Here is a 53972-nt window from a genome sequence, read left to right as displayed (position 1 = left end):
CGACTGGTGCTTGGCCACGATCAGCAATGGGCCCTGCGGAATCTTCTCGACCCCGCGGAATTCCACCTTGATGTTGCAGATCACGCGCATCAGGACCAGCGTCGCCTTTGCCCACCATTCCGCGACCGTCAGCATGGCGCGCGGCGGCAGCGCAAAGGTCGGCAGCGCCACGATCGCCAGGCATATCAGCACGGCGTAGAACAGCACGTTGAACACGAGCGAGCGCAGGAAAATCAGAAACATCGACGATCCGATCATTGCCGGTCAATTGGCCTGTGCGGTGGCAGGCCGCTTCGGCTGCAAGCCTGAAGGCTGCTCCGACACTTCGGGCGAAAGGTCAATCCCGAAATTCTCCAGCCGCACCCTGGCCTCGGCCGCGACGTACTTGGCATATTCCGACAGCAGCAGCCGCAACGTCGACGGCGAAGTCCACCACGGCTCCTCACGCCATTTGTCGCCGACGACTGCGAACGGGATCAGCGTCGTCTGCGGCATCGCGTGCGAGAATTCCACCAGCGCGCGCGGCATGTGATAATTCGAGGTGACCACGATCAGCGATTTGAACCGGCGTCCCTCGGCCCAGCGCCGCGCCTCCGCCGCATTGCCGCGGGTCGAGAGCGCGGTGCGGTCGAGATCGACGCAACAGGTCATGAAGGACTGGTTCTCCGGCAGGGTCCGGGAGATATCGCTCGCCGTCGAGGTCGGATGCACGCCCGATATCAGGAGCCTCCTGCCGTAGCCGGCAGCGAGCAGCTCCATAGCGTCCGACACCCGCGAGGACCCGCCGGTCAGCACCACGATGCCGTCCGCCTTGCGGTCCGGCACCATCTCGGCGCCGCGCAATTGCGACAGGAACGCAACGAAGCCCGCTGCCGCGCCGACGAAGGCAAGCGCGATCGTCGACACGATTGTCGCGCGCAGCCAGCCGCGCGGCAGTTTCGGCGATCGATCTTCGGTCGGCGAGGTCATGCGATGTCGGTGATCCCTTCCCTGAGGTGATTTTAAGACGTTTTGAGGCGAAGTGGAGTCTGGTTTGTTGGGCTCAATCAACGCGATGGACAACAACGCTATCCGCGACGGCGGCTGCGCTCCCTCGCCCCGCTTGCGGGGAGAGGGTTGGGGTGAGGGGGACTCTCCGCAGGGACGGAGACAGTTGGACTCGCGGAGAGTCCCCCTCACCCGGAATCCGCGCCTTCAGCGCGCATTCCGGCCTCTCCCCGCAAGCGGGGAGAGGCGAAGAAATCTCAATCGACATCGTTCAGGGTCGCGAACAGTGTCTGGCGTGACGCGACCGCGGTGATGGCGCCGATCAGCACCGCCTGCACCGCGAGCACGATGTAGCCGGATGGCCGCAGCGAGAAGGTGCCGAGCAGGGCTGCGAACTGGTCGCCGACGGGGGTACCGGAAAACCAGCCGGCGATCGACTCGGAGAAGCCGAACAGCAGCATCGCCACGCCGCCGCCGATCACGCCGCCCTCCAAGCCGAGCCTAAGGAAATGGCGCAGGAAGTGGTTGGCGATGTAGCGGTCGCCGGCGCCGACGAAATGCAGGACCTCGACGATCGGGCGGTTCGCCGCCATGGCGCCGCGGGTCGCAAACGACACCGAGATGATGGTGGCGATGATGACCAACGCGAGGATGCCGATGCCGGCGAGGACGGTGGCATTGGTCATCGAACGCATGCGCTCGATCCAGGCACGGTGATCATCGACACTCGCGCTCGGCGCCACCTGGGTGACGCGTGCGCGCAGGGCGCCGAGATCAAGTGGCGTGCCCGGTTGCACGCGCGCGATGATCATGCGCGGTACCGGCAGATCGTCCATCGACAGGCCAGTGCCGAGCCAGGGCTCGAGCAGCTTTCCGCTTTCATCCTTGGTGAACGGCTTGACCTCGACGATGCCTGCTTGCGCGCGCATCGCCTCCGTCACCGCCGCGGTGTCGCGTTCGAGATCGCGGCCAGCCAGCGGACGGACCTGGATGGTGATTTCGCTGGCGACCTCCGACTGCCATTCGGCGGCGGAAGCGCTGACCAGCAGCACCGTGCCTGTCGTCATCGAGGCGAGGAAGGTCATGATGGCGACGACGGCGACCAGCGCGCGACCGTGGATCGAGGCACGCGGCACGATCGGCGACATGTTGCGTGCCTTGGCCGGAAGCTGCGGACGCTCCTGCCCGAGGTCGACCAGTACGCCGCGCTCGTCGGTCCTACTCATAGACGTGCAGCCGTCCCTGATGCAGCACCAGCCGCCGCGCCTCGTACTGGTCCATCAGGCCGATGTCGTGGGTCGCGATGATGACGGCCGTGCCTGATTTGTTGAGCTCGATGAAGAGCCGCAGCAGGCGGCGGCCGAGCGTCGGGTCGACGCTGCCGGTCGGCTCGTCCGCGAGCAGCAGCTGCGGGCGCGAGATCACCGCGCGCGCGATCGCGGCGCGCTGTTTCTCGCCGCCGGACAGGATCGGCGGCAGCGCATCCATGCGGTCACCGAGGCCGACCCAGCGCAGGAGATCGATGACCTCCTTGCGATAGCTCGACTCGCTACGCCCCATGACGCGGAACGGCAGCGCGACGTTCTCATAGGTCGTCATGTGGTCGAGCAGGCGGAAATCCTGGAGCACGATACCGATGCGCTTGCGCAGGTCGGCGATCTCGTCCTTGCCGAGCCGCGAGATATCGTGGCCGAACAGATTGACCAGGCCCCGCGTCGGCCGATGCGACAGGAACAACAGGCGCAACAACGAGGTCTTGCCAGCACCGGACGGTCCGGTGAGAAACTGAAACGAATGCGCCGGGATCTGGAAGCTGAGGTCGCGCAGGATCTCCGGCCCCAGACCGTAACGCAATCCGACATTTTCGAACCGAACCAAGCTCAGCTCCGTTCGAGAGGGGGCGCAGGCCACACGGCTGTGCCCCGCCATACGCGATTGACGGGTTTTGCGACCGTTATGGTTTCCGGTTCGTTAACGCTCGCCCGGTAGCATAAGGGCCGCCCGGTTCTCCACGACCGTGACATCGTCAAGACCAGTCCAAGTCCTCGTTCATGCATCAAGGCTCGTCCATGCATATCGTCTGCCCCCATTGTACGACATCCTACGCCATCAAGCCCGCGAGCTTGGGCGCGAACGGCCGGACGGTGCGCTGCTCCCGTTGCAAGGAGACCTGGGTCGCCCATGCTGAGGATGCCATCGAGGAGGCGTCCGTCCCGGCCATGGCCGCGGCCAGCCAGGCGGAGGACCAGTCCGACCTCGCCGAGCAGTGGAACTCCTACGCCAAGGACGATAGCGCGGCTGACACCCCGATGGTCGAAAGCCCCTCGATCGCCAGCGACTGGCCGACCGAGGACACCAGGGAGATCGAGGACGAGTGGTCAGCGGCGGCCCGGGCCGCCGAGGAGGACGTCGCCGGCGCGCAGCATCAGTCCTGGTTCCGCGGCCTGTTCCGTCGCCGCGGCGCGCGGGTCAGCCGCCCGGCCGCCGCCACGGCGCCGCGAAAAACCTATTTCGGCCTGCCGACCGCCTGCGCCGCCATGGGCGCGCTGGTCCTGGCGCTCGCGATCTGGCGTGGCGACATGGTGCGGCTGTTGCCGCAGACGGCAGCGTTCTACAAGATGGTCGGGCTCGAGGTTAATCTGCGCGGATTGGCCTTCAAGGACGTCAAGCTGTCCAGCGAAACCATCGACGGTAAGCAGGTGCTAGTGATCGAGGGCGTGATCGTCGGCGAGGGCAAGAAGCCGCGCGACATCCCGCGCCTGCGCTTCGCCGTGCGCGACGCGCAGGGCGCCGAGATCTACGCCTGGAACACGGTGCTGGAGCAGACCGTGCTGCGGCCCGGCGAGCGCGCCTTCTTCCGCTCGCGCCTGGCCTCGCCGCCGCCCGAGGGACGCAATATCGACGTTCGCTTCTTCAACCGCCGCGACATTGCCGGCGGCAGCGTATAATCAGCCTCGCGAGCGGGAGTTGGTCCCAAGGTTTGCTCTCATGCCGAAAATCCTGATCGCCGACGACGAGGATTCGATGCGCACGCTGGTGGCGCGCGCCATCGCCATGGACGGCCACGAGACCGTCACCGCGCAGGACGGCGCCGAGGCGCTGGAGATCCTGACCCGCGAGGACGGCGCGTTCGACCTGCTGCTCACTGACATCCAGATGCCTGTCATGGATGGCATCGCACTGGCCCTCTCCGCTGCACGCGATTTCCCCGGCCTGACCATCCTGCTGATGACCGGCTTTGCCGACCAGCGCGAGCGCGCCTCGAACCTCAACGCGCTGGTGCACGACGTCGTGACAAAACCGTTCTCGGTCGCCGACATCCGCACCGCGGTGGCGGATGCGCTGGCGGCGAAGAAGAGGTAGCGGCTGGGCGAGCTACACATTCCGCTGTCATGCGCCGGCTTGCCGCCTTCGCTAAAGCTTCGGCGGCCGAGCACCCTTGTGGCCCCGGCGTAGCCTTGGCGGAGCTGGGACCGGGGCATCCAGTACGCCGCAGCCTCTCGACTCAATCACTTCCGTCTCTGGAATACTGGATCGCCCGGTCAAGTGTTCAGCCCGGGGACATGACCGACGGGTGTTCGGGGACATAGCCGACACTTTCTCCGCTCGCCAAGTCGATGATAGCGATTTGGTGGGCGGCAAAGAAGATCCCGTATTGCGCATCGTTTGCCGAGGGGCGGATGGCGAGGCGCTCGCCACGGAAGGCCTGTGGCACTTTCCACAGACGTCCCTTGAAGCTGACATAGGCCTTGGTCGTGGAGACGCGGCGCACGATCTCATGGCTGTCGTATTCGACCTGTGGCAATCGATCGGGCATTGGTCGCTGGCTGGGCCGATATCGACTGGCCGGGACCTGTTGTCCGAGCGCCTCGTGTGGCCGTTCGAAGTTGTAGACTTCCCGCCAGGCGTCGAAGGCACGCTGCGTCTCTGCGAGATCGCGGAACTGTCGCAGTGCGAACACCTCAGCCGCGAGGGTGCGGTGGAATCGTTCATTCTTGCCGCGGCTTTGCGGGTGATATGGGCGGCTGCGGATGACGGCGACGCCAAGCTTGAGCAGCCACACCGAGAACCGTGTCCATCGCTCGCCGGAAGGATCACCCCAGGGCGAACCATTGTCGACGAAGAAGGCCTCCGGGAGCCCGTAGTGGCGAAAGGTCTTCTCCAGGCGGCTGCGCACGGTATCTGTGCGTTGATCGGCACAGGCCTGCAGACACAGATCATAGCGGGAGTGGTCATCCACCACCGTCAGAGGATGGCACTGGGTATCATTGCCGAGCCGAACCCAGCCTTTGAAGTCCATCTGCCACAACAGATTGGGGGCCGGCATCTCGAAACGCTGGCTTGCCATCGGGCCGCCGATCGGAGGCTTGATGCGGCCAGACCGACGCAAGATCTGATGAACTGTTGAGACTGCTGGCGAACGCAAACCATTGCGCTCCAGGCAGTGAGCTATCTTGCGAGCTCCCCATGCCGGATGGGCATCGCGCACCGCGAGAATACGTGCCTCGAGCTCGCAATCGGTCTGTCCCGGGCTCGCATGCGGTCGGCGCGAGCGGTCGTTGACATTCTGATCCGCTTGCCATCGTGCAAGCCACTTGTAGCCCGTGTCGGGATGGATATTGAACCGCCGGCAGAGCTCCCGCCGGTTCGCTCCCTCCTGCATCGCAAGCCGCACGAACTCCCGCCGCTGATCCATCACCGACACCTCTCGCCAGGGCATGGACTTGGCCTCCTTTACCGCCAAATCCCTGCACTATGATGTGTCGGCTATGTCCCCGAACACCCGTCGGTCATGTCCCCGGGCTGAACATCAAGCCGGGCGATGACACTGGGTGTGCGGCCAGAAATCGAGTTGTCAAAAATCCTTCAGCAGCCGCTCGAGATAGTCGAGCTCGATCTGCGGGCGCGAGGTATCGCCCAAGCGGCGGCGGAGCTCTTCGAGGATGCGGCGGACACGCTGGGCGTCGATCTCGCCGGGGATCTTGACGGTGTAGTCGTCGCTCAGATCGCGGCCGTGAAGCGGACGGCCCAGCGGATCGGTCTGATTGCCGCCGCTCTGCTGACGGCCGGCGCGATTGCCGGGACCATCGCCCTGCCCGTCGCCATCACCCTGCTGCATCGCCTCGGCCATCTTCTGCGCGCCCTTGCGCAAGGCCTCGAGGGCCTTGCCCTGCGAATCCACGGCGCCGTCGGCATTGCCCTCGCCGAGCTTCGATCCGGCATCGCCCATGGCCCCGTCGGCGTCATCCAGACTGCTGTCGTCATCGCCCTGGTCGCCGTCCTGATCGCCATTCTGGCCGGACTGGCCCTGCTCGCCCTGCTGCCCCTTCTGCCCCTGCTGCTTCTGACCTTTTTGTCCCTTCTGCGCGAGGCCGCGCTTGGCGAGCTCGTCCTGCAACTTCTTCAGGCGGTCGCGCAGCGCCTGCTGGTCCTGCTGAAGGTCCGACATCGACTGATCGCCCTGCTTGCCGCGTGAGCGGTCACGCCGGGAATCCTGGCCCTGCTTGAATGTCTTGTCGCGCAATTGCTGCTGCTTGCGGATCATGTCGCTGAGCTCGTTGAGCGCCTGCTCCATGTCGCTGTCGCCGGATTGCCCGGGCTGCGCCATCTGGAGATTTTCCATGATCTGCGCGAGCTGCTCGAGCATGCGCTGGGCCGCCTCGCGATTGCCTTCGCGCGCCGCCTTCTCGATCTGCCTCAGGAGGTCGTCGAGATCGCGTTGCGTGATGACGTTGCGATCACGGCTGGAGGATTGGCTCCGTTCCGTCGCCCGCTTGTATTCCTCGAGCTTCTGGATGGCGTCGGACTGGTTGTTCAGGCTCTTCCCGGATTCCTTCTGCCTGAGGCTGTCGCCGGAATCCTGCATGGCCTTTTCGGCGCTGTCGAGCAGCGCATCGGGATCCTGATCCAGCTGGGCAGCCGCAGGAGACAAGCCTCCCAACAAGAAGGCGAGACTGGCGATCGACATCGCCCTCAAGACTGGCACGCGTGCTAGCTTCCGCATTTCCGGTCTCGCGTAAACTGGTTGGCCCCCTCGTTACCCGCCTTGGCCCGGTTGCTCGCCGACTTCCGATAGGCCTGAAGCTGCTGGCGAAGTGCGTCCTGCTGCTGCGCCAGCTCCTCGAGCTGCTCGGGCGTCGCATGCTGGGTCTTCTGTCGCAACTCGACGGCCTTGTCGAGGATGAGCTGGACCTCCGCGGGGAACGGCTGCCGCGGTCCGAGCGGATTTTGCTCGGCGCGCCGGGCGAGGTCGCGCACCTTGCCGGCCATGGCCTCGCGGAGCTTTTGCGTCAGCACCCTGATCTCGTCCTCGCTGGCGCCGCGTTCCAGCGCCGCCTTGAGCGCGTCCTGCGCCGAGCGCAGCGCCGCGTTGACGCTGCCGGCGACGCCGTCGTCCTCGATGGTGACCGCGAACGCCCACATGCTCGCCACCACCTCGCGCAGCGCGTCGTCGGTGCGGGCCGCCTCGAGCTGGGACGCCAGGCTGCGGAGGCCGAGATAGCAGCCGGCGTCCGGCGTGAACAATTCGGGCGCTATCATCAGCGCGTCGAGCGCGGTGTAGACCTCGGAATTCCTGTTGGCGTCTAGCGCGAGGATGCGGCGCTGCTCGATCAGCGCTCGCGCGAGCGAGTTCGTGAAGAGACGCTCGGGCAGGCGCAGGTTGAAGGGCTCGCTGCGCGCCTCGTTGCCGGCCTCGTCCTTGGCGGTGAGCGTCAGCGTGACGTCGGCGCCGGCATAGGGATCCTCGCTGAGGTCCTTCACCGTCTGGCCGACGCCGTTACGGGTGCGCGCGTTCGGCAGCACGAGCGGGAATTGCGGCGGCTGGAACAACGGCCGCGCCGCGCCTTTGGCGTCGGCGTCCTTGCTGTTGTCCTTCGCGTTATCCTTGCCGCCATTCTTGCCGGCATCCTTGATGTTATCCTTGGCGTCGGAGGAGCGCAGCGCAATGTGCGCATCGGCGCCGGTGACGCCGTAATCGTCCTCGATCTTGTAGGAGAGCTGGAGCGCGCCGCGCGCCTGGCGCTCGGGGTCCTTGGCGAGTGCGATCGTCGGCGGACGATCCGGCGTTGCCGCAAACGCCCATTGCGGCTGGCCCGAGGGCGCGCGGACATGCGCGGTGCCGTCGGCGGCGATGGCGAAGTGCTTTTCGTTGGTGCCCTTGGGCGCGGCTTCCGTGGGGGTGACCTCCTTGAGACCGCCGGAGACCGCGACATCCAGGCTGCCGCCGGAGGAGCGCACGATCAGGGTCGAGCCGGCGGGAACGGCAAGCGGGCCGCTGGCGGGCAGTGCTGCGGCCTCCTTGTTGGCGGCCGACAGGATGATCGGCGGCTTGCCGGTGTAGAGCGGCGGCGTCACCCAGGCGTCGACGCGAACATTGGTCGGGGCCAGCACGCCGTTCCAGTCGAAGGCGGCCCCGAGCCGCATCGCACGTTCGTCGCCGGCGGCGAAGAAGGTCGCAACCAGCATCACCATGACGAGCGCGCGCAGCGCCCAGGGATCGTGGAGCGCGAGCCGCGGATGCGGCAGGCCGGCGCGGATGCGCTTGAGCGAGGCCAGCGTGCGCTCGCGCTGCGCCTGCCACAGCGCCTTGGCAACCGGGTCCTGCGAGGTCAGCGTGTCCGTGAGCGTGGTCGCCGGGCGGTGACGGATACCGGAGCCACGATCGAGCCGGCTCAGCGCCTCCTCCCGGCTCGGCCAGCGGAAGCGAATCAACGGGAACAGAGCGGCAATCGCGATGCCGACAAAAATCACGAGACCGATGGCGCGGGCGACGAACGGCAAGGATAGCCACAGCCCGGCCCAGGACACCACCAGGAACAGACCGATGACGGTCAGAAGCCGCGCCAGGTTCGGCCAGGCACGCTCCCACGCGATGGCATAAATGGCCCGATCGAGGGCCTGCGCCAGCTTCAGCCGCGACAGAGCGTCGCCATCGCGGATCGGGTCTGACGGGTCGGGGGTGACGCCGTTCAATCAGCTCTCCAGGTTGCCCGGTAGAGAGAAGCCTATCACAACGGCAGCACTGAGGCATCCGTTCCTGGACGGGAGACACCCCTTTTCCCGCATAACACGAGGACGTGACTGGCCCGGCTCGACCCCGTAATTTCCGCGGCGCCATCCCGAGGAAAACGAAGGAAACGCCATGGACAAGAAGATGCACGACAAGGGCCTGGAAGTCCGCAAAGCGGTGCTGGGCGAGGCCTATGTCAACAACGCCCTGAAGAACGTCGACGATTTCAACCGTCCGTTCCAGGAGATGCTCAACGAATATTGCTGGGGCACGGTGTGGGGCCGCGAGGAACTGCCGCGCAAGACCCGCAGCATGCTCAACATCGCGATGATCGCGATCCTCAACCGCCAGCACGAATTCCGCGCACATCTGAAGGGCGCGCTGACCAACGGCGTCACCCGCGAGGAGATCCGCGAGATCCTGATGCAAGTCGCGATCTATGGCGGCATGCCGGCGGCCGTCGACAGTTTCCGTATCGCGCGCGAGGTATTTTCGGAGATCGATGGGAAGGCGTGATCGGCAAGCCACCCTCCGCCGTCGTCCCGGACAAGCGTAAGCGCCGATCCGGGACCCATAGCCACAGGCCGATGTGATTGCGGGGACTCGGAGTTACCGCTTTCGCGCAACAATTCCTGCCGTGGTTATGGGTCCCGGATCGGCGCGCGCTTAAGGCGCGCTGGTCCGGGACGACACCGAGGGTGGAGTGCGCATCTTTCACAACAACGAACAACAACGACAAGGAAACACCATGGACATCGGATTCATCGGGCTTGGAAACATGGGCTTCCCGATGGCGCGACGGCTGATCGAGGCGGGACACAAGCTCGTCGTGTTCGACATGCGCAAGGAGGTCATCGACAAGCTGGTGGCACGCGGCGCCACTGCTGCGACATCACCGAAAGACGTCGCCGACCGAGTCGAAACCGTGATGGCGAGCCTGCCTTCGCTGCAGGCTTCGCTCGAGGTCGCGACGGGCGCAAACGGCGTGATCGAGGGCAAGCGCGCGAAACGCTTCATCGATCTCTCCACCGTCGGCTCGGCGATGGCTGCGAAGATCCACGGCCTCTTGGCCAAACGCGACATCGTGCAGATCGACTGTCCCGTGTCCGGCGGCGTCGGCGGCGCCGAGAAAGGCACGCTGGCGGTGATGGTCTCGGGGCCGAAGGCAGAGTTCGAGCTGCTGAAACCCGCGCTCGACGTGATCGGAAAAGTGTTCTTCATCGGCGAGAAGCCGGGCGCGGCGCAGACCATGAAGCTCGCCAACAATTTCCTCTCGGCCACCGCGATCGTGGCGACGTCGGAAGCCGTGGTCATGGGCGTCAAGGCCGGGCTAGATCCCGCGGTGATGATCGACGTCATCAATGCGGGCTCCGGCATGAACACCGCGAGCCGCGACAAGTTTCCGCGCTCGGTGCTGCCGCGCACGTTCGATTTCGGCTTCGCCACGGGATTGATGGTGAAGGACGTGCGGCTGGCGCTGGAGGAGATGAAGCAGCTCGGCCTGTCGATGGAAGTCGCTGATGCAGTGGGGCGGTTGTGGGAGACGGTGATCAGCGCGGAAGGCGCAGAATCCGATTTCACCGCGGCGATCAAGCCGATCGAGCGGAAGGCGGGGGTGGTGGTCGGAGCGAAGGCTGGGTTGGCGGGGAAGTAGCATCGCGTCCAATTCCCCCGATGTCGTCCTGGACAAGCGAAGCGCAGATCCAGGACCCATTCAGCCCTGGGGTCAAATCAGCCCTGGGGTAATGGGTCCTGGCCTTCGCCAGGACGACATCGGATTTGTTGAGCCGCCGCGCGCCTCACAACCAAGGCGCCGGCGTATCCATCGCAATCAGCTGCTCGACCTCGATGCGCGGGCGCACCACGGCGTATTGATCGCCCTTCACCAGCACCTCCGGCACCAGCGGCCGCGTGTTGTAGGTGCCGGCCTGTACCGCGCCATAGGCGCCGGCGGTCATGATGGCGAGCAGGTCGCCCGGCTGCGGCGTCGGCAGCGTGCGGTCGAGCGCGAGGTAGTCGCCGGTCTCGCAGACCGGGCCGACGACGTCGGCCATGATGGTGCCAGTGCCCTTGGCGGGCTGCGTCACCGGCAGGATGTCGTGATGCGCCTCGTACAGCGTCGGGCGGATCAAATCGTTCATCGCGGCGTCGATGATGACGAAATTCTTGCCGTCGCCGTGCTTCACGTAGATGACCCTGGTGACCAGGATGCCGGCATTGCCGACGATCATGCGCCCCGGCTCGAACATCAGCGTGCAGCCGAGATTGTGGCTGACGCGCTTGACCATGGCGGCATAGGCGTCGGGTGCCGGCGGCGCCTCGCGGTCCATGTAATAGGGAATGCCGAGGCCGCCGCCGAAATCAACATGGCTGATGTTGTGGCCGTCGGCGCGCAGCGTCTGCACGAATTCGGAGAGGATCCGGAACGCGGTCTCCATCTTGGAGAGGTCGGTGATCTGGCTGCCGATATGTACGTCGGTGCCGGTCACCTCGATGCCCGGGAGTCTTGCGGCGCGCGCATAGACCTCGCGGGCATGGGCGATCGGAATGCCGAACTTGTTCTCGGACTTGCCGGTGGAGATTTTTGCATGCGTGCCGGCATCGACGTCGGGATTGACGCGCACGGAGATGCGCGCGGTCTTGCCCATCTCGGTTGCAAGCCGCGACAACAGTTCGAGCTCAGGCTCGGATTCGACGTTGAGACAGAGGATGTCCGCGGCCAGCGCGGCGCGCAGCTCGTCTTCGGTCTTGCCGACACCGGAGAACAGGATTTTGCTGGCGGGAATGCCGGCGGCCAGCGCCCGCTTCAACTCGCCGCCGGAGACGACGTCAGCGCCGGCTCCCAACTTGGCCAGCGTGCGCAGCACCGACTGGTTGGAGTTCGCCTTCATGGCGTAGCAGACCAGCACCTTCTCGCCGGCGAAGGCCTCGGTGAAGACGCGATAGTGCCGCTCCAGCGTTGCAGTCGAATAGCAATAGAACGGCGTGCCGACGGTTGCGGCCAGCTCGGACAGGTTCACCGCCTCGGCGTGCAGCACGCCGTTGCGATAGTCGAAATGGTTCATGGCGCAGGCTCGGTTGTCCCGGCTTATTTATTGCCGGGAGGTTCGTCCAGGAGCGGGTCGAGAATAAACGGTTTCTTCCTGCCCTTGGCCGCCGCAGGCGCGGCGTCCACACCGTAGGTGGGATTGAACACGCTCGGCGTCCTCTGGGCTTCGGTCTCGGTGTCAACAGGCGCAGCACCGTTGACCGTGGGTGCATTGGAGGCGGTCGGCGGCAGATCCAGCGGGCCCTTGCGGCCGCAACCGGCGAGCGCCAGCGCCGTCAGGCTAAGGACAATGATGGCCCACCCCGAGCCGGCCGGGCGAAACTTTGACGTCACGACGAAATCCCCACTACGCGGCGCGCACCATACAGAGATTGGCGCGCTCTGGCGAGAGCCGGATGACCATGAAACATAAGCGAAATTTTGCCCTCAGCCCGATTTTCGCTCTTTTTCCAGCCGCTTCGCCCAGGCCTTGGCCTGCGACGCCACGTTCTTCGGCGCGGTGCCGCCGAAGCTGGTCCGGCTCTTCACCGACGATTCGACCGAGAGCACGCCGAGCACGTCCTTGGTGATCTTGGACTCGATCGCCTGCATCTCCTTCAGCGGCAGCTCGTGCAGCGCGACGCCGCCTTCGGCGGCCTTGGCCACGATGCGGCCGGTGACGTGGTGGGCCTCGCGGAACGGCATCTTCAGCGTCCGCACCAGCCAGTCGGCGAGATCGGTCGCGGTGGCGTAACCCTCGCCTGCGGCCGCCTTCATCTTCGCTTCATCGGGCACGAGGTCGCGGACCATGCCGGTCATGGCGCGGATCGCCAGCGACAGCGCGGCAAACCCCTCCATGGCGCCCTGCTTGTCCTCCTGCATGTCCTTTTGATAGGCGAGCGGCAGGCCCTTCATCACGATCAGGAGCCCGTTGAGCGCGCCGATCACGCGGCCGGTCTTGGCGCGCACGAGCTCTGCGGCATCCGGGTTGCGCTTCTGCGGCATGATCGAGGAGCCGGTCGTGAACTTGTCGCTGAGGCGGATCAGGCCGACCAGCGGCGAGGTCCAGATCACGATCTCCTCGGCAAAGCGCGACATGTGCACGGCGCAGATCGAGGCCGCCGACAGCGTCTCCAGCACGAAGTCGCGGTCGGACACCGCATCGAGTGAGTTCGCCATCGGCCGGTCGAAGAGGAGCGCCTTCGCGGTGGCGTGGCGGTCGATCGGGAATGAGGTGCCGGCGAGCGCGGCCGCGCCCAGCGGCGATTCGTTCAGCCGCTTGCGCGCGTCCTGGAAACGGCCGCGGTCGCGCGCGGCCATCTCGACATAGGCAAGCAGGTGGTGGCCGAAGGTGACGGGTTGCGCGGTCTGAAGATGCGTGAAGCCGGGCATCACGGTTGCGGCGTGCTCCAGCGCGCGCTCCACCAGGGCCTGCTGGAACGCGGCGAGCGCCGCATCGGTCTCATCGATGACGTCGCGGACGAACAGGCGAAAATCGGTCGCGACCTGGTCGTTGCGCGAGCGCGCCGTGTGCAGCCGTCCGGCGGCGGGGCCGATCAGCTCGGACAGGCGGCTCTCGACATTCATGTGAATGTCCTCGAGCGCGCGCTTGAACGCGAAGCCGCCCTTGCCGATCTCTGACAAAATCGTGTCTAGACCCTTGCCGATATTTTTCGCATCAGAGGCCGTGATGATGCCCTGGCTGGCGAGCATCGCGGCGTGGGCCTTGGACGCAGCAATGTCCTGGGCGAAGAGGTGACGATCGACGTCGATGGAGACGTTGATCTCTTCCATGATCTCATCGGGACGTTCCGAGAACCGGCCGCCCCACATCTTGTTGCTCATGATCCCCTGCTCACGCCCTTGCTTGTCGCTAGCCACGTTTGCTGGCCGCCGCCAGCCGTATTAAGAGGCCCCTGATAGCCATATCTGCGACCGGATGACAAACGATATGCTCGACAAGACGCCCTCCGCCACGCGCCGGATCCCCCTCGTCATCGCCACCGTGGCGATCGGCGGTCTGGCCGGCTTCGCCGCGCTGTACGGGCTGGGCCTGAGCCGGTCGCCGTCAGGCGATCCGTCCTGCCGGTCCGCGGTGGCGACCGCGCAGAAGATCGCGCCGCTCGCCCATGGCGAGGTGGCGGCGCTGACCATGGCGAGCGCCCCGTTGAAGTTGCCCGACCTCGCCTTCGAGGACGCAGGCGGCAAGCCGAAGAAGTTGTCCGATTTCCGCGGCAAGACGCTGCTGGTGAACCTCTGGGCCACCTGGTGCGTGCCCTGCCGCAAGGAGATGCCGGCGCTGGACGAGCTTCAGGGCAAGCTATCGGGCCCGAATTTCGAGGTGGTGGCGATCAATATCGACACCCGCGATTCGGAGAAGCCCAAGACCTTCCTGAAAGAGGCCAATCTGACCCGGCTCGGCTATTTCAATGATCAAAAAGCCAAGGTTTTTCAGGATCTTAAGGCAATAGGCCGGGCACTGGGGATGCCGACATCGGTGCTGGTCGATCCGCAAGGCTGCGAGATCGCGACGATCGCGGGGCCGGCGGAGTGGGCGAGCGAGGACGCGCTCAAGCTGATCCGGGCCGCGACCGGCAAGGCTGCCGCGTCGCTTTAGTTATTGGCGCATGATCTGATCGGAAAACCGGTGCCCACTTTTCCGGTTCATGCGCTGAGGGTTAGGCCGTGACGTTGAGATTGCCGCCGACGCCGGGGCCGACATTGGCGAGCGAGGGCTGACCGGCGCCCAGCAGCGTCAGAACGGTGGATTTCTCCATGTCCATGTTCTGCTTGGTCAGCGTCGCCGCGATATTCGATTGCAGCGCGCCTTGCTGAGCAGCCAGCATGGTGCTGACCATCGCCATCATGTCCATTACGCGAACCCTCTTACCGGCCGTAACCTAGGCGCGAGGGGTTAATGGGACATGAATTGTCACGAAGCGGATGCGCGCCGAAGAACGACGGTGCCGTAGGGTGGGCAAAGCGAAGCGTGCCCACCAATCAGGATCCTGGTTGCGGAGGGATGGTGGGCACGGCGCTTTGCGCCTTTGCCAACCCTACGGCACCGTTGCTTTACCTTGTCGGAACCGGCTTGGCGCCGCGATAGTCGTAGAAGCCGCGCTGGGTCTTGCGGCCGAGCCAGCCGGCCTCGACGTATTTCACCAGCAGCGGGCACGGACGGTACTTGGAGTCGGCGAGGCCCTCGTGCAGCACCTGCATGATGGAGAGGCAGGTGTCGAGGCCGATGAAATCGGCGAGCTCCAACGGGCCCATCGGATGGTGCGCACCGAGCTTCATCGCGGCATCGATCGCCTCGACGTTGCCGACGCCTTCGTACAGCGTGTAGATCGCCTCGTTGATCATCGGCAGCAGGATGCGATTGACGATGAAGGCCGGGAAATCCTCGGAGACCGCGACCTGCTTGCCGAGCCTGGCGACGAACTCCTTGGACGCCTCGAAGGTCGCATCGTCGGTGGCGATGCCGCGGATCAGCTCCACCAGCTCCATCAGCGGCACCGGGTTCATGAAGTGAATGCCGATGAAGCGCTCGGGCCGGTCGGTGGCGGCGGCGAGCCGGGTGATCGAGATCGACGACGTATCGGAGGCGACGATCGCCTCCGGCTTCAGCACGGCGCAGACCTCGTGGAAGATCTTGCGCTTGACCTCCTCCTTCTCGACCGCGGTCTCGATGACGAGATCGCAATCGGCGAGGTCGTCCAGCTTCTCGGCAAGCTTGATCCGCGCTATCGCCTTGGCCTTGTCGTCCTCGGTGACGGCCTTCTTGGAGACCTGCCGCGCCAGATTGCCATTGATGGTGGCCATGCCCGACTTGAGGCGGTCAGCCGAGACGTCGTTGAGCACCACGTCGAAGCCGGCCAGCGCCGCAACATGCGCGATGCCGTTGCCCATCTGACCCGCGCCGATCACGCCGACCTTCTTGATCACTGCCGCCATAATGTCATCCACCGGAACGGCGCGCATGTCGCGCCTGCCTATCCCCTTGAGCCGGGAGTCCGATTTAATCAGAACCTTGGCTCGAAACCTAGATTGGATCGCTTCGAAGGCGGCCCCACACCAAAGAAAACGCCTCAAAAAAGCAACACCGGCCGGAGTTTATAGCTCCGGCCGGTGTTTTTGGCTCGTTTTACTTGCCGAGCTTGCCGAGTTCGGCGGTCAGCTCCGGAACCGCCTGGTAGAGATCGGCCACCAGGCCGTAATCGGCAACCTGGAAGATCGGCGCGTCCTCGTCCTTGTTGATCGCGACGATCACCTTGGAGTCCTTCATGCCGGCCAGATGCTGGATCGCGCCGGATATGCCGACCGCGACATAGAGCTCGGGGGCCACGACCTTGCCGGTCTGGCCGACCTGCCAATCGTTCGGCGCATAGCCGGCATCGACCGCCGCGCGCGAGGCACCGACACCGGCCCCTAACTTGTCCGCGAGCGGCTCGATGTATTTTGCAAAGTTTTCCCGGCTCTGCATGGCGCGGCCACCGGAGACGATGATCTTGGCGGAGGTCAGCTCGGGACGGTCGCTCTTGGCGACTTCCTCGCCGACGAAGGACGACAGGCCCGGATCGGCCGCCGCCGCCACGTTCTCGACCGGCGCGCTGCCGCCTTCGCCTGCTGCGGCGAAGGTGGAGGTGCGGACCGTGATGACCTTCTTGGCGTCCTTCGACTTCACCGTCTGGATGGCATTGCCGGCATAGATCGGACGCTCGAAGGTGTCGGGGGCGACCACCTTGATGATCTCCGAGACCTGCATGACGTCGAGCAGGGCTGCGACTCGCGGCATCACGTTCTTGAAGCGCGAGGTCGCAGGCGCAACGATCGCGTCATAGCCGGAAGCCAGCGATACGACCAGCGCGGCCAGCGGCTCGGCGAGATCGTGCGCGTAGGTCGCGCCATCGGCGAGCAGCACCTTCTTCACGCCGGCAAGCTTGGCAGCGGCATCCGCCGCGGCCTTGGCGTTCTGGCCGGCCACCAGCACCTCGACGTCCGCGCCGAGTGCGGCAGCCGCGGTGAGAGCCTTGTTGGTCGCATCCTTGAGCGACGCATTGTCGTGTTCGGCAATCAGAAGCGTCGTCATCAGAGCACCCCGGCTTCGTTCTTGAGTTTCGACACCAGCTCGGCGACGTCCTTGACCTTGACGCCCGCCTTGCGGCCCGCCGGCTCCGTCGTCTTGAGAATCTCGAGACGCGCGGCGACGTCGACGCCGTAATCGGCGACGGTCTTTTCCGCGATCGGCTTCTTCTTGGCCTTCATGATGTTGGGCAGCGAGGCATAGCGCGGCTCGTTGAGACGCAGGTCGGTGGTGACGATCGCCGGTCCCTTCAGCTTCACGGTCTGCAGACCGCCGTCGACTTCGCGCGTGACCTTGAAGTCAGAACCTTCGACCTCGAGCTTGGAGGCGAAGGTCGCCTGCGACCAGCCGAGCAGCGCGGCCAGCATCTGGCCGGTCTGATTGGAGTCGTCGTCGATCGCCTGCTTGCCGAGGATGATCAGGCCCGGCTGCTCTTCTTCAGCAACCTTCTTCAGGATCTTGGCGACCGCGAGCGGCTCGACATTGCCCTCGGCCTTCACCAGGATGCCGCGGTCAGCGCCCATCGCGAGACCGGTGCGGATCGTCTCCGATGCCTGCGCAGGTCCGATCGAGACCACCACCACCTCGGTCGCCTTGCCGCCTTCCTTCAGGCGCAGCGCTTCCTCGACCGCGATTTCATCGAACGGGTTCATGGACATTTTGACGTTGGCGAGTTCAACGCCCGATCCATCGCTCTTGACGCGGACCTTGACGTTGTAATCGACCACCCGCTTTACCGGCACTAAGACCTTCATCGATCCTCTTTCACTCAATTTGGGAGGGGAGTTATCAACTGGCGCGGAACCTAAAGGCCTGATCAGGCCCGGTCAACGCGCGAACGAGCCAAATTTTAGACCTTAGAAATGCGCCCGCTCAATGGGTCAGCGGTTCTGGCCGGGAACCCAAAGCACGTCGCCGGCGCCATTCCCGTTGGCGGCTCGGCTGGCCACGAACAGGAAATCCGACAGGCGGTTCATATATTGGATGCCAGCCGCGCTGACCGGCTCGCCGGGCTGAGCAGCCAGTTTCACCATCACCCGTTCCGCCCTGCGGCATATTGTGCGCGCGACGTGAAGATGAGCCGCGGCCGGCGTGCCGCCCGGCAGCACGAAAGAGGTCAGCGGCGCGAGCTTGTCGTTGAGTGCGTCGATGTCGCGCTCGAGCCGCTCGACCTGGCTCGCCACCACCCGCAGCCGCTCCGCTTTGCCTTCGCGCTCGGGCACCGCAAGATCGGCGCCGAGATCGAACAGATCGTTCTGGATACGGCCAAGCATCGCATCGAGCTCGGGCATATCCGAGGTGTGGAGCCGCACCACGCCGATCGCGGCATTGGTCTCGTCCACGGTGCCATAGGCCTCGATGCGCAGATCGTATTTCGGACGACGCTCGCCCGAGCCGAGCGCCGTCGTGCCGTCGTCACCGGTTTTCGTGTAGATGCGGTTCAACGTGACCACGTAGACCTCTTAATTTTGGGGCATGATCTCGTCGGAAAACCGCTTCACACTTTTTTCCGGATCATGTCCTATCGCCCCATGGCCCAGACTGCGAGCATGGCAAGGATGATCGCCACAAACTGAAGCAGCACGCGCCAGCGCATCAGCTTCTGCGAGGTGTTGGGCGAGCCGCCACGCATCATGTTGACGAGCCCGAGCAGCAGCACGAGCGCCACGGCGCCGACCGCGATCGGCAGGATGAAAGTACTCAAGATAGATGCCATTAGGGGTAGATAACACTGTGCTTGCAGATGCGCCATGGTGCCGCGGCAGCCGCCGGCGTCATTCCGGGCGATGCGACGGGAGCGCGCGACGCGGCGCGGAGCATCGAGCCCGGAATCCATCGCTCCAGGTACGTTGCAGCTAAATGGATTCCGGCCTCGCGCTGCGCGCGCCCCGGAATGACGCCGGAGAGGGACAGGCTATCGCCTGCGCGATATGGCTTTTAGGCCAATAATATCAGATGGTAGCGGAATGATTTCCGATTTGCGCCAATTGCCTGTTTACCCCACCTCTCTCCCCGCGCGCGGAGAGAGAGCAGTGTAGGTCGTGCATGAAAGCGATCCGCTACATCTACGTCGTCGTGATGGACGCGTTCTACACGTTCCTCGCTGACGACGGCTGGGCGATCGCGAGCCACATCGCCCTGTCGACGCTGATGGCGCTGTTCCCGTTCCTGATCGTGCTGACCTCGCTTGCCGGCTTCTTCGGCTCCAAGGAACTAGCCGACCAGGCCGCCGGCCTGATGCTCCAGATCTGGCCCAAGCAGGTCGCCGATTCGATCTCCGGCGAGGTCCACGACGTGCTGACCACCACCCGTACCGGCATTCTGACCATCGGCGCGGCGCTGTCGGTCTATTTCGCCTCCAACGGCGTCGAGGCACTCCGCGTCGCGCTCAACCGCGCCTATGCCGTGGTGGAGATGCGCCGCTGGTACTGGCTGCGGCTGGAATCGATTGCCTACACGTTGATCGCAGCTTTCACTGCGCTTGCCATGGCGTTCCTGATCGTGCTCGGTCCGCTCCTGATCGAAGCGGCGCGACGCCATATCCCGCTGTTCGTCGAGTCCAACGAGAGCATCCTGACCTGGGTGCGGTACGGCATCACCATCAGCGCGCTGGTGGTGGCGCTGTTCATCCTGCACGCATGGCTGCCGGCGGGACGCCGCAGCTTCCTCCAGATCATGCCGGGCATCGTTTTCACGGTGGTGGCGTCGCTGGTCTCCGGTGTCGTGTTCGGGCAATATCTGGCGCGCTTCGCCAACAATTACGTGACGATGTATGCGGGGCTGGCCTCGGTCATCATCGCGCTGGTGTTTCTGTATTTCATCGCCGCGATTTTCGTGTACGGCGGCGAGCTCAATGCCGCGATCATCAAGTCGCGGCTGCCTCACGGCGTGTCGCTTCAAGCAGCGCAGTCGCTAAAGCCCGCGGAGACACAGGCTTGACCAGGAAGGCGTCGGCACCGGCCTCGCGCGAGGCCGCCTCGTCCTCGCCGCGACCGGAAACGCCGATGATGGGGATCTGAGCCAGCGGCGTCGGCAGCGTGCGGATCCGCCTGATGGCCTCGACGCCGTCGATGCCCGGCAGCACCATATCCATCAGCACCGCGTCGAACGCTCCTTGCGCCAGCCGACCGACCGCATCCTCGCCGCGACCGATGAACTCGGCATGATGGCCGAGCTCGGTCAAAATGGTGTTGAGCACCACGCGCCCGAACGGATTGTCCTCGACGCTAAGCACGCGGAGGGCGGTCACCGCCTCGGGCTCGCTACCGTTCTTTCCTTTGCGCGATTTGCCCGATCCCGCCGCATCCAGCGATACCGTCAGCGTGAACGTGGCGCCGCCGCCGCGGCGCGGAGCGACCGTGATGTCGCCGCCCATCGCGCGCGCGAGTTGCTTCACCGAGGATAGACCCAGACCGGCGCCGCCGAAGCGCGATGCAATGGTGACATTGGCCTGGGTGAATGGGCGGAACAGCCGCTTGATCTCGGCCATGGTAAGACCGATGCCGCTGTCGGACACCGCGAAGGCGATGCCGACCCTGCCCTTATCCTTGGCTTTGCCTTTGCGCTCGTCCTTGGCGGGACGCCAGGGCGCCACCGTAAGCGCCACGCCGCCCTGATCGGTGAATTTCACGGCATTGTCGATCAGGTTCTCGAGCGCAGCGCGCAGGCGGACGGGATCGCCGACCACCAGCCCCGGCAACTTCTCGGAAATGTCGACCTGGGCCTGAAGACCCTTGGCCGCGGCGCGGCCGGCCAGCGAATCGCCGGCGCTGCGGGCAAGCGTCCGCAGGTCGAACAGGTCCTGCCGCAGCTTGCTTCCCCCCTTTCCTGTCCGGGCAGCGTCCACAAACACCGTCGCAAGGCTCGCCAGATGTTCGGCGCCGGCCTTGATGGTGTCGGCCCAGCGCCGCTCCCGCTCGCCGAGATCGGAGGTCGCGAGCAGGTCACTGATCGCCAGAATACCGGTCAGGGGGGTGCGGACCTCGTGGGCAAAGGCGGCGAGCGCGGCCTGGACCACGTCAGGCGCGACCGCCTTGGTGCTGCGCTTACGCAACCGGCCGGCCGCCCCGGACCGCTTCCGAGGCGGTCGCCTGGACGTTCGCGTGGTGCGCATTGGGCGCGTTTTCGCCGCCATAGATCCCCTTCGAACCCCGGGCTCTCGGGCAAGCATGGCACGGCGGAACACCCGGAGTCACGGCGGCGTTTGGCTAACCCCCAGAGAAACTTAACCTAATCCCACCGATCGACGGATGCCGGCCGGCGTGGCACCGGCGGCGCGCAATTCCCGCAGGCCGGTCGAGCGGCTCGATTTCGACAGCTTCCGCCCCTCGCCGTCGCGGATCAGAGCGTGGTGGCGATAAGCCGGTTCCGGCAGGCCAAGCAGGATCTGCAGCAGGCGGTGTACCGATGTGGCGTGAAACAGGTCCTGGCCCCGCACGATCTCGCTGACGCCCTGGTGGGCGTCGTCGACCACCACGGACAGATGATAGCTGGTCGGCGTCTCCTTGCGGGCGAGTATCACGTCGCCCCAGGCTTCCGGTCGCGCCGACACGATGCCGCGCTCGCCATCCGGCCCCGCGCCGAGTTCGTTCCAAGTTAGGCCGGCGACGCGCCGACAGGCAGCCGCCATGTCGAGCCGCAGCGCGTAAGGCGCGCCGGATGTCATCAGCCGCTCGCGCTCGCCGGCCGACAGCGACTTGGCGTCGCCGGGATAAAGTGGCGCGCCGTCGGGATCGCGCGGCCACGGCCCATCCACCTCGCGCGCGGCTATGAGCCCTGCGATCTCGGCGCGGCTTTCAAAGGCCGGATAGACGAGACCGAGCGCAGAGAGCTTGTCCAGCGCGGCACGATAGTCGGCAAGATGCTCGGACTGTCGCCGCGCCGGTGTTTCCCAGGAAATCCCGAGCCAGGCGAGATCCTCGTAGATCGCCGTCTCATAGTCCGGCCGGCAGCGCGTCGCGTCGATGTCCTCGATCCGCAGCAACAGCCGCCCGCCGGTCTCGCGTGCACGTTCGAAGTTCAGCAGCGCGGAATAGGCGTGGCCGAGATGCAGGAAGCCGTTCGGGCTTGGGGCAAATCGGAAAACGGGTGGCATGAGTTCTCGGTGTATTCGTCATTGCCGGGCTTGACCCGGCAATCCATCTTCCAGGACTCTCGTTAGGAGATGGATGCGCGGGTCCCGCCTACGCCGAAGGCTTCGGCGGGCTTTACGGTATTGGGCCAGCGTAGCTTTAGCAGAGACGGCAAGCCCGCGCATGACGAGTTGAGCAAGCAATGACCATCCACCTCGAATCCCAGTCCGATCTCGAAGAGGCCGTCCATGCGCTGATCAAGCGCGACCCGCGCCTCAAGCCCGTGCTGGAAATCGCCGGCATGCCGGCCTTGCGGCGGCGCGAGCCGGGTTTTGCGGGGCTCGCCCATATCGTGTGCGGGCAGCAGCTCTCGACGGCGAGCGCGGCGGCGATCTGGGGGCGGCTGGCCGCCGCCCTCGATCCGTTCGACCATGAGGCTGTCCGCCGCGCCCGCACCGACCGGCTGGGGCGGCTCGGCCTGTCCGCCGCCAAGATCAAGACGCTGAAACACCTTGCGCGCGAGATCACGGCGCAACGGCTGAACCTCGAGGTTCTCGCCGAAGAGGATGCCGACGCCGCGCATCACACGCTGATCTCGCTGCCCGGCATCGGCCCCTGGACGGCCGACGTCTATCTGCTGTTTTGCCTGGGTCATGGCGACGCCTGGCCGGCCGGCGACCTCGCCGTGCAGGAGGGGATCAAGCTTGGTCTCGGCCTGAAGACGCGGCCGACGGAGAAGCAGATGGCGCCGCTCGCCGAGCCCTGGCGTCCGCTGCGCGGCGCGGCGGCGCATCTGTGGTGGAGCTACTATCGTGCGGTGAAGAAGCGCGAGGGCGTGCTCGCGGGGGCGGGCTAGCCCCGTAGCCGCGCGCGGTCGGCCCGGGCGCATTCGGCGACGAAATCGACCACGGCGCGCACCGCCGGCAGCTCGACAAGGTCGGGATGGGCCAGCAGCCACAGATCCGCGACGCTGGCGAGCTTCTGCGGGGCGACGCGCACGAGCTCGGAATAGGCTTCGGCGACGAAGCACGACAGTGCCGAGATTCCGATCCCGGCGCGGACCGCCGCCAGCATGTCCCCCTGGGAGGAGCAGCGCATCACCACCCTCGCCTGCCGCGTGACGACGTCGCTCCAGCGCGCAAGCTGCGCATTGGACGTCTGGTCGGCGAAGCCGATGACGCTGTGCTCCTTCCACTCGCCGCGCCGTTCAGGCAGTGACCGCCCGGCGGCATAATCGCGGGAGGCATAGAATCCCGTGCCGAGACGGCCGATCTTGCGGCCAACCAGGTTTTCCTCGCCGCTGTCGACAGGCCGCAATACCACGTCCGCCTCACGCCGGCGCACGCTTGCCGGAAACGGATGGGTGATGATCTCGAGCTGGATATGATCGTGCGCACGCAGGAAGGCAGGCAAGCGCGGCATCAGCCAATGCGAGGCCAGCGTCGCGCCGATCGATAGCTTGACGATACCGCGCGCCTTGTGTCCCTTCGCCGCAACGGCGGTCTCGGCCCGTAGCGCCGCAGCTGCCATCGCCTCGGCGTGCTCGCGCAACGTCCTTCCATCCGCGGTCAGCGCCAGGCCGTCGGCGGCGCGCGCCACCAGCCGCGTGCCGAGCTGGGCTTCCAGCGCCGCGATGTTGCGGCTGACGGTTGGATGGCTGGTGTGCAGCCTGCGGGCGGCGGCGGTGAAGCTGCCGGTATCGGCGACCGCAACGAAGGTCTTGCAAAGGTCCCAGTCCATCGGCAGCCTTGTTCAAATCTAAAGGGTCATCCGTTCATTATTGAACCGCCGGGCCGCGCCGTCCAACCTTATAATGGGATCAAATCTGCAACACGGGCGCCAATCCGCCCGGGCACAATCAACATGGAAACGCCTCGTCATCCGCCCGCCGGCGGTGCCGCGTTTCAGGAGGACATGATGGCGCTGCCCACTGTCTTGAAGGATTCACTCGAGCTGCCCGTCGTCGGCTCGCCCCTCTTCATCGTCTCCGGCCCGGAGCTGGTGATCGCCCAATGCAAGGCAGGCGTCGTCGGCTCGTTTCCCGCGCTCAATGCCCGTCCGGCCGAGCAGCTCGACGAGTGGCTGAGCCGGATCGAGGACGAGCTCGGCGAATACAGATCGCGCAATCCCGGCAAGAAGGTCGCGCCCTACGCCGTCAACCAGATCTGCCATGCCTCCAACGACCGGCTGATGAAGGACATGGAGACCTGCGTCAAGCACAAGGCGCCCATCATCATCACCTCGCTGCGGCCGCCGGCGGAGATCGTCAAGGCCGCGCACTCCTATGGCGGGCTGGTGTTCCACGACGTCATCAACGTCAAGCATGCACGCAAAGCCGCCGAGCAGGGCGTCGACGGCCTGATCCTGGTCTGCGCCGGTGCCGGCGGACATGCCGGCACGCTGTCGCCCTTCGCGCTGGTGCGCGAGGTCAAGCAATGGTTTGATGGCGCGATTCTGTTGTCGGGCGCGATCAGCGACGGCTTTGGCATCGCCTCCGCGCTGACGCTGGGCGCCGACCTCGCCTATATGGGCACGCGCTTCATCGCCACGAGGGAAGCCAATGCCGACGAAGCCTACAAGTCGGCGCTGACGCAGCACGCCGCGCACGACATCGTCTACACCAACCTGTTCACCGGCGTGCACGGCAACTATCTCGGCCCTTCGATCGCTGCCGCCGGGCTCGACCCGGACAATCTCCCGGTCGCCGACAAATCGAAGATGAACTTTGGCTCCGGCGGCAACATGAAATCGAAAGCGTGGCGCGACATCTGGGGATCGGGCCAGGGCATCGGACAGATCACCGATGTCCCTCCCGTCGCGGAGCTCGTCGACCGCATGAAGAGTGAATTCGATCAGGCCCGCCAGAATTTCCTGATGCGTGTGAGCGCCTGACGTCTCGGACCGGGCAAGAAAGAGCGGGAGGACATCATGAAGCTGGCAGCCGCACTGATCGGCCTGTCCCTGCTGGCGCTCGCCAGCGGCCGCGCCCATGCCGAAGGCAGCGGCGAGATCCGCATCGGACAAACCCTGCCCTATAGCGGTCCGGCCTCCGGCTTCGGCGCGATCGGGCGGACGCAGGAGGCCTTCTTCGAGAAGGTCAATGCCGAGGGCGGCATCAACGGCCGCAAAGTCACGTTCATCACGCTGGACGACGCCTACTCGCCGCCGAAAACAGTCGAGCAGACCCGCAAGCTGGTGGAACAGGACGAAGTGCTGATGATGTTCGGCTCGCTCGGCACCGCCACCAACAGCGCCGTGCAGCGCTATCTCAACGGCAAGAAAGTCCCGCAGCTGTTCGTGCTCTCGGGCGCGACGAAATGGGCCGATCCGCAGAAATATCCGTGGACCATGCCCGGCATGGCCGCCTACGAGTCCGAGGGCGTGGTCTATGCCAAGCACGTGCTGCGGACCAAGCCCGACGCCAAGATCGCCATCCTGTCCCAGAACGACGATTTCGGCCGCGACTATGTCGCGGGCTTCAAACGCGCGCTCGGCGCCAAGGCCGCCAGCATGATCGTTGCGGAGCAGACCTATGAGACCAGCGCGCCGACGATCAGCTCGCAGCTCTCGACCCTGAAGGCGTCGGGCGCCGACGTGCTGTTCGGCGTCGTGCTCGGCAAGTTCACCTCGCAGATGATCAAGGGCGTGGCTGAGATCGGCTGGAAGCCCGAGCTGTTCTTCGTGCCGACCTCAGCCTCGTCGATCTCGTTCCTGGAGCCCGCCGGGCTCGACAACGCCGTCGGCCTGATCTCGTCGAGCAACCAGAAGGACACGATGGACCCGCAATGGGCCAGCGATCCCGGCGTGAAGGAATATTTCTCCTTCATGAAGCAATACATGCCGAACGCGGATCTCTCCAATTCCAACTACGCAGCCGGCTACCACTATGCGACGCTGCTGATGACCGTGCTGAAGGCGTGCAAGGATGATTTAAGCCGCGACAACATCATGCGCCAGGCGGCCTCGCTGAAGGAGGTGAAGCTGCCGCTGCTGCTGCCGGGCATGTCCGTCACCACCGGCCCCGACGACTACCTGCCGTTCCAGCAGCTTCAGCTCCGGCGCTTCAATGGCAAGAGCTGGGTAGGGTTCGGTGACGTGCTGGACGATCGCTAGACTCGAGGACACACAATGATCATCAGCGGTGAGCGCCAGATCGGCAACGACGAGATCCAGGCGCGCATCAGACGCGCGGCGAGCGGGCTTCGCGCCCTCGGCCTTGCCGAAGGCGCGCCGGTCGCCATGATGCTGCGTAACGATTTCGCTCTGTTCGAGGTGGTCGCGGCTTCGGCCGCGCTCGGCAGCCCCGTGGTACCGATCAACTGGCACCTGAAAGCCGAGGAGGTCCGCTATATCCTGACGGATAGCGGTGCGAAGATCCTGGTCTGCCACGCCGACCTGCTGCCGCAGATCCGCGCCGGCTTGCCCGAGGACGTCCGCCTGCTCGTCGTCGCGACGCCGCCCGAGCTGGCGACGACCTTCGCCATTTCCCATGAGCTGACCGAGGTCCCGGCCGGACTGACCGATTGGGACGGCTGGCGGGACAGCCATCCGGAAATGCAGGAGCCGCCGCGCCGTGCCGCGGCGATGATCTACACGTCGGGGACCACGGGCATGCCGAAGGGCGTGCGGCGCATGCCGATGCAGCCGGAACAGGCGGCCGCCTCCGAGCGCGTCGGCGCGATCGCCTACGGCATCAAGCCGCGCGAGGACCAGGTCGTGCTGATCAACGGCCCGATGTATCACTCGGCGCCGCATTCCTACGGCATGATGGCCTTCCGCAACGGCTGCACCATCGTGCTCCAGGCGCGGTTCGACGCCGAGGAGTTGCTGGCGCTGATCGAGCGCTACCGTGTGACGCATATCCACATGGTGCCGACCATGTTCGTCCGCCTGTTGCGCCTGTCCGAAGCCGTCAGGCAGCACTACGACCTGTCGTCGCTGCGCTTCGTCGTGCATGGCGCCGCGCCCTGCCCGCCCGAGGTCAAGCGCGCCATGATCGATTGGTGGGGACCGGTCATCAACGAATATTTCGGCTCGACCGAGACGGGCATCCCGGTCTGGCACTCGGCCGAGGAGGCGCTGAAAAAGCCCGGCACGGTGGGCCGCGCCATTGAAGGCGGCATCGTCAAGATTTTTCGCGATGACGGCAGCCTTTGCGACGTCAATGAGGTCGGCGAGATCTACATGCGCCAAACGGCGGTGCCGGACTTCGACTATCACGGCAAGGCGCAGGCCCGCGCCGAAGCCGGACGCGACGGCCTCGTCAGCGTCGGCGACGTCGGCTATCTCGACGAAGACGGCTATCTGTTCCTGTGCGACCGCAAGCGCGACATGGTGATCTCGGGCGGCGTCAACATCTATCCCGCCGAGATCGAGAGCGTGCTGATCGCAATGCGAGGGGTGCGCGACTGCGCCGTGTTCGGCATTCCCGACGCCGAATTTGGCGAGCGGCTGTGCGCCTGCGTCGAGCCGGAGTCCGGTGCGCAGCTCACGGCCGCGGGCGTGCGGGCTTTTCTGCGCGAGCGATTGGCCAACTTCAAGGTGCCGAAGGAGGTCCAATTCCTGGACGCGTTGCCCCGTGAGGCGACCGGAAAGATCTTCAAGCGCAAGCTGCGCGATCCTTATTGGGCAAACCACAGTTGACGGCACTCCGGGTAAAACGCTTTTGACGTCAGCCGAACCAGTATAGCGTCAGCTCATTTCGAAGCATGATCGCTTCGGAAAACCGCTGCACACTTTCGGGATCTGTGCCGCGCAGCGAAGCAATCCAGGCTGTCTCCGCGGAGGGATTCTGGATTGCTTCGCCGCGCTCGCAATGACAACGTGGGGACTGCATCGCACCCCCACTCGGGAATTGAGGGAAGATACACATGCCAGCCATTCTCGGCACCGGCGAGCACCGCTACCGCGTCGTCGAAAATTTCGCAAAACTGCCGGACGGCTGGCAGCTCACCGACGTCGCCTCCGTCGCGGTCGACAGCAAGGACCAGATCTACGTCTTCAACCGCGGTGCCCATCCGATGGTGGTGCTGGACCGCGAGGGCAACTTTTTGCGCAGTTTCGGCGAAGGCCTGTTCTCGCGCGCGCACGGCCTGCACATCGACGCCGACGACAATCTCTATTGCACCGATGACGGCGACCACACGGTGCGCAAATGCACCACTGACGGCAAGGTGCTGCTGACGATCGGTATCCCCGAAAAGCCGGCGCCGTTCATGAGCGGCGATCCCTTCCATCGCTGCACCCACACCGCGCTGTCGCCGAAGGGCGAGATCTACGTCTCCGACGGCTATGGCAATGCGCGCGTGCACAAGTTCACGCCTGACGGCAAGCTGCTTAAGAGCTGGGGCGAGCCCGGCACCGATCCCGGGCAGTTCAATATCGTGCACAATATTGCCACCGACGCCGACGGCTGGGTTTACGTCGCCGACCGCGAGAACCACCGCGTGCAGGTGTTCAACGGCGAGGGCAAGTACGAGACGCAGTGGAACAACCTGCACCGCCCCTGCGCGCTATGCTGCTGCGGCGGGGCTAAGAGCCCGACCTTCGTGATCGGCGAGCTCGGCCCCGGCATGGCCGTCAACCGCAAGGTGCCCAATCTCGGGCCGCGACTGTCGATCGTGGACGCCAAAGGCAAGCGTATTGCCCGGCTCGGCGGCGAGGAAGGTCCGGGCGTCGCCAGCGGCAAATTCCTGGCGCCCCACGGCATCGCGCTGGATTCGAAGGGCGACATCTATGTCGGCGAGGTCGGCGTCACCGACTGGAAGACGAGCTTTCCGGACGAGGAGATGCCGGCCGCGGTGCGCACGACTCGGTGCCTGCAAAAGCTCGAGCGGGTGCGCGAGTAAGCTAAGGTAGGCGCAACGCACCGGGAAGGCGGTTCCAGGCCTGCCGCATGGCCCTGCCCGGAATCGCGGCTTTTTGGGCGCCTTTGCCACCCCGCCGCCGCATTGCTCGCGACTGAATAAGTCGCTCAACGGGCTTCACAATCCCGTCACGCTGCATGTAGTATGTCAGTACATGCTGCTTCGCAGCGTATATTGGAGGCCGGGAGCGTTACTTGAACGCACATGTCTCGCAAGGCAGTTGGCCGGTGTTGGTGCTGAATGCGGACTTCCGGCCGCTGAGTTACTACCCACTGTCTCTGTGGTCGTGGCAGGACGCGATCAAGGCGGTGTTCCTCGACCGCGTCAACATCGTCGCGCATTACGACCAGGCGGTTCGAAGTCCGACGTTAGAGATGCAACTGCCGAGCGTGGTTTCGCTCAAATCCTTCGTCAAGCCGACCACCCATCCCGCCTTCACCCGTTTCAACGTCTTCCTCCGCGACCGCTTCAATTGCCAATATTGCGGCTCGCCCGAAGACCTCACCTTCGATCACATCATCCCGCGCAGCAAAGGCGGCCAGACCACCTGGGAGAACGTGGTCGCGGCGTGCTCGCCCTGCAATCTGCGCAAAGGCAATCTCACGCCAGCGCAAGCAAAAATGTTTCCGCGCCAGAACGCGTTCGCGCCGACCGTGCACCAGCTCCACCGCAACGGCCGCCTATTTCCGCCGAACTATCTGCACGACAGCTGGCTGGACTATCTTTACTGGGATACCGAGCTGGATCCGTAAGGGCATTTCGGGTGCTGAAGGCGATTGTCGTATCGAGTGCGAACTAATTTACCCGCGGCGTATTCCTGTCCACGCACCGCGACGACGGCCACCGCACATCCCTATCCCCGCAGCTGCTCCATACATGGGCTATCAGCTGCTCTTCCGGGGCCATGCTGACGCAAATTCTGTAGCAGTCGTTACCGTCCCTTAAACCTCTGGTGGCAGTTTGGCCGGGATCCGCGGAACCGCGTGCCAGGCCGCGATCTGTCAGGTTCGAGGTCGTCACCAATGTTTGCCGAAACGCTGGAAGCGGTTCAATCCTCACCGTCGAAGCGAACGATTTATGTCCGCTTCGTGCTCGCGACGCTCGCGGTGATGGTGCTGTTCAAGACGTTCAGGTTCGGCCGCTGGAGCGCCTGGCAAGTCCGCGAACTGTCCGATTTCGACGCCTTCTACCTCGTTGCGCGGCAGATCTGGCATGGTCAGCTTGATCTCGTCTACCGGTTCGAGACGCTGGTCCAGCTTCAGCAGGCGTTCAACGGTTCGACCAGCTTCATGCCCTGGACTTATCCGCCGCAATTCGACCTGCTGGTGGCTCCCTTTGCGCTCCTGCCGGCCGGCATCGCCTATCTGCTGTTTATCACCGCGACGCTCACTGCCTATCTCCTGACGATTCGGGCCATCGCCCGCAACAATTTCGCGCACATCTTGGTCGTGCTGTTTCCCGCGCTGGCGATCACGGTCGGCTGCGGCCAGAATGGCTTTCTCACCGGCGCCCTGATCGGCATCGTTTGCCTCAACGTGGAGCGGCGCCAGATCACCGCTGGTCTTGCGCTCGGAGCAATGGTGATCAAGCCACATCTGGCTATCGCCGCGGGCCTCTACATGCTTGCGACGCGCCGCTGGACGGCGCTTGCAACCGCCGCAGCAGTCGTGCTCGCAAGCTCGCTCGTCTGCACGCTAGTGTTCGGATGGCAGATTTGGGCCGCATGGCTAGGCGCAATCAGGGAATCTGCGATCTTCCTCGACCGCGGCTTTTATCCGCTGTTCCGAATGGTCTCAACCTACGCTGCGCTCAGTCGGGCCGGCGTACCCCCGAGCATTGCCTTCTGGGCACAGGCAGCTGCGGCGAGCCTCGCCTTGTCTGTGATCGTGCTTGCCCTCTGGCTTGGAGCGGCGCGCAGAATGTCGCCCTCGTTTGCGCTCGGTGTCGTCGCCATGGTCTCGGTGATGATCAGCCCGTACGCCTATGACTATGACCTGCCGATCATCGGGATTGGCCTCGCGTTGATGCTCCCCGACCTGGCACAAGTGGCAAACGTGCGCGAGCGCAGCTTCGTCTACGGGCTGATCCTGCTTGCCGGCGCCTATGGAATGCTGCAATCGGCAAGGCTCGCGGCGCAGTTCGGCAATGAAGCGGATCTGGATGACAAGTTTACGCCTTCGCTCGGAGGCTTCGCGATGATGGCGCTGTTGGCCATGTTGCTGCGGCTGCTGTGGCGTGGACTGCAGCCTGCCCCCATCGTGACGCAGGCCGCGGAATAGCCTACCCGAGCGTGACACCATCGCGCAGGACGGAACCGGACCGGCCGGCGCTCGTTCAGATGAGAGCGCACGCTGCGCCGTGCCGCGGCGCAACCGAGGGAGGCTCATCATGCCCACAGCCGAACATGATCACGTCTACAAGATCCTGGAACTGGTCGGATCATCCGAGACGTCGATCGACGATGCGATCAAGAACGCGATCGGCCGCGCCGCCAAGACCATTCGCGAGATGAAATGGTTTGAGGTGGTGCAGACACGGGGTCACATCGAGAACGGCACTGTCCGTCACTATCAAGTGACGCTGCGCGTCGGCTTCACGCTGGAGGGATGACGCAGCGGACGCGGATGAAGCTGTCGCGCTGCGGCAAGGTGGTTAACAACCGCCGAGGAGAGTCAATCAAGATATCGTCAACCCCCTCCGGTTGAATACGGACGCACAAAATCATCGCAGAAGTTGCAATAGGCCGTTAAGGCCAAAGTGAGAGGTTTGCTCCGAAATGGAGCAAGCCTGATGGTGACGAGCCGCGAACTCGGCAAGACGCGCCTTCCGCTCTGGGCCGCGGGATTCATCGTGCTGATTTGCGTTGAGATCCTCGGCTTGAGCGCCTGGCGCGAATGGGAGGCGCGCAATGCCGATCTCAGGACCGCCGAGATCGACGTCACCAATCTGGCGCATTCGCTGATCCAGCACGCGGACGATACGTTCGAACTCGCCGATACGATCCTGGTCGGGCTGGTTCACCGGCTCGAAATCGACGGGACGGGTCCGGATGCGATTGCGAAACTCCAGGCCTATCTGCCGACACGCAAATCATCAGACCGCATCCGCGGCATCTTCGTCTACGACGCGACCGGCCGGTGGCTTGCCGCGACTGAACACCTCGACTTCTCCAAGCTCAACAACAGCGACCGCGACTATTTCCGTCACCATCGCGACTCGCCGGCGACGGGCACGCTGATCGGACCGCCCGTCAAGAGCAAAGCCGGCGGCCAATGGATTATCACCGTGTCCCGCCGGATCAACGATTCCGACGGCGGCTTCGCCGGCGTTGCCCTGCTCACGATCGACGTCAGCTATTTCGTCAAATTCTACGAGCGCTTCGACTTCGGGCCGAACGGCTCGGCCTCGCTGCTCAACAATAGCGGCACCATGCTGGCGCGCAGTCGCGACGAGAGCGGCGCCTTCGTCGGACGCGACCTGTCCAATGCGCCCTTGTTCAGAAGTTGGAAAAGCCGCCCCGCCGGGGCGGTCTACTATTTTAGGTCGCCGATCGATGGCGTGGACCGGCTGAGCTACTATCAGCGCAGCAGCCGCTATCCCCTGATGGTGCTGGCGAGCAAGTCGCAAGACGACGTGCTGGCCTCCTGGCGGCGCGCAGCGACCACACGCATGACCTTCGTCCTCGGCCTCGTTGTGCTGATCGCATTGATCGGCTCCTACCTGGTCCGTCAGCTGGTGCAGCGGCAGCGCATGGCCCAGGCCTTGGTCGCCGAGGAAGCAAATTTCCGCCTGCTGGCCGAGCAATCCAGCGACATGGTGACCCGGATCGGACTGGACAACCGGGTGCTCTACGTCTCTCCCTCATGCGCGCGCATCACCGGCTGGTCCGCCCAGGAATTGCTGGGCACGTCGGCGCTCGCCGGCATTCACGCGGACGACATGGAACGGGTCCGGCAGGCCATCACCGCGCTGAGGAACGGCGAGGCCGAGGAGGCGCGGTTCGTCTATCGCCAGCATCATCGCGACAAGGGCGAGATCTGGGCCGAGGCGGCGCTGCACGTGACGCTGGCGTCGGACAGCGGCGCGATCGACGGCGTCGTCGCGGTGGTGCGCGACATGACCGAGCAGAAGGACCTTCAGGACAAGCTCGCCTCGCTGGCAACGACCGACGGCCTCACCGGTCTCGCCAACCGGCGCGCATTCGACGAACGCCTTGCCGACGAATGGGCGCGTGCCCGGCGCGACGGCACGCAGCTCTCGTTGCTGCTGATCGATGTCGATCATTTCAAGAAGTTCAACGACCATTACGGACATCTGGCGGGCGACGCCTGCCTGCGCGCGCTCGGCCGGATCCTGTCCACCTACGCGAGACGTCCGGCTGACCTCGCGGCGCGCTACGGCGGCGAGGAATTCGCGGTGCTGTTGCCGAACACCGGCCCGGATGGTTGCGCCGAGGTCGGCGAAGGAATCCGCCATGCGCTGCTCGATCTCGCCATGCTGCACGCGCAGAATCCGCCTTCCCGGCTGGTGACTGCGAGCGTCGGCGGCGCGGCTGCTCTTCCGTCCCAGACCACGATGGACTGCAGCACGCTGGTCGCTGCCGCCGACCGCGCTCTCTACGCCGCCAAGGACAGCGGCCGTGACCGGCTGGTGATGTCGGGACAGGTGGTCCCCTGGCCCGCGAAGAGCGCGTGACGTCGGAGATTTCGCCCTCGAAACTCGCCGACGTCGGGCCTCGCATGGGCTGGTTTCTGCTCCGCGTTTGTCGCCCTGGTTCGGACAGGATATGACTCGGATCACGGCCGGATGTCCGGCCACTCCGAGAGTGCTGCCGTGACTAATGGGATCAAGCTCGTCCTCTTCGACATGGACAATGTCCTGTGCGACTACGACAGGGGAAAACGCGTCGCATGTCTGGCGGAGCTTGCGGGATCGACCAGCGAGTTCATCCACAAGGCGGTCTGGGACAGCGGATTCGAGCTGCTTGGCGATTGCGGCGCTCTCGATGCCGCCGACTATTTGCGGGGCTTCGGCGAGCGCATCGGCTATCCGCTCTCGCTCGACGAATGGGTCGAGGCGCGGCGCCGTTCAATGCAGGCCAAAGGCGCGATGCTGGAGATTGCCGGCAGCTTGCGTAAGACCGTCGACATTGCCGTCCTGACCAACAACACCACGCTGGTCGCTGATCATATCGACACGCTGCTACCGGACTTGCGCCCGCTGTTCGGCTCCCGAATCTACACCTCAGCCCAGTTCAAGACCGCGAAGCCGGACCCGCGCTGCTACCGCCTCTGTCTGTCGGAGCTCAACGTCAGGCCGGAGACCGCCCTGTTCGTCGACGATCTCATGGCCAACGTCGCCGGCGCACGCGAGGCGGGTCTCTTCGCGCATCACCACACGTCAGTGGAGAGCTTCAGGCAGGCCCTTTCGGAGCTCGGCCTGCTTCACGAATGATCCGCGCCGCATTCCGCCGGCATCAAGCCAGATGGCACGAGACAAAATGCCCGCCCGCCCCTTCTCTCAGCTCCGGCGCGCTTTCCGCGCAGCGCGGCTGGGCGATCGGACAGCGCGTGTGGAAGTGGCAGCCGGATGGCGGCTTCATCGGGCTCGGCACGTCGCCCTTGAGGCGGATGCGTTCGCGCTTGAGCTTGGGATCGGGCACCGGCACCGCGGATAGGAGCGCCCTGGTGTAGGGATGCTGCGGGTTGCGGTAGAGGTCGCTCGCCTTCGCCAGCTCGACGATGCGGCCGAGATACATCACCGCGACGCGGTCGGAGATGTGTTCGACCACAGAGAGATCGTGCGCGACGAACAGATAGGTGAGGTTCAGCTCGGCCTGGAGATCTTCCAGGAGATTAATCACCTGCGCCTGGATCGACACGTCGAGCGCGGAGACCGGCTCGTCGCAGACGATCAGTTTCGGTTCGACAGCGAGCGCGCGCGCGATCACGATGCGCTGGCGCTGGCCGCCGGAGAATTCATGCGGATAGCGCCGCATGTGCTCGGCCTTGAGCCCGACCTTGACCAGGAGAGCCGCGACGCGCTCCTCGCGCTCTTTCGCGGATGAGGCGAGATTGTGGATGGTGAAGGCCTCGCCGAGGATCGCGCCGACCGTCATGCGCGGATTGAGCGAGGCGAACGGATCCTGGAACACCAGCTGCATGTTCCGCCGCATCGCGCGCAGATCGTTGCCGCCGAGCTTGCGCACATCCTGGCCGTCGAAGGTGACCTCGCCGTCGGTCGGCTCGATCAGGCGCAGCACGCAGCGTCCCGTCGTCGACTTGCCGCAGCCGGACTCGCCGACGAGACCAAGCGTCTCGCCGCGATTGACCGAGAACGACACGCCGTCGACCGCATAGACGGTGCCGACCTGGCGCGACAACAGGCCGCCGAGCACAGGGAAATGTTTCTTCAGGCCGCTGACGCGGAGCAAGGGCTCGCTCATGCCGCGTCTCCCAAATTAGTATCTCCCAGATGACAGGCCATGCGGTGGCCGGGCGCGATCTCGCGCAGCAGCGGCTCCTTCTCGGTGCAGACCTTCATGGCAAACTTGCAGCGCGGGGCAAAGCGGCAGCCGACCGGCGGATTGATCAGGATCGGCACCGAGCCGCCGATCGCCTCCAGCCGCGTCTTGTGCTCGCTGTCGAGGTCGATGCGGGGAATCGAGCGGATCAACCCTTGCGTATAGGGATGGCGGGGATCGCCGAAGAGGTCGTCGACCAACGCCTCCTCCACCACCTTGCCGGCATACATCACGACAACACGCTGCGCGGTCTCGGCGACGACGCCCATTGCATGGGTGATCAGCATCACCGCCATGCCGAAGCGGTCCTTCATGTCCTGGAGCAGGTCGAGGATCTGCGCCTGGATGGTGACGTCGAGCGCGGTGGTGGGCTCGTCGGCGATGATCAACTTAGGCTTGCAGGCGAGCGCCATCGCGATCATCACGCGCTGGCGCATGCCGCCGGAGAACTGGTGCGGATAGTTGTGCACGCGGCCTTCGGCATTGGGGATCTGCACCAGCTTCAGCATCTCGATGGTGCGCTCGAGCGCCTGCTTCTTGGTCACCGCTTCATGCCGGCGTAGGCTCTCGGCGATCTGCTCGCCGATCGTCAGCACCGGATTGAGCGAGGTCATCGGCTCCTGGAAGATGAAGCCGATCTCCTTGGCCCTGATCTCGTCGAGCTGATTGCTCGTCAGCGGCACGAGATCACGGCCCTCGAAGATGATCTGGCCCGCCGCGATCCGGCCCGGCGGCATCGCGATCAGCTTCAGGATCGACATCGCCGTCACGGTCTTGCCGCAGCCGGACTCGCCGACGACGCAGAGCGTCTCGCCCCTGTTGATGGAGATGTCGACGCCGTCGACGGCCTGGAGGATGCCGTCGTCGGTGGAGAAGTGGGTTTTCAGGCCCTTGATTTCGAGCAGCGGAGCCATCAGATCACCCGTCGCGCATCGAGCGCGTCACGCAGGCCGTCACCGATGAAGTTGATGGCGACCACCGCGATGAAGATCGCGCCGCCCGGAAACAGCGCCCAGTGCGGACCGATGTCGAGAAAGTCCTTGGCATCGAACAGCAGCCGGCCCCAGGTCGGGGTATCCGGCGGGAAGCCGAGGCCGAGGAAGGACAGCGTCGATTCCGCGATGATCGCAGCGGCGACGTCGATGGTACCGGCGATGATCACCGGGCCGACCGCATTGGGCAGGATGTGGCGCACCACCTGTCGCACCGGACTGGCGCCGAGCGCGCGCGCGGCTTCGACGAACTCCTTCTCACGGATCGACAGGAACTGCGCACGCACCAGGCGCGCCACCGGCATCCAGCGAAGGCCTCCGATCACGAGCACGATCAGGATGAAGATGCCGCCCTCGGGTCCGAACAACTGCTTCAGCCCGTCGCGGAAGAGATAGATGAGCAGCAGCAGCAGCGGCAGTTGCGGCAGCGACAGGAAGAGGTCGGTGAGCCACATCAGGCCGTGTCCGAGCGCGCCGCGCGACATGCCGGCGAGCGCGCCGATCAGCGTGCCGATAAACACCGAAACCAGCATGGCGGCGAGCCCGACCGCGAGCGAGATCCGCCCGCCATAGATCATGCGCGCCAGGATGTCCTGGCCGAGATCGTCGGTACCGAAGGGATGGGCGAGCGATGGGCCCTGCATGCCTGCGATGATGTCGATGTCGTTGATCTTGATGCGCCAGATGAACGGGCCGATCACCACCGCCAGCACCAGGATCAGGAGCAGGAAGGCGCTGATCACGGCGAGTCTGTGGCGGCTGTAGCGCCGCCACGTCTCGCGCCAGGGCGAGTAGACGCCCCGCTCAGCGGAGGGAGATGCGAGGGTCAAGCCAGCCATAGAGCACGTCCGCGATGAGATTGAACAGCACGACGAGGCACGCGAAGACGAAGGTGACGGCCATCACCACCGGCGTGTCGTTGGAAAGGATGGAGGAGATCAGCAGCGAGCCGATGCCGGGGATGCGGAAGATCTGCTCGGTGACGATGGCGCCGCCGAACACCGCGGGCATCTGCAATGCAATCAGCGTCACGACCGGGATCATGGCGTTGCGCATCACGTGCTTGATGATGACCTTGGCTTGGCCAAGGCCCTTGGCACGCGCCGTGGTGACGTAGTCGAGCCGGATCACGTCGAGCATCGCCGAGCGCACGAAACGCGTCATCGACGCCGCCTGGAACAGGCCGAGCACCGCCACCGGCATGATCGCCTGCCTGATCATTTCCAGCACCCAGCGGATGCCGGTCGCCTTGATGTCGGTCGTATAGACGAAAGGCAACCAGTCCAGCGTGACCGAAAAGATCAGGATGAACAGGATGCCGGTGAAGAAGGTCGGCAGCGAGAAGCCGACGAAGGCGAGCGTATTCGCGATCTGGTCGAACAACGAATACGGCTTGGTCGCGGCATAGACCCCGACGGGGATTGCGATCAGGAGCGCCAGGATCTGCGCCGAGCCGATCACGTAGAGGGTGGCCGGCAGGCGCTGGAGGATCAGCGTGTCGACGTTCATCCGGCTGACGAAGGAGAAGCCCCAGTCGCCGTGCAGCATGGCGTTGAGCCAGTGCAGGTAGCGGAGGTGAATCGGATCATCGAGGCCGAACTTGGCCCGAAGCGCCGCCTGCACTTCGGGCGGCACGTTCGGATTGGTCGCCAGCTCGGAGAACGGATCGCCGGGCGCGAGCGCGAGCACGACGAACAGCACGACCGAGATTCCGAGCAGGCTCGGAATCGCGATCAGCAGGCGACGCAGGACGTATTGGCTCATGAGGGAAAGGCCCCGTCTAGAGTTGGGGGATCATTCCTCGCGGTACCAGTCGAACAGATTGTCGGTTTCGTTGGCCCAGCCGGAGATCACCGGGCGCAGCGTGTTCGAGGCCGCCTCCACCTTGAGCCGGTGCTGCGCCGGAATGAACACGGTGTCCTGGAACAGGAGGTCGTTGGCCTTGATGTAGAGCGCCGCGCGCTTAACCGGATCCATCTCGCCGTCGGCGGAGTCGATGGTGGTGTCATACTCCTTGTTGACATAGCGCGGGAAGTTGGTGCCCTGCCACTTGTTCTCCTTCGTCGCCACGTTGCTCGAATGATAGCGGCGCATGTGCTGGGCCGGGTCCGGCTGGCTCATCGGGATCTGGAACATCTCGATGTCGGCGTAGAACTTCGCATAGGTGTCGGGATTGGCGACGTCCGACGAGAAGAACACCGAGGCCACGACCGACTTCAGCTCGACGTCGATGCCAGCCTTCTGACAGGCCTGCTTGACGATCGCCTGGGTCTTCTGGCGCGGGCCGTTGATCGAGGTCTGGTAGAGCAGCTTCAGCTTCTTGCCATCCTTCTCGCGGATGCCGTCCGCGCCCGGCTTCCAGCCTGCATCGTCCAGGATCTTCGAGGCCTTCTCGATGCTGAACTCCCATGAGGTGTTCTTGGAGACGAACTTTTCGGGGCCATTGAGGAAGTTCGCGGTGGTGCGGCCGGCGCGGCCATAGATGGCCTTCTTGATGGACTCGCGATCCACCAGCAGCGACAGCGCCTTGCGCACGGCGGGGTCGGAGAACAACGGATGCTTGGTCTTCATCGAGGAGCGTTCGCCGTCGACCTCGGTGTTGGGATCGGTGAAATTGAGCGCGATGAACTCGGTGTCGCCACCCACGGCATAGATGGTCTTGCCCTTGCCGCCCTTCTCCAGGCGCAGGAGGACGTCGTCCTCGACCTGGATGTTCCAACCGAAATCATACTCGCCGGTCTGGATCACCGCGCGTGCGGCCGACACAGCGTCGCCACCGCCCTTCATCTCGAGCGTGTCGAAATAGGGCCGGTTCGGCATGTGATAGTCTTTGTTGATCTCGCCGCGGATCAGGTCGCCGGGCTTGAACTCGAGGAACTTGTAGGGGCCGGTACCGACGGGCGCGAGGTTGTTCGGCGCTTCGCGAGACTTGGAGCCCTTGTACTCGGCGAACAGGTGCTTGGGCAGAATCTGTCCGGTTGCACCGACAAAGGCGTCCGCCCAGAACGGCGTCGGCTTCTTGAAGGTGAGGCGAACCGTGAGGTCATCCACCTTCTCGACCGTGATGTCGCGGTAGGTCGCCACGGTGACGGCGGCGGTCGCCGGATCGATGATGTATTCCCAGGTGAAGACGACGTCGTCCGCCGAGAACGGCTTGCCGTCGTGCCATTTCACGCCGGGCTTCAGCTTCCACGTCACCGACTTGCCGTCGGCGGCCAGCAGGCCGTTCTGGGTCGAGGGAATTTCGGACGCCAGAACGAGCTTCATGTTGCCGTCCGGATCCCAGCAGGCGAGCGGCTCGTAGAACAGGCGCGAACCGTCCTGATCCTTGGTGCCGGTGGCGAAATGCGGATTGAGCAAGGTCGGACCCTGCCACCACAACAGCTTCAATGCGCCGCCACCGCCGCGCTTGGTCGGCTTGTAGGTCGAGGCGCCCTCGGCCATGGCGACACCGCCGAGCGCGAGGATCTGGTTGGCCAGCGGTGCGGTCAGGCCCACGGCAGCCAGGCGCTGGATGAAGGCGCGGCGATCCATCCGCCCGTCCTTCACCTGGCCGATCATCGAACGCAGTTCTTTATCCAGCATGGTTGTCCCCCGTCTGGTTTCCATAGTGATGAAGGCGGCCGTGAAGTGCGGCCGCCTATTTGGCTGGCAGTAGATGGCACACCGAATGGGGTGGACGTCAACTGGGACCGTGTGTGTGCAAACGGTCTTCTGGCTGCCTGTTGGGCAAAACGGCGTTCCGTGAGCCCATCCGTTCGGCAATCCAGCATCAAAACATGCTGGATTGCGCGCTGCACTGCGGAAAATTTGTTCGCCGGATCAGACGAAGTATCGAGGCGAAATTCTACGCCACGGACATATCGAGCGGCGGCGCGACGTGGTCCGGCAACGGACAAACGTAAGGCGTCTTGGCCGTCCGCTTCTGAAGATCCGCCTTGGCAGACTTGATCAGCTCCGGTTCCGTCAGCGCCTTGATGCCGAGCCCGGCCATCGCCTTGGCCGCCTGCACCATGGCCTTGTGTGCATGCGGGCTCTTGCCTTGCGCGACCACCTGCCAGGTGTGGAAGGGCGTGCCAATTGCAACCGTCGGTGCGTGGACCTGCACGGTCGGGACCACCCAGCTCACGTCGCCCACATCGGTCGAGCCGACCAGCGGGTTGCGCTTGGCATCGAGCGGCACCAGGAAGTCGGCCAGCGGCCGATCGGTCGGCTCCATGCCGATCGCGTAGTAGACCGACGAGATGTCCTTGTCGCTCAGCGTTGCACGGATCTGGCCGGCAAAGCTCTTGTCCGCGTCGTCGAAATGCGGCGGTCCTAGCTCTTCCATCACCCGGTGCAGCGCCTGTTCCAGCGGCGTGTTCGGCAGGATGTTGGAGACCGCGGAGATGATCTTCATTTCCACCTTGGTCTCGGTCATCAGCGCCGCGCCTTGCGCGATCTTGGACACGCGCTCGACCAGCTCGTTCATGCCGGGAAGATCGCGGGCACGGATCGAATAGCGCACGCGCGCATGGGCCTGCACCACGTTGGGCGCGATGCCGCCGGTGTCGAGCAAGGCATAGTGCACGCGCGCGTCGCTCGGCATGTGCTCACGCATGTAGTTGACGCCGACGTTCATCAATTCCACCGCGTCGAGCGCAGAGCGGCCGAGATGCGGCGAGGCCGCCGCATGCGATGTGCGGCCGGTGAAGATGAAATCCGCGCGCGTGTTGGCGAGCGACGGCGTCACCGCCACCTCCCAGAAGCTGTGCGGATGCCAGGTGATGGCGATATCGGCATCTTCGAACGCACCGGAGCGCACCATGAAGGCCTTTGCCGCGCCACCCTCTTCCGCAGGGCACCCGTAATAGCGCACGCGGCCCGGCACCTTGTTCTCGGCGAGCCAGTCCTTCACCGCGGTCGCGGCGAGCAGCGCGGCGGAACCGAGCAGATTGTGACCGCAGCCATGGCCATGGCCACCGGTCTCGATCGGACGGTGCTCGGCGACACCCGCCTCCTGGCTCAATCCCGGCAGCGCGTCATATTCACCCATGAAGGCGATGACCGGACCGCCCTCGCCCCACTCGCCCATCAGCGCAGTCGGGATGCCGGCGACGTTCTCGGTGATGCGGAAACCCTGATGGCGCAGCTCGGCGAGATGCTCGGCGGCTGATCGCGCCTCGGTGTAGCACACCTCGGGCGTGCCCCAGACCTTGTCGCTGAGGTCGATGAAACGCGCCTTGATCGTGTCGACGCCACGCCAGATGTCGCTGCGGTTATCCATGCTTCGATCCGTGATCCCTGGTCAAACGAAGCGGCAATGGTTAGCAGCTTCGTTGCACGCCGCCTAGCATCTCGCCGGACACCAGCCATGCGGCGGCGGCCGGATCGAAGTGACGCCCGCCGTCTGTGCACGAACCGTCGCTAAGCCTTTCGAAGATTTCACGCGGCGTTCTCTGGAATAGTTGGGAACGAGGCTTTCAAGACGGCGTCCTCCGGCCTAAATTATGCGTGCTTCGCGCCTCGTTCCGCCGGTCACGGCGGAGCGATGCTCTCAGCCAGGAGAACTCCATGCCCACCCTGACCGAATGGAGAGTGCCGCCGGCCAATCAGCCGCGTGCGAGCGATTATGGTTTCGATCTCGACCGCGCGCTCGGCTCCGTCGTCGGCCTGCACGCCATCATCCCGCCGGACGCCTTCAGCGCCGAGACGTTGGGCACCGAACGCGCCGGCAACGGCGTCGTGATCGACGACGGGCTGGTGCTCACCATCGGCTACCTCATCACCGAGGCGGAATCCGTATGGCTGCACCTCGCCGACGGGCGTGTGGTCGAAGGGCATGCGCTCGGCTTCGATTCCGTCACCGGCTTCGGCCTCGTACAGGCGCTCGGCCAGCTCGACGTCGAACCTCTGCCGCTCGGCACCTCGGCGGAAACGCGGATCGGCGACCGCGTCGTGGTCGGCGGCGCCGGCGGCCGCACGCGCTCGGTTGCGAGCCAGATCGTGGCCAAGCAGGAATTCGCCGGCTATTGGGAATATCTGCTGGATGAGGCCATCTTTACCTATCCCGCACATCCGAATTGGGGCGGCACCGCGCTTCTCAACGAACGCGGCGAGTTGATCGGCATCGGCTCGCTCCAACTCGAGCGCGAACGCGACGGCAAGGCCGAGCATGTCAACATGATCGTGCCGATCGACCTCTTGAAGCCGATCCTCGACGACCTGCGCAAGTTCGGCCGCGTCAACAAGCCGGCACGGCCCTGGCTCGGGCTCTACTCGACCGAGATCGACAACCGCGTGGTGGTGATCGGGATCTCCGCCAACGGTCCGGCCGCGCGCGCCGAGCTCAAGACCGGCGATGTCATCCTCGCCGTGGACGGCGACAAGGTCACGAGCCAGACCGGTTTCTACAAGAAGATGTGGGCGCTCGGCGCCGCCGGCGTCGACGTGCCGCTCACCGTGCATCACGAAGGCGTCACCTTCGACGTCACAGTGACCTCGACCGATCGCTTCAAGCTTTTGAAGGCGCCGAAGCTGCACTGACCCAAAAGCTTGAGGAAGCCGCGATGACCGAGGCCGTGGTGGACGACATCGTGGCCGTGCTGCCGCCGCTGCTCAACGCGCTGGAGGCGCTCGGCTTCTTCCAGCGGCATCTGCACCCGCCGGCCTTCGCGTCGGTGATGAACGCGATCGGCGCGCCTGACGAGGCGCTGCAAGCGGCGCAGGCAGCGATTGGCGACTGGCCGGAGCAGTTCACCGGCCTACGCGGTCGGCTCGATCGCGCCTGCGACGAGACGCTCGCCGCCTTTGCCGGCATTCGCGAGGTCGAGCGTGGCAATGGCGACCTCGTCGCGGTGTTCCGCGCGCTGCGCCACCTGCCGCGCGCACAGGAGGCGCTCTATCCGCTGGCCCTGCAGTTTCCCCCGGTGAGCAGCTTCTTTCTCAACGCTGCCAATCGCGAAAATGCCGACCTGTTGTCGCGGCTCGAAGTCGGCGCGAGCGAAAATACCGGCATCTTCCACGATCACAACGAGCCCGGCAGCCGCGGCGGCTTCTCGGTCTATGTGCCCGAATATTACATGTCCGATCGCGCCATGCCGCTGGTGATGGCGCTGCATGGCGGCAGCGGCAACGGGCGCGGTTTCCTGTGGAGCTGGTTGCGCGATGCGCGCAGCCTTGGCTCAATCCTGGTGGCGCCGACGGCAACCGGCCCGACCTGGGCGCTGATGGGCGACGATGGCGACACGCCCAATCTCATGCGCATCCTCGAGACCGTGCGCGGCCGATGGACGGTCGATGCCTCGCGAATGCTGCTGACCGGCATGAGCGACGGCGGCACCTTCTGCTACGTCACCGGCCTCGACGGCGCCTCACCATTCACGCATCTTGCGCCGGTGTCGGCGACTTTCCATCCGCTGATGGCGGAGATGGCGGACGCCGCGCGCCTCCAGCGCCTGCCGGTCTTCATCACCCACGGCAGGCTCGACTGGATGTTTCCGGTGCAGACCGCGCGGCAGACGCAGGCGGCGCTCTCTGCCGCTGGCGCCGACGTCACCTATCGGGAGATCGACGACCTCAGTCACACCTATCCGCGCGAAATCAACGCGGAGCTGCTGCAATGGCTGAATGGGACATGAACGATCCGTCCTTATCTGTGCCGTACTGCCGCGGGAACCATTGCTCCGGGCCGACGTTATCGCCGGTCACCGGAGGTTCGCTATGCAGACTTTTTTTGGAATGATCCTGGGCGCACTGCTGCTCGCGGGCGGCGTTTACGTCTATGATTCCATGCAGACGTCGTCGGTCGCCAATGGCGAGGTCGCGACCACCAATCGCACCATCGTGAACTGGGATGTCGCCAAGGCCGATTGGGACGCGCTGCGCGACCGAGCGCACAAGGACTGGGTCCGGATCTCGTCGAAGTAGCGACGCCGCATCATGAGCAAGGCGCCGTCGCGAACTCCGCGGCGGCGCCTTTGTGTTGCGTGATGACTAAAGCGCGATGAGATTAGGATGAATTGTCATCGCGCTCTAGGTTATTGTTTGAGCATGATCTTTTCGGAAAACCGCTGCGCACTTTTCCGGATCATGCTTTAGCGCTCGGCTCAGTTCATCTTGGCCTTGCGTGCGTCGGCAATGACCTGCTCGAACTCGTTCATGCTCAGCACGCCCGGTACGCGGTACTTGCCGACAATGAAGGACGGCGTGCCGCGGAAGCCAAAGGCTTCAGCTTGCTCATTGTTGCGCTTGAGAATGGCGTCGATGTCCTTGGCATGGCCGGCGAGATCGCGCTTCAGGCGGTCCATGTCGACGCCTGCGCCAGCGAGAAGCTCGTTGATGCGCGGCTCGGTCAGGCGCGAGCTGACGCCCATCATGGCGTCGTGGGCCTGATGGTACTTGCCCTGGAATTTCGCCGCGAGCGCGGTCCGCGCCGCCGTGACCGAGACCGGCCCGAGGATCGGCCAATCCTTCATCACCAGCCGCACCTTGCCGTCGTCCTGGACGACTTGGCGCAGCTCGGGCTCGAGCTTGCGGCAATAGGGACAATTGTAGTCGGACCATTCGACGATGGTGATGTTGCCGTCGGGATTGCCGGCAACCGGCGTGTCGGGATCGCGCAGCACCTTGGTTTCGGTCAGCACCTCGTCGTCATCGGCGGCGGCGCGCGCGAAAGTGATCCCGCCCGCCGCCAAGGTACCCGCCCCGATCAGCGTCAACGCCGCGCGCCGCGTCGCCACAAGGCCCTTATTCCCAGATCCAGCCATATCTCGTCCCGTTTCGGTCCCATCGCTGCAAATACGATTCGGGACCGGGAATTGTTACGGCTGATATAGAGCGTCGCGGGCGCGATGTCATCGCCATGCTATGCGCGGATCGCGGCCGGCGCTGGCGGAGCCGCAGCGCGTGGCAGCATCGCCATCAGCGTGCCGGTCATGGAAGCGATCAGCGTCGTCTTGCCCTGGTGCTCGGCAAAGGCCCTGGCCTCGCAGAAGGTCAGCGTGCGGCCGGGTTTGACTACCTCGGCCCTGAAGACAAAGCGCGCACCGCGAGCAGGTGCGAGCAGCGTGGTCTTGAACTCGACGGTGAGGATGTCCGCTTCACGCGGCATCAGAGTGAAAGCGGCGACGCCGCAGGCATTGTCCAGGCCTGCGGTGATGATACCGGCATGGACAAACCCGTTCTGCTGCGTGAAGGCAGCCGAATGCAGCATCGCCAGCTCCACCTCGCCCGGGGCGAGATGGACAATCGAGATGCCGAGCGTGTGCATTGCCGGCTGGGCCGCGAACATCGCCATGGCCGCCGCGGGGTTTTTCGGCTCGAATGCGACCATGGTTCACGCCTCCGCCGGCACGGAAAGGTGCTTCATGGCGATCTCTCGGATGGCATCGGTGAACGGTACGGACTTCCGTAATTGGCGATCCATGTGCACGCCGGTGATCTCGCAGGTCGCCGCGAATTCGCCGGTCTCCGCATTCATCATGTCATGCCGGAAGCGGATCGACTTGTCGCGAACTTCAAGCAGATAGCTGCGGATCTCGACGATGTCGCCGGCGAGCAGCTCGCGCTTGTAGGCGATGTTCTGCTGCACCGCGGCCATGCCGCGGCCCGAGCTGCGCAGATAGCTCGGCGTCAGTCCGAGCCGGGCGAACAGATTCCAGTTGGCCTCGTCGAACTTGCCGACATACCACATGATGTTCATGTGGCCGACATGATCGCATTGCCACGGATAGACCGTGCCGCGATAGGTCGCCTCCTCCATCGCAATTCGCTCCCTGTCCTTTTCTTCCGCCTTTGCGGATTGATACGGTAGCGTATCAGAGCTTCGTCGCGCTAGCAATACGGTACCGTATCAAGAAACCGGCGAGGCTTCCTTCATGAGCGACGGCAAGGGCGATGTCTGGGTCGAGGCAGGGTTTAGCGAACTCGCCCGCTCGGGGGTCGAGGGGGTGCGGGTGGAGGTGCTCGCCAAGAATCTCGGCGTCACCAAGGGCGGTTTCTATCGCCGTTTCGCCGACCGGGCCGCACTGCTCGAAGCCATTCTGGAACGCTGGCGCGAGGGACGTATCGCGGCGATCGTGCAGCAGACGAGTCTCGACGGACAACAGCCCCGCGAGCGGCTGAAGGCGGTGATCCAGCTCTATTCCGAGCGACTCAATCCGGCAGCCATGGCGATCGAGCTCGCGATCCGGCAATGGGCCCGCTCCGATGAGGGCGCAGCGGCGGCGGTGGCGAGCGTGGATGCGGCGCGGCTCAAGCACGTCGCCGAGCTCTATCGCGCGACCGGCCTTGCGGCCGAGGAGGCCGAGGCGCAGGCCTTCCTGTTCTATTGCTTCATCTTCGGCCAGAGCATGTTGTTCGTCGAGCGCGGCCCGCGCAAGCGGTCGCAGCTCGTAGCGAAATCGGCCGAGAAGCTGTTGGGCTAGACAAAACGGCCGGAGCGTTGCTCCGGCCGGTGCATGGTTCGAAGCTCAGGCGGCGCCCTTCAGCTTCTTGGTGCATTCGCTGTAATAGCCGCCGCCCTTCTGGATCCACTTCAAGCCGCCATTGCCGTTGGTGGCCTTGTTGGCATTGTACTGGTCGACGCAGGTGTGGAGTCGCGCCTTGCCGGGGGTCTCCTTGGCGTATTTCGGATCGACCGCGTTCGGATAGATCGCGGGTCCAGTCGGCAGCGTGGGCGCGGCGGCGGGCGCGGCCTCCTTCTTCGCCTGCTTCGGCTCGGCAGGAGCGGCGGGCGCAGCCGGAGCAGCCGCCGTGGGCGCAGCGGCAGGCGTTGCGTCTGCACCGCACTGGGCCTTGCGGAAGTCATTCCATTTCATGGTGCCGAGCGAGCCGTCCTTCTTGGCCGCCTGATATTTTGCGCTGCACTCCTGCGCGGTCAGTGCCTGCGCCGGCGCGCTCACCATCAATGCCGCGACAGCTGACGCTGCAATCGCACACAACAATTTTGTCTGAATGGTCATCCCTGGGTCTCCTCCTTGATCTTCCTCGAGGGAAGTGAAACGAGGATTGCTATCCTAGCGTGTCGATCGCTTGCGACAAGGATGCGATGAGTTGCGCCGGCAAAATATAGTGATCCCGTCGCTCAACTCATTCATGTCGCGTTCAGCAAGGCGAGCCGACGTTTCCAAGCCTTCGCAATTCTCCCAAGAAGAGTGCAACACATGACCTTCACCTCCCGCCTCGCCGCCCTCGCTCTCGTCTCCCTGCTCGCCACCGGCACCGCCTTCGCACAGACCGCCGCGCCGGCCGCCAAAACCGACGCTGCTGCCACCGCCGACAAGAAGGCGCCGAAGGAGCGCTCGGCCGAATCGCTCGAATGCTCCAAGCAGGCGGACGCCAAGGGATTGAAGGGCAAGGAGCGCAAGAAATTTCGCCGCGAGTGCATGAAGGAAGCAAAGGCCGGCACCGCCGCGCCCGCCGCCCCTGCCGCCGACAAGAAGTAAGTCCGTCCCGACCTCCGCGAACATCAGTGAGAGGCATGCGCATTGCGGCATGACGAACCCGCAATTGTGCGCTTCTCGCTGATTTGCGATAAGGCGGCGTGAAACAAATCGTCGCCTCCCTGCCGTTCGAATGGCCGAGCCGTGCCAATGTCTTGAGCACGATGGAGACGCTTGTCATCGGCACCGCCGGTGGCCTCGTGTTTCTCGTCGCGGGCCTTCCCGGCGGGCTGATCTCGGGCGCGATGATCGCGGTCGGGATCGCCGCAATCGCCGGCCGCCAGCTGGCGCTGCCGCCGATCCTGACCCAGACCGTGCTGGTGCTGCTCGGCATTTCGCTGGGCTCGGTGGTCTCACGCCATCTGATCCAGCAGGTCAGCGCCTATCCCGTCACCATCGGCCTGCTTGCGCTCGCGACCTTCTGCTCGACCTTCGGATCGAGCTATTACCTCCAGCGCGTCCATGGCTGGGACCGCACCTCGGCCTTCCTTGCCGGTAGTCCCGGCGCGCTGTCGCAGATCACGATCCTGGCGGTCGAGCGCGGCGCCGACCTGCCGGGCATCGCGGTGGTGCAGACCATGCGCGTCATCATCCTCACCGCGGCGCTGCCGATGGTGCTGGCGATCGCGGACGTGGCGCCCTCAGCCGCACCGTCGCTGACGACGACGATCGCCTCGCCGCTCGGCCTCGTGGTGCTGGCCGCAGCTTCGCTGGCGGTGGCGCTCTTCTTGCGGCTGATCAAATTTCCGGCGAGCTGGATGTTCGGTGCGATGATCGCCTCCAGCGTGCTGCATGGCGCCGGTTGGGTCGAGGGCGGCCTGCCAAACTGGGTACGCGGCGTGGCGCTGGTCGGCATCGGCGCCCTGATCGGCAGCCGCTTCGCGCGGATGCGGATCAAGACGCTCGCGGGTCATATCAACGCGGCGCTGGGCTCGTTTACAGTGGCCATCGCCGTCTCCGCCCTCTTCGTCGGCATCGTCGCGCTCACCACGCCGGTGAAATTCTCCGATGTCGTCGTCGCCTTCGCACCGGGCGCGATGGACGCCATGCTGGCGCTGGCCCTGACGCTGCACATCGACCCGATCTTCGTCGGCGCCCATCACCTGTCGCGCTTCGTCTTCGTGACGATCGCGACACCCGGCATCGTGCACTTGTTCGGGCGCACGCAAGATGATGTGGATGATTGACGGGCTCTCGGAGGGTGGGCAAAGCGCAGCGTGCCCACCAGCGACTGGTGTGAGCGTCGATGAATGGTGGCACGGCGCGCGAAGAGCGCGCCTTTGCTCACCCTACGGCAGCTACCTAACGCTTCGGCGTCCGCATAAATCCCCATGCGGCGATTGCGGCCATCAGCAGCGAGATCAGCACGTTGTAGCCGGCCAGCGAGAGGCCGAGGAAGCGCCACTGCACCTCGTCGCAGCGGACCACCTTCACGGTGTCGAGCCGCGAGAAAAGGTCGCCAGCGTTGCCGAGATTGACCACGGGACCGGAGCAGTCAGTCGGCCCCTGCCAAAACCCCCATTCGACACCGGAGTGATAGGTGCCGAGACCGGCATTGGCGAGCGTCGCCAGCGCGAGGATCGCCAACGCAGCGAGCAGCAGCGGCCGCGGCGCGCCGCTCCTGGCCGCAAGCGCGGTAAGGGCACCGAGCGGGATCGCGAGATAATAGGCGTAGCGCTGCTCCAGGCAGAGCGGACAGGGCACAATCTCAAGCACGAGCTGGAAGAACCAGGCCCCCGCGATCGTGGCGGCGGCGATCAGCGTGACGAGCAGTGAGGCGGTCAGCGCGGGACCGGCGCTGGCCGGCTTGAAAGCTGGTATGGCAGCACTCCGGGTCGTCACGGCAGCCTCTCTCCGATGGGTCGCGCGTCTAAGCCTCTAACTCCGGCCCATGCGGCTGTCGAGAACGGCGGGGATCACTTTGGCGCGGGTTGACCCCGTCCTGTCCATGGCTATAGTCCGCCGGCTTCGCGACGTCCCTTGGGCCGACCGAAGGCCCCTGTGGCGGAACTGGTAGACGCGCTCGACTCAAAATCGAGTTCCGCAAGGAGTGCTGGTTCGATTCCGGCCAGGGGCACCAGCCTTCGCTGCTTCGCAGCTACGGCTGGGCGAGCCAGGCGCAAGTCTATCCAATGCGAAGGAGCGAAGGCTGGCCCGCCGGAGCCTTGGCGAAGGCGGACTGGCTCAACGTTGCTCCTCTCTCCCCTAGCCATGCTCCCATCCCCACTGTATAAGCCCTCAGCTTCTTCACTGAACCGAAGGAGCTCACATGAACGATCTGCACGCGTGGCTTTCCCAGCAGCACCACGGTTTGCGGACCTTCCAAATCTTCCAGCAAAAGCTCGAGAGGCTCGGCCGGGACGATCCTGCCCAGCGTGGCCTGTGCCGTCTGCTCAGCGGTGTCGTCGGCAGCTATGTCGAGGCCTTTGACGAAGCCCCGCTGCCGGTCGAGGTCGCCGACGGCGCCTATCGTCGCCTGCTGACGCTGCTCGCCAGCCTCGATCTCCACGGAGACGCCACGAGGCGGCTCGCCGACATCAACCGCGTGGCGACCTGCGAATTGTGGCGGTGATCGGCGGCATGAGCGTGCACACTTCAATTTTCAAACAGCGAGACACGCCTGTACAGCCTCGCGACGCATGACGCCCGAGTCTTGTGCTTCGCTTGACGCCCCTTCGTTGGAAAGGGCGCAGGGAAGACCGGGTGCTGGCTGGCACCCGCGGTCCGCTGTGCGCAAATTGCGCGAAGACAAATGCACAGCGGCATACAGGGCAGCCTGGACATCCCGGCCTTTCCCTGCGCAGTGGTTTGAAGGCTTATGGCGCGCTCTCCCCGGGGAGCGATGCACTATTGCCCCCGTCGCCTTGCGGATGGCTGATGCGCGCCCGGTCGGGCCGCACGTACCACCGCAAGCCTTGACGCACAGACCCCGGGCGCCAGGACCACACGCTTTTGCCGTACGCGAACCGCACCTGTCGTTTGCGCACCGCTCAACCGCTCACGGGCCAAACCCGCCCTGCGATTGCCCAGCGCGCCGATGCGCTCCACGCCCACCGCCACCCGGCCCGCGTATCGTGACGATCGCGAAACGCCCCTTATCCATGGGCCGGGATGAGCGATACATACGATATTTCCGAATTTCGGTCAATCGGAATCTTTCGGCTTTCCGAAGGGCTAGAGTTCTGACAGACCTTGTTCCGATAGGGAATCATCTTCTGCAGATCGATGGCCTCATTCTTGCCCCGGCTCTATCCACATCGTCATTGCGAGCGCAGCGAAGCAATCCAGGAATGCATCCGCGGAGATAGTCTGGATTGCTTCGTCGCAAGCGCTCCTCGCAATGACGAGGAGGAGAGATTACGCGTCCGGTACTGCCGGAGGCATTCGACTTCGCCGCGCAATTCCCTATATCCTGTGGCAACCGATCTGATGCAGCGGACAGCTCTGATGGCGAGAAGACGTGCGACGCAAGCGGACGCCGACGACCTCCCCCGCTTCTTCGTCTGGGTCCGGGGCCTCGAAGGGCCCGAACCTCAGAAATGGATGACGATGGATTTCGGCGTCGGCGACTGGAAGCGGCCGCTCGTGCTGGCCTATCTGGAGCTGCCGGAAGACGAACGGCATCTGTCCTTGTCGGTGCTGGCCCGGCGCTATCCACCGCCGCGGGATGATCTTTCGTGAGCCGGGCTAGGGTGTGTAACGTCGGCTCCGCAAGGCGAAGCGGAGGTCACCCCGCTTGAGCGTGATCGGCGGCTTGTGACCCAAGGCTGCTCGTGCACGCGGTCGTATTGTGTGCGGGGTGCGTAGGCGAAGGCTGGGACCAGAGGATCAATACTACTCGTGCCGAATTAATGGGACAGGCTACACGTTTCGGAGGAGGTTCGAAATGTACACGCGCGTTCTGGGACTCACGATATCTGCTCTCATGCTGACGTACGGCCCGGTCGGTGCGATCGCACAAGACCGAATGATACCCCAGCCAGATCAGCAACAAATGCAATTCCATCCCACGGGCCAGGAAGGCGCGAGCACGATGGGGCAAGGCGGCATGTTGGGGCACGGAATGATGGGAGGACGTATGATGGGGCGCGGCATGATGGGTGGGAGCGCGATGGGATCACCCTTTATGATGCGCATGATGTTCGCTCTGATGGACGCCGACGGCGATGGGACCATCTCACTGCAGGAGTTTCAGGCAGCTCACGAACGGATTTTCAAGGCAATGGACAGCAATAAAGATGGCAAGCTGACCCTGGAGGAGATGCAAGTGTTCATACACGGCACGAGGTGATCGTCTCCGGCGGATGGCGCGCGTCGCGTGCGCCATCCGCCCCCGAAGAAATGAGCCTTAAGCCTTCAGGTCCGTGATCCGCATAATCGCGACCACACTCCCATCGTTGTACGCCTGTTCTTTCGTGTCCTTGTTGCAGGTCCAGACAAAATTCTTCTTGCCCGTAAAGGTCTTTCCCTCCTGGTCAAGTCGAAGCTCCCCTTCGGTGATATGGCAGACCATGGCATTCATCATCGGGGGCCCCATGGTCTTCGACCCCGGCTGCATAATGATATCGCGCATTGAGACGGTCTTAAAACCTGGGATCAGGGATGGTGTCTCGCCTTCATATTCACGCACCACGACGCCTGGCCAAGGCGTCGTATCCTTGTAGCCTGTGGTTTGCGCGGCGGCTGGCTTGATCATGGCAGCTGAAGCCGCTGCCAACCCGAATCCCAGTGCAGACCTTCGATCGACCTTGCTCATCGCTTTTCTCCCGACATTACCGAACGAGCCGTTGCATAAGCAGCGCGCAAAGTTCGTGGTGAACGGTGGAGCGAAACCGAAAAAAGGACGGTCTCTAAGAGAGCGTGCCTGCCGATAGCACCAGTGCGGCTCATTTACCCGGACGGAGATTTCGGCACGTCCCGCCTCAAGGGCAGTAATATTCTACGTCACCTGAGGCATCCGGGGAACAGGTGGCGACGCACGAAGACACTGCGGCCGAATGTCCGGAATTGGCCCAACTCGAACGTCTAGTGTGCTGCGGTAACGGGCCGGTGTCGGAAGGCGGAGCGGACCTCATCCGCGCCCTGAGTGCAGCGCCGATCATGAGCACGCGCTCCAGCCTAGGCGCAAGCCACGACCGTCTGTCCGCGCCTGGCGCGGGACCGAGTTATCGTCGCCCCCATGATTATGGGTGTCACGGCATCCGTGCTGCGGTTAGACTTGCCTCGCGCCGCGGGGGACACGCGGGTCGCGGGACGATGAACATGAGCGAACAGGGCGAGACGGGTGAGACCATCACCATCCTCCTCGTCGAGGACGATGCGCCGACCTGCTGGCGGCTGCAGGACGCGCTGGTCAAGGCCGGCTACGAGGTGCGTAGCGCCGGCACGCTCGGAGAAGCCCGGTCTGCGCTCGGCGAGGGCACGCCTCGCGTGCTGCTCACCGATCTCAGGCTGCCCGACGGCCACGGCATCGAGCTGATTCGCGAAACCCGGCAGCGCTTTCCCGAGACCGAGATCATGGTGATCTCGGCGCTCGGCGACGAGGAAAGCGTAATCTCGGCGATCACCGTGGGTGCGACCGGCTATCTCCTGAAGGATGCCTTCCCGACCGACATCGCCACCACCGTGCGCGATCTGGTCGCCGGCCATTCGCCGATCTCGGCCTCGATCGCCCGTTTCATCGTGCGGCGAACGCAGAGTTCGGCGGAGCCCTCGCCCGGCCCCGCGCTCAACACGGCCAAGCTGACCCCGCGGGAGATCGACATCCTCTGGGGCATCGCCAAAGGCTTCAGCTACGCCGAGATCGCGAGCCATCTCGGCCTGTCCAGGCAGACCGTGCCCGGCCACATCAAGAACATCTATCGCAAGCTCGAGGTGCACACCCGCAGCGAGGCCGTGTTCGAAGCCGTGCAGCAGGGCCTGATCAAGCTGTGAGCGAGATCGCGGCGAAGATACTCACGCGCCCGCGGCGCCGGCTGATTGTGTCG

The 53972-nt window shown here is 64.7% G+C and carries 58 protein-coding genes and 1 tRNA gene (2 of these 59 running past the window's edge); 28 read left to right on the top strand and 31 right to left on the bottom strand.

Annotated features, from left to right (window positions below; genetic code table 11):
- From LRP30_RS04000 to ftsE, 4 genes are all read right to left on the bottom strand, one after another.
- Positions 1 to 243, bottom strand: the start of a protein-coding gene (locus LRP30_RS04000; protein WP_128942793.1) for a 1-acyl-sn-glycerol-3-phosphate acyltransferase. The gene continues 531 nt to the left of window position 1, outside the view; 243 of the gene's 774 nt are visible here — the first part of the coding sequence; it begins with the start codon at positions 241 to 243; its stop codon lies beyond the left edge, outside the window.
- 21 nt (positions 244 to 264) lie between these two features.
- Positions 265 to 969: a YdcF family protein gene (locus LRP30_RS03995; protein ID WP_128931217.1), complete on the bottom strand. Its 705-nt coding sequence runs from the start codon at positions 967 to 969 to the stop codon at positions 265 to 267.
- Positions 970 to 1244: 275 nt separating this feature from the next.
- Positions 1245 to 2213, bottom strand: coding sequence for an ABC transporter permease (locus LRP30_RS03990; protein ID WP_128942792.1), 969 nt, complete (start codon positions 2211 to 2213; stop codon positions 1245 to 1247).
- On the bottom strand, positions 2206 to 2865 hold the full coding sequence (gene ftsE / locus LRP30_RS03985; protein WP_020508614.1) for a cell division ATP-binding protein FtsE: 660 nt from the start codon (positions 2863 to 2865) through the stop codon (positions 2206 to 2208). Before ftsE ends, LRP30_RS03990 begins: the two co-directional genes overlap by 8 nt.
- A gap of 191 nt (positions 2866 to 3056) precedes the next feature.
- Between ftsE and LRP30_RS03980 the strand changes: the two genes are divergently transcribed.
- Both LRP30_RS03980 and LRP30_RS03975 read left to right on the top strand, forming a co-directional pair.
- Positions 3057 to 3935 carry an MJ0042-type zinc finger domain-containing protein gene (locus LRP30_RS03980; protein ID WP_249759428.1) on the top strand — a complete coding sequence of 293 codons (879 nt, stop codon included), beginning with the start codon at positions 3057 to 3059 and terminating at the stop codon, positions 3933 to 3935.
- 40 nt (positions 3936 to 3975) lie between these two features.
- Entirely contained in the window at positions 3976 to 4350 is a 375-nt protein-coding gene (locus LRP30_RS03975) for a response regulator (RefSeq protein ID WP_128931214.1), read from the top strand.
- Between the two features lie 187 nt (positions 4351 to 4537).
- Here the strand turns inward: LRP30_RS03975 and LRP30_RS03970 are convergent, their stop codons facing one another.
- The 3 genes from LRP30_RS03970 to LRP30_RS03960 all read right to left on the bottom strand — a co-directional run bounded on the left by LRP30_RS03970 (position 4538) and on the right by LRP30_RS03960 (position 8961).
- Positions 4538 to 5707, bottom strand: coding sequence for an IS481 family transposase (locus tag LRP30_RS03970; protein ID WP_128936665.1), 1170 nt, complete (start codon positions 5705 to 5707; stop codon positions 4538 to 4540).
- Between the two features lie 135 nt (positions 5708 to 5842).
- A complete protein-coding gene (locus tag LRP30_RS03965) occupies positions 5843 to 6991 on the bottom strand; it encodes a DUF4175 family protein (RefSeq protein ID WP_128931213.1) in 1149 nt (382 codons plus the stop codon).
- Positions 6979 to 8961: a TIGR02302 family protein gene (locus LRP30_RS03960; protein WP_249759427.1), complete on the bottom strand. Its 1983-nt coding sequence runs from the start codon at positions 8959 to 8961 to the stop codon at positions 6979 to 6981. Before LRP30_RS03960 ends, LRP30_RS03965 begins: the two co-directional genes overlap by 13 nt.
- Before the next feature lie 169 nt (positions 8962 to 9130).
- Between LRP30_RS03960 and LRP30_RS03955 the strand changes: the two genes are divergently transcribed.
- Both LRP30_RS03955 and LRP30_RS03950 read left to right on the top strand, forming a co-directional pair.
- Positions 9131 to 9514: a carboxymuconolactone decarboxylase family protein gene (locus LRP30_RS03955; protein WP_091891246.1), complete on the top strand. Its 384-nt coding sequence runs from the start codon at positions 9131 to 9133 to the stop codon at positions 9512 to 9514.
- Positions 9515 to 9746: 232 nt separating this feature from the next.
- Positions 9747 to 10652, top strand: coding sequence for an NAD(P)-dependent oxidoreductase (locus LRP30_RS03950; protein ID WP_249759426.1), 906 nt, complete (start codon positions 9747 to 9749; stop codon positions 10650 to 10652).
- 145 nt (positions 10653 to 10797) lie between these two features.
- Here the strand turns inward: LRP30_RS03950 and lysA are convergent, their stop codons facing one another.
- The 3 genes from lysA to argH form a co-directional block, all read right to left on the bottom strand.
- Entirely contained in the window at positions 10798 to 12063 is a 1266-nt protein-coding gene (gene lysA / locus LRP30_RS03945) for a diaminopimelate decarboxylase (protein ID WP_249759425.1), read from the bottom strand.
- A gap of 23 nt (positions 12064 to 12086) precedes the next feature.
- A complete protein-coding gene (locus LRP30_RS03940; RefSeq protein WP_249759424.1) occupies positions 12087 to 12380 on the bottom strand; it encodes a lipoprotein in 294 nt (97 codons plus the stop codon).
- Positions 12381 to 12473: 93 nt separating this feature from the next.
- Positions 12474 to 13871: an argininosuccinate lyase gene (gene argH / locus LRP30_RS03935; RefSeq protein WP_128943064.1), complete on the bottom strand. Its 1398-nt coding sequence runs from the start codon at positions 13869 to 13871 to the stop codon at positions 12474 to 12476.
- Positions 13872 to 13977: 106 nt separating this feature from the next.
- Here argH and LRP30_RS03930 point away from each other — a divergent pair, with 106 nt between their 5' ends.
- Complete coding sequence (locus LRP30_RS03930) at positions 13978 to 14643, top strand: TlpA disulfide reductase family protein (protein ID WP_249759423.1); 666 nt, start codon at positions 13978 to 13980, stop codon at positions 14641 to 14643.
- A gap of 61 nt (positions 14644 to 14704) precedes the next feature.
- On the opposite strand, the gene LRP30_RS03925 is transcribed toward LRP30_RS03930, so the two are convergent.
- From LRP30_RS03925 to LRP30_RS03900, 6 genes are all read right to left on the bottom strand, one after another.
- Complete coding sequence (locus LRP30_RS03925) at positions 14705 to 14899, bottom strand: putative motility protein (RefSeq protein WP_027562813.1); 195 nt, start codon at positions 14897 to 14899, stop codon at positions 14705 to 14707.
- Positions 14900 to 15098: 199 nt separating this feature from the next.
- Positions 15099 to 15980: a 3-hydroxybutyryl-CoA dehydrogenase gene (locus tag LRP30_RS03920; RefSeq protein WP_128931207.1), complete on the bottom strand. Its 882-nt coding sequence runs from the start codon at positions 15978 to 15980 to the stop codon at positions 15099 to 15101.
- Between the two features lie 190 nt (positions 15981 to 16170).
- Positions 16171 to 17115, bottom strand: a complete 945-nt coding sequence (locus tag LRP30_RS03915; RefSeq protein ID WP_249759422.1) for an FAD-binding protein — start codon at positions 17113 to 17115, stop codon at positions 16171 to 16173.
- The gene (locus tag LRP30_RS03910) at positions 17115 to 17864 is read right to left on the bottom strand and encodes an electron transfer flavoprotein subunit beta/FixA family protein (RefSeq protein WP_128931205.1); all 750 of its coding nucleotides are present in this window, start codon (positions 17862 to 17864) and stop codon (positions 17115 to 17117) included. The genes LRP30_RS03915 and LRP30_RS03910 overlap by 1 nt, the downstream gene beginning before the upstream one ends.
- A 126-nt stretch (positions 17865 to 17990) precedes the next feature.
- Positions 17991 to 18563 carry a cob(I)yrinic acid a,c-diamide adenosyltransferase gene (locus LRP30_RS03905; RefSeq protein ID WP_128931204.1) on the bottom strand — a complete coding sequence of 191 codons (573 nt, stop codon included), beginning with the start codon at positions 18561 to 18563 and terminating at the stop codon, positions 17991 to 17993.
- Between the two features lie 68 nt (positions 18564 to 18631).
- A complete protein-coding gene (locus LRP30_RS03900; RefSeq protein ID WP_128937125.1) occupies positions 18632 to 18826 on the bottom strand; it encodes a twin transmembrane helix small protein in 195 nt (64 codons plus the stop codon).
- A gap of 329 nt (positions 18827 to 19155) precedes the next feature.
- Here LRP30_RS03900 and LRP30_RS03895 point away from each other — a divergent pair, with 329 nt between their 5' ends.
- Positions 19156 to 20049 (top strand): YihY/virulence factor BrkB family protein, encoded by an 894-nt coding sequence (locus LRP30_RS03895; RefSeq protein ID WP_249759421.1) that lies wholly within the window; start codon positions 19156 to 19158, stop codon positions 20047 to 20049.
- Here LRP30_RS03895 and LRP30_RS03890 read toward each other — a convergent pair.
- Both LRP30_RS03890 and gluQRS read right to left on the bottom strand, forming a co-directional pair.
- The gene (locus tag LRP30_RS03890; RefSeq protein ID WP_249759420.1) at positions 19976 to 21244 is read right to left on the bottom strand and encodes an ATP-binding protein; all 1269 of its coding nucleotides are present in this window, start codon (positions 21242 to 21244) and stop codon (positions 19976 to 19978) included. The genes LRP30_RS03895 and LRP30_RS03890 overlap by 74 nt on opposite strands.
- A 90-nt stretch (positions 21245 to 21334) precedes the next feature.
- Positions 21335 to 22204, bottom strand: coding sequence for a tRNA glutamyl-Q(34) synthetase GluQRS (gene gluQRS / locus LRP30_RS03885; RefSeq protein ID WP_249759419.1), 870 nt, complete (start codon positions 22202 to 22204; stop codon positions 21335 to 21337).
- A gap of 179 nt (positions 22205 to 22383) precedes the next feature.
- Here gluQRS and LRP30_RS03880 point away from each other — a divergent pair, with 179 nt between their 5' ends.
- Entirely contained in the window at positions 22384 to 23037 is a 654-nt protein-coding gene (locus LRP30_RS03880) for a DNA-3-methyladenine glycosylase 2 family protein (protein ID WP_249759418.1), read from the top strand.
- On the opposite strand, the gene LRP30_RS03875 is transcribed toward LRP30_RS03880, so the two are convergent.
- Positions 23034 to 23921 carry a LysR family transcriptional regulator gene (locus LRP30_RS03875; RefSeq protein ID WP_249759417.1) on the bottom strand — a complete coding sequence of 296 codons (888 nt, stop codon included), beginning with the start codon at positions 23919 to 23921 and terminating at the stop codon, positions 23034 to 23036. The two genes, LRP30_RS03880 and LRP30_RS03875, sit on opposite strands and share 4 nt — an antisense overlap.
- Before the next feature lie 177 nt (positions 23922 to 24098).
- On the opposite strand from LRP30_RS03875, the gene LRP30_RS03870 reads away from it, so the two are divergent.
- The 9 genes from LRP30_RS03870 to LRP30_RS03830 all read left to right on the top strand — a co-directional run bounded on the left by LRP30_RS03870 (position 24099) and on the right by LRP30_RS03830 (position 34501).
- The gene (locus tag LRP30_RS03870; RefSeq protein WP_249761692.1) at positions 24099 to 25073 is read left to right on the top strand and encodes a nitronate monooxygenase family protein; all 975 of its coding nucleotides are present in this window, start codon (positions 24099 to 24101) and stop codon (positions 25071 to 25073) included.
- Positions 25074 to 25109: 36 nt separating this feature from the next.
- Positions 25110 to 26294 carry an ABC transporter substrate-binding protein gene (locus LRP30_RS03865; RefSeq protein ID WP_249759416.1) on the top strand — a complete coding sequence of 395 codons (1185 nt, stop codon included), beginning with the start codon at positions 25110 to 25112 and terminating at the stop codon, positions 26292 to 26294.
- A 15-nt stretch (positions 26295 to 26309) separates the two neighbouring features.
- Positions 26310 to 27824 carry an acyl-CoA synthetase gene (locus tag LRP30_RS03860; protein ID WP_249759415.1) on the top strand — a complete coding sequence of 505 codons (1515 nt, stop codon included), beginning with the start codon at positions 26310 to 26312 and terminating at the stop codon, positions 27822 to 27824.
- Positions 27825 to 28051: 227 nt separating this feature from the next.
- Complete coding sequence (locus LRP30_RS03855) at positions 28052 to 29029, top strand: peptidyl-alpha-hydroxyglycine alpha-amidating lyase family protein (RefSeq protein ID WP_249759414.1); 978 nt, start codon at positions 28052 to 28054, stop codon at positions 29027 to 29029.
- Between the two features lie 212 nt (positions 29030 to 29241).
- Positions 29242 to 29799 (top strand): HNH endonuclease, encoded by a 558-nt coding sequence (locus LRP30_RS03850; RefSeq protein ID WP_128931195.1) that lies wholly within the window; start codon positions 29242 to 29244, stop codon positions 29797 to 29799.
- Between the two features lie 270 nt (positions 29800 to 30069).
- The gene (locus LRP30_RS03845; protein WP_249759413.1) at positions 30070 to 31326 is read left to right on the top strand and encodes a glycosyltransferase family 87 protein; all 1257 of its coding nucleotides are present in this window, start codon (positions 30070 to 30072) and stop codon (positions 31324 to 31326) included.
- Positions 31327 to 31435: 109 nt separating this feature from the next.
- Positions 31436 to 31657 (top strand): dodecin, encoded by a 222-nt coding sequence (locus LRP30_RS03840; protein ID WP_128931193.1) that lies wholly within the window; start codon positions 31436 to 31438, stop codon positions 31655 to 31657.
- A 180-nt stretch (positions 31658 to 31837) separates the two neighbouring features.
- Positions 31838 to 33742 (top strand): sensor domain-containing diguanylate cyclase, encoded by a 1905-nt coding sequence (locus LRP30_RS03835; protein WP_249759412.1) that lies wholly within the window; start codon positions 31838 to 31840, stop codon positions 33740 to 33742.
- Positions 33743 to 33853: 111 nt separating this feature from the next.
- Positions 33854 to 34501 carry an HAD family phosphatase gene (locus LRP30_RS03830; protein ID WP_249759411.1) on the top strand — a complete coding sequence of 216 codons (648 nt, stop codon included), beginning with the start codon at positions 33854 to 33856 and terminating at the stop codon, positions 34499 to 34501.
- A gap of 22 nt (positions 34502 to 34523) precedes the next feature.
- Here LRP30_RS03830 and LRP30_RS03825 read toward each other — a convergent pair whose 3' ends face one another.
- The 6 genes from LRP30_RS03825 to LRP30_RS03800 all read right to left on the bottom strand — a co-directional run bounded on the left by LRP30_RS03825 (position 34524) and on the right by LRP30_RS03800 (position 41828).
- Positions 34524 to 35492 (bottom strand): dipeptide ABC transporter ATP-binding protein, encoded by a 969-nt coding sequence (locus LRP30_RS03825; RefSeq protein ID WP_128931190.1) that lies wholly within the window; start codon positions 35490 to 35492, stop codon positions 34524 to 34526.
- Positions 35489 to 36484, bottom strand: coding sequence for an ABC transporter ATP-binding protein (locus tag LRP30_RS03820; RefSeq protein WP_249759410.1), 996 nt, complete (start codon positions 36482 to 36484; stop codon positions 35489 to 35491). Before LRP30_RS03820 ends, LRP30_RS03825 begins: the two co-directional genes overlap by 4 nt.
- Positions 36484 to 37401: an ABC transporter permease gene (locus LRP30_RS03815; RefSeq protein WP_128931188.1), complete on the bottom strand. Its 918-nt coding sequence runs from the start codon at positions 37399 to 37401 to the stop codon at positions 36484 to 36486. The genes LRP30_RS03820 and LRP30_RS03815 overlap by 1 nt, the downstream gene beginning before the upstream one ends.
- A complete protein-coding gene (locus tag LRP30_RS03810) occupies positions 37367 to 38326 on the bottom strand; it encodes an ABC transporter permease (protein ID WP_091891317.1) in 960 nt (319 codons plus the stop codon). The genes LRP30_RS03815 and LRP30_RS03810 overlap by 35 nt, the downstream gene beginning before the upstream one ends.
- A 30-nt stretch (positions 38327 to 38356) precedes the next feature.
- Complete coding sequence (locus LRP30_RS03805; protein WP_128942314.1) at positions 38357 to 40147, bottom strand: peptide ABC transporter substrate-binding protein; 1791 nt, start codon at positions 40145 to 40147, stop codon at positions 38357 to 38359.
- A 262-nt stretch (positions 40148 to 40409) separates the two neighbouring features.
- Positions 40410 to 41828: a M20 family metallopeptidase gene (locus tag LRP30_RS03800; RefSeq protein ID WP_128947172.1), complete on the bottom strand. Its 1419-nt coding sequence runs from the start codon at positions 41826 to 41828 to the stop codon at positions 40410 to 40412.
- A 287-nt stretch (positions 41829 to 42115) separates the two neighbouring features.
- Between LRP30_RS03800 and LRP30_RS03795 the strand changes: the two genes are divergently transcribed.
- From LRP30_RS03795 to LRP30_RS03785, 3 genes are all read left to right on the top strand, one after another.
- Positions 42116 to 43087, top strand: a complete 972-nt coding sequence (locus LRP30_RS03795) for a S1C family serine protease (protein ID WP_128931185.1) — start codon at positions 42116 to 42118, stop codon at positions 43085 to 43087.
- Between the two features lie 23 nt (positions 43088 to 43110).
- Positions 43111 to 44181 (top strand): phospholipase, encoded by a 1071-nt coding sequence (locus LRP30_RS03790; RefSeq protein WP_249759409.1) that lies wholly within the window; start codon positions 43111 to 43113, stop codon positions 44179 to 44181.
- 82 nt (positions 44182 to 44263) lie between these two features.
- Positions 44264 to 44470 (top strand): hypothetical protein, encoded by a 207-nt coding sequence (locus LRP30_RS03785; protein ID WP_018316294.1) that lies wholly within the window; start codon positions 44264 to 44266, stop codon positions 44468 to 44470.
- 179 nt (positions 44471 to 44649) lie between these two features.
- Here LRP30_RS03785 and LRP30_RS03780 read toward each other — a convergent pair whose 3' ends face one another.
- The 3 genes from LRP30_RS03780 to LRP30_RS03770 all read right to left on the bottom strand — a co-directional run bounded on the left by LRP30_RS03780 (position 44650) and on the right by LRP30_RS03770 (position 46304).
- On the bottom strand, positions 44650 to 45309 hold the full coding sequence (locus LRP30_RS03780) for a DsbA family protein (RefSeq protein WP_249759408.1): 660 nt from the start codon (positions 45307 to 45309) through the stop codon (positions 44650 to 44652).
- Between the two features lie 98 nt (positions 45310 to 45407).
- On the bottom strand, positions 45408 to 45875 hold the full coding sequence (locus LRP30_RS03775) for a PaaI family thioesterase (RefSeq protein WP_249759407.1): 468 nt from the start codon (positions 45873 to 45875) through the stop codon (positions 45408 to 45410).
- 3 nt (positions 45876 to 45878) lie between these two features.
- Entirely contained in the window at positions 45879 to 46304 is a 426-nt protein-coding gene (locus LRP30_RS03770; RefSeq protein ID WP_128947176.1) for an acyl-CoA thioesterase, read from the bottom strand.
- Positions 46305 to 46419: 115 nt separating this feature from the next.
- Between LRP30_RS03770 and LRP30_RS03765 the strand changes: the two genes are divergently transcribed.
- Positions 46420 to 46968, top strand: a complete 549-nt coding sequence (locus tag LRP30_RS03765; protein WP_249759406.1) for a TetR/AcrR family transcriptional regulator — start codon at positions 46420 to 46422, stop codon at positions 46966 to 46968.
- Between the two features lie 45 nt (positions 46969 to 47013).
- Here the strand turns inward: LRP30_RS03765 and LRP30_RS03760 are convergent, their stop codons facing one another.
- A complete protein-coding gene (locus LRP30_RS03760; protein ID WP_249759405.1) occupies positions 47014 to 47505 on the bottom strand; it encodes a hypothetical protein in 492 nt (163 codons plus the stop codon).
- Between the two features lie 201 nt (positions 47506 to 47706).
- Between LRP30_RS03760 and LRP30_RS03755 the strand changes: the two genes are divergently transcribed.
- Complete coding sequence (locus tag LRP30_RS03755) at positions 47707 to 47988, top strand: PsiF family protein (protein WP_128942322.1); 282 nt, start codon at positions 47707 to 47709, stop codon at positions 47986 to 47988.
- Between the two features lie 98 nt (positions 47989 to 48086).
- Positions 48087 to 49172 (top strand): AbrB family transcriptional regulator, encoded by a 1086-nt coding sequence (locus LRP30_RS03750; protein ID WP_249759404.1) that lies wholly within the window; start codon positions 48087 to 48089, stop codon positions 49170 to 49172.
- A 115-nt stretch (positions 49173 to 49287) separates the two neighbouring features.
- On the opposite strand, the gene LRP30_RS03745 is transcribed toward LRP30_RS03750, so the two are convergent.
- A complete protein-coding gene (locus tag LRP30_RS03745; RefSeq protein ID WP_249759403.1) occupies positions 49288 to 49827 on the bottom strand; it encodes a disulfide bond formation protein B in 540 nt (179 codons plus the stop codon).
- A gap of 153 nt (positions 49828 to 49980) precedes the next feature.
- Between LRP30_RS03745 and LRP30_RS03740 the strand changes: the two genes are divergently transcribed.
- From LRP30_RS03740 to LRP30_RS03725, 4 genes are all read left to right on the top strand, one after another.
- Positions 49981 to 50065 (top strand) — tRNA-Leu (locus tag LRP30_RS03740).
- 189 nt (positions 50066 to 50254) lie between these two features.
- The gene (locus tag LRP30_RS03735) at positions 50255 to 50557 is read left to right on the top strand and encodes a hypothetical protein (RefSeq protein WP_091891361.1); all 303 of its coding nucleotides are present in this window, start codon (positions 50255 to 50257) and stop codon (positions 50555 to 50557) included.
- A gap of 875 nt (positions 50558 to 51432) precedes the next feature.
- Positions 51433 to 51666, top strand: coding sequence for a hypothetical protein (locus LRP30_RS03730; RefSeq protein ID WP_249759402.1), 234 nt, complete (start codon positions 51433 to 51435; stop codon positions 51664 to 51666).
- Positions 51667 to 51871: 205 nt separating this feature from the next.
- Positions 51872 to 52276, top strand: a complete 405-nt coding sequence (locus LRP30_RS03725) for an EF-hand domain-containing protein (RefSeq protein ID WP_128931173.1) — start codon at positions 51872 to 51874, stop codon at positions 52274 to 52276.
- A 57-nt stretch (positions 52277 to 52333) separates the two neighbouring features.
- Here the strand turns inward: LRP30_RS03725 and LRP30_RS03720 are convergent, their stop codons facing one another.
- Positions 52334 to 52741: a hypothetical protein gene (locus LRP30_RS03720; protein ID WP_091892274.1), complete on the bottom strand. Its 408-nt coding sequence runs from the start codon at positions 52739 to 52741 to the stop codon at positions 52334 to 52336.
- A gap of 506 nt (positions 52742 to 53247) precedes the next feature.
- Here LRP30_RS03720 and LRP30_RS03715 point away from each other — a divergent pair.
- Positions 53248 to 53919, top strand: a complete 672-nt coding sequence (locus tag LRP30_RS03715) for a response regulator transcription factor (RefSeq protein WP_249759401.1) — start codon at positions 53248 to 53250, stop codon at positions 53917 to 53919.
- Positions 53916 to 53972, top strand: partial view of an ATP-binding protein gene (locus tag LRP30_RS03710; protein WP_249759400.1) — the start only. It continues 1860 nt past the right edge of the window; only the first 57 of its 1917 coding nucleotides appear in the window; it begins with the start codon at positions 53916 to 53918; its stop codon lies off the right edge, out of view. The genes LRP30_RS03715 and LRP30_RS03710 overlap by 4 nt, the downstream gene beginning before the upstream one ends.

This window comes from Bradyrhizobium sp. C-145, assembly GCF_023375135.1.
GTDB lineage: Bacteria > Pseudomonadota > Alphaproteobacteria > Rhizobiales > Xanthobacteraceae > Bradyrhizobium > Bradyrhizobium zhanjiangense.
This window is presented reverse-complemented; position numbering and strand designations above follow the sequence as displayed.

What these genes read in the sequence shown, in the direction of transcription:
- LRP30_RS03780 (WP_249759408.1), bottom strand. Translation starts at nt 45,309, where the DNA reads ATGGCTGGATCTGGGAATAAGGGCCTTGTGGCGACGCGGCGCGCGGCG.
- LRP30_RS03775 (WP_249759407.1), bottom strand. Translation starts at nt 45,875, where the DNA reads ATGGTCGCATTCGAGCCGAAAAACCCCGCGGCGGCCATGGCGATGTTC.
- LRP30_RS03950 (WP_249759426.1), top strand. Translation starts at nt 9,747, where the DNA reads ATGGACATCGGATTCATCGGGCTTGGAAACATGGGCTTCCCGATGGCG.
- LRP30_RS03955 (WP_091891246.1), top strand. Translation starts at nt 9,131, where the DNA reads ATGGACAAGAAGATGCACGACAAGGGCCTGGAAGTCCGCAAAGCGGTG.
- LRP30_RS03930 (WP_249759423.1), top strand. Translation starts at nt 13,978, where the DNA reads ATGCTCGACAAGACGCCCTCCGCCACGCGCCGGATCCCCCTCGTCATC.
- LRP30_RS03835 (WP_249759412.1), top strand. Translation starts at nt 31,838, where the DNA reads ATGGTGACGAGCCGCGAACTCGGCAAGACGCGCCTTCCGCTCTGGGCC.
- LRP30_RS03845 (WP_249759413.1), top strand. Translation starts at nt 30,070, where the DNA reads ATGTTTGCCGAAACGCTGGAAGCGGTTCAATCCTCACCGTCGAAGCGA.
- LRP30_RS03875 (WP_249759417.1), bottom strand. Translation starts at nt 23,921, where the DNA reads ATGGACTGGGACCTTTGCAAGACCTTCGTTGCGGTCGCCGATACCGGC.
- LRP30_RS03975 (WP_128931214.1), top strand. Translation starts at nt 3,976, where the DNA reads ATGCCGAAAATCCTGATCGCCGACGACGAGGATTCGATGCGCACGCTG.
- LRP30_RS03860 (WP_249759415.1), top strand. Translation starts at nt 26,310, where the DNA reads ATGATCATCAGCGGTGAGCGCCAGATCGGCAACGACGAGATCCAGGCG.
- LRP30_RS03785 (WP_018316294.1), top strand. Translation starts at nt 44,264, where the DNA reads ATGCAGACTTTTTTTGGAATGATCCTGGGCGCACTGCTGCTCGCGGGC.
- LRP30_RS03920 (WP_128931207.1), bottom strand. Translation starts at nt 15,980, where the DNA reads ATGGCGGCAGTGATCAAGAAGGTCGGCGTGATCGGCGCGGGTCAGATG.
- LRP30_RS03805 (WP_128942314.1), bottom strand. Translation starts at nt 40,147, where the DNA reads ATGCTGGATAAAGAACTGCGTTCGATGATCGGCCAGGTGAAGGACGGG.
- LRP30_RS03790 (WP_249759409.1), top strand. Translation starts at nt 43,111, where the DNA reads ATGACCGAGGCCGTGGTGGACGACATCGTGGCCGTGCTGCCGCCGCTG.
- LRP30_RS03820 (WP_249759410.1), bottom strand. Translation starts at nt 36,484, where the DNA reads ATGGCTCCGCTGCTCGAAATCAAGGGCCTGAAAACCCACTTCTCCACC.
- LRP30_RS03720 (WP_091892274.1), bottom strand. Translation starts at nt 52,741, where the DNA reads ATGAGCAAGGTCGATCGAAGGTCTGCACTGGGATTCGGGTTGGCAGCG.
- LRP30_RS03915 (WP_249759422.1), bottom strand. Translation starts at nt 17,115, where the DNA reads ATGACGACGCTTCTGATTGCCGAACACGACAATGCGTCGCTCAAGGAT.
- LRP30_RS03825 (WP_128931190.1), bottom strand. Translation starts at nt 35,492, where the DNA reads ATGAGCGAGCCCTTGCTCCGCGTCAGCGGCCTGAAGAAACATTTCCCT.
- LRP30_RS03755 (WP_128942322.1), top strand. Translation starts at nt 47,707, where the DNA reads ATGACCTTCACCTCCCGCCTCGCCGCCCTCGCTCTCGTCTCCCTGCTC.
- LRP30_RS03980 (WP_249759428.1), top strand. Translation starts at nt 3,057, where the DNA reads ATGCATATCGTCTGCCCCCATTGTACGACATCCTACGCCATCAAGCCC.
- LRP30_RS03735 (WP_091891361.1), top strand. Translation starts at nt 50,255, where the DNA reads ATGAACGATCTGCACGCGTGGCTTTCCCAGCAGCACCACGGTTTGCGG.
- LRP30_RS03855 (WP_249759414.1), top strand. Translation starts at nt 28,052, where the DNA reads ATGCCAGCCATTCTCGGCACCGGCGAGCACCGCTACCGCGTCGTCGAA.
- LRP30_RS03925 (WP_027562813.1), bottom strand. Translation starts at nt 14,899, where the DNA reads ATGGACATGATGGCGATGGTCAGCACCATGCTGGCTGCTCAGCAAGGC.
- LRP30_RS03765 (WP_249759406.1), top strand. Translation starts at nt 46,420, where the DNA reads ATGAGCGACGGCAAGGGCGATGTCTGGGTCGAGGCAGGGTTTAGCGAA.
- LRP30_RS03730 (WP_249759402.1), top strand. Translation starts at nt 51,433, where the DNA reads ATGGCGAGAAGACGTGCGACGCAAGCGGACGCCGACGACCTCCCCCGC.
- LRP30_RS03770 (WP_128947176.1), bottom strand. Translation starts at nt 46,304, where the DNA reads ATGGAGGAGGCGACCTATCGCGGCACGGTCTATCCGTGGCAATGCGAT.
- LRP30_RS03965 (WP_128931213.1), bottom strand. Translation starts at nt 6,991, where the DNA reads ATGCGGAAGCTAGCACGCGTGCCAGTCTTGAGGGCGATGTCGATCGCC.
- LRP30_RS03880 (WP_249759418.1), top strand. Translation starts at nt 22,384, where the DNA reads ATGACCATCCACCTCGAATCCCAGTCCGATCTCGAAGAGGCCGTCCAT.
- LRP30_RS03865 (WP_249759416.1), top strand. Translation starts at nt 25,110, where the DNA reads ATGAAGCTGGCAGCCGCACTGATCGGCCTGTCCCTGCTGGCGCTCGCC.
- LRP30_RS03990 (WP_128942792.1), bottom strand. Translation starts at nt 2,213, where the DNA reads ATGAGTAGGACCGACGAGCGCGGCGTACTGGTCGACCTCGGGCAGGAG.
- LRP30_RS03895 (WP_249759421.1), top strand. Translation starts at nt 19,156, where the DNA reads ATGAAAGCGATCCGCTACATCTACGTCGTCGTGATGGACGCGTTCTAC.
- LRP30_RS03995 (WP_128931217.1), bottom strand. Translation starts at nt 969, where the DNA reads ATGACCTCGCCGACCGAAGATCGATCGCCGAAACTGCCGCGCGGCTGG.
- LRP30_RS03810 (WP_091891317.1), bottom strand. Translation starts at nt 38,326, where the DNA reads ATGAGCCAATACGTCCTGCGTCGCCTGCTGATCGCGATTCCGAGCCTG.
- argH (WP_128943064.1), bottom strand. Translation starts at nt 13,871, where the DNA reads ATGAGCAACAAGATGTGGGGCGGCCGGTTCTCGGAACGTCCCGATGAG.
- LRP30_RS03830 (WP_249759411.1), top strand. Translation starts at nt 33,854, where the DNA reads ATGTCCGGCCACTCCGAGAGTGCTGCCGTGACTAATGGGATCAAGCTC.
- LRP30_RS03815 (WP_128931188.1), bottom strand. Translation starts at nt 37,401, where the DNA reads ATGGCTGGCTTGACCCTCGCATCTCCCTCCGCTGAGCGGGGCGTCTAC.
- LRP30_RS03725 (WP_128931173.1), top strand. Translation starts at nt 51,872, where the DNA reads ATGTACACGCGCGTTCTGGGACTCACGATATCTGCTCTCATGCTGACG.
- LRP30_RS03890 (WP_249759420.1), bottom strand. Translation starts at nt 21,244, where the DNA reads ATGGCGGCGAAAACGCGCCCAATGCGCACCACGCGAACGTCCAGGCGA.
- LRP30_RS03840 (WP_128931193.1), top strand. Translation starts at nt 31,436, where the DNA reads ATGCCCACAGCCGAACATGATCACGTCTACAAGATCCTGGAACTGGTC.
- LRP30_RS03795 (WP_128931185.1), top strand. Translation starts at nt 42,116, where the DNA reads ATGCCCACCCTGACCGAATGGAGAGTGCCGCCGGCCAATCAGCCGCGT.
- LRP30_RS03760 (WP_249759405.1), bottom strand. Translation starts at nt 47,505, where the DNA reads ATGACCATTCAGACAAAATTGTTGTGTGCGATTGCAGCGTCAGCTGTC.
- LRP30_RS03900 (WP_128937125.1), bottom strand. Translation starts at nt 18,826, where the DNA reads ATGGCATCTATCTTGAGTACTTTCATCCTGCCGATCGCGGTCGGCGCC.
- lysA (WP_249759425.1), bottom strand. Translation starts at nt 12,063, where the DNA reads ATGAACCATTTCGACTATCGCAACGGCGTGCTGCACGCCGAGGCGGTG.
- LRP30_RS03800 (WP_128947172.1), bottom strand. Translation starts at nt 41,828, where the DNA reads ATGGATAACCGCAGCGACATCTGGCGTGGCGTCGACACGATCAAGGCG.
- gluQRS (WP_249759419.1), bottom strand. Translation starts at nt 22,204, where the DNA reads ATGCCACCCGTTTTCCGATTTGCCCCAAGCCCGAACGGCTTCCTGCAT.
- LRP30_RS03910 (WP_128931205.1), bottom strand. Translation starts at nt 17,864, where the DNA reads ATGAAGGTCTTAGTGCCGGTAAAGCGGGTGGTCGATTACAACGTCAAG.
- LRP30_RS03970 (WP_128936665.1), bottom strand. Translation starts at nt 5,707, where the DNA reads ATGCCCTGGCGAGAGGTGTCGGTGATGGATCAGCGGCGGGAGTTCGTG.
- LRP30_RS03715 (WP_249759401.1), top strand. Translation starts at nt 53,248, where the DNA reads ATGAGCGAACAGGGCGAGACGGGTGAGACCATCACCATCCTCCTCGTC.
- LRP30_RS03870 (WP_249761692.1), top strand. Translation starts at nt 24,099, where the DNA reads ATGGCGCTGCCCACTGTCTTGAAGGATTCACTCGAGCTGCCCGTCGTC.